This window comes from Streptomyces sp. NPDC090025 (assembly GCF_044748125.1).
Lineage (GTDB): Bacteria > Actinomycetota > Actinomycetes > Streptomycetales > Streptomycetaceae > Streptomyces.
On sequence record NZ_JBIVFL010000001.1, the window covers coordinates 715299 to 765598 of the forward strand.

Below are 50300 nucleotides of genomic sequence, written 5' to 3' on the forward strand. Positions count from 1 at the left end.
GTAGCCCCCCCGCGGGGGGGGCCCCCCGCCCCCCCGGGGCCCCCCCCCCCCCCCCCCGGGGCGGGCGGGGGGGGGCCCGCCCCCGCGGGGGGGGGGGCCCCCCCGGGGGGGGGGGGGGGGGCCCGCGCGGGTGAGCGGGTGAGCGTCTCTCTTCGCCGAAGCGTCGGTCACCGGGATGCCCCGGGTTTCGGCGAGGTGGGGTGCCCGCCCCCGCCGTACGATCACGCCATGGCCTCCTCCGAGCCCACATCCCCCGAGCCCACATCCCCCGAGCCCGGCCTCCCCGAGCCCGCCCGTGACTGGACCGACGAGCACGTCGCCCACTGGGCCCCGGTGCTGCCCGGGCTCGATCCGGCCGTCGAGGGCGCGGTCACCCGGATGAAGAAGCTCTCCGTGCACCTGCGCCGGGTGCGGGAGAGGTCCCTCGTCGACTTCGACCTCGAACGCCACGAGTTCGACACCCTCCACAAGCTCGCGGGCCGCGGCGGCACCGCCGCCCCCTCCGAGCTCGCCGAGGACCTCGACCTCGCCCCGGCCTCCGTCACCGGCCGCCTCGACGCCCTGGAGAAACGCGGCTTCCTCCGCCGCACCCCCTCAGCCGTCGACCGCCGCCGGGTGGTCGTCGAGTTCACCGAGGAGGGCCGCCGCCACTGGCTCGGCGCCATGGACGTCCTCGGCCACGAGGAGTCCCGGCTCCTCGCCGTCCTCACCGCCGGGGAACGCGCCACTCTCAACGACCTGCTCCGCCGGATCATGCTCGTCGCCGAGCGGGATCCGGCGGCCGGGCCCTGGCACGGCTGACGTCAGACGCCTCGGACGCCGCGGACGCCGCGGACGCCGCGGACGCCTCGGATGCCGCGGAACGCGGCCTCGGCCATCCGCTCGATCCGGCGCAGCTCCTGCCCGCCGTCGACACCGGTCGGCAGCGTCGAGTACACGGCGATCCGCTCCAGGCCCCGGGTCGCGAACACGCCGCTGGCGTGACCCCCGTAGGAGCCCGTCTTCCCCCACAGCACGGTCCCGTCGGCGAGCCGGTACTCCATCAGCCCCGCGTAGCTGAAGGTCGCCCCGGGCACCGGCGGCTTCTCGAACAGCAGGTGCCGCTCGGCCGGGCGCAGCAGCCCGCCGCGTATCAGGGTGCTGAGGAAGAGCCGCAGATCCGAGGCGTTCGACACCAGCCCGCCCTCCGCCCAGGCGGGCGCGTCGGCCGGGAGCCGGGTGTGCCGCAGCCCGAGCGGCCGCAGGATCCGGTCGCGCAGCTCCGTCCCGTACGACCGCCCGGTCACCTTCTCGATGACCAGGCCCGCCAGGTAGTAATTGACGCCGTTGTACTGGGAGACGGTCCCCGGCGGTGCGGGCGTCCCGCAGGAGACGGCCGAGGTGACCACCTCCACCGGGGTCCCCGGGTGCGCGCAGACGGGTTTCGGCAGCCCGCTGGTGTGGCTGAGGAGCTGACCCACGGTGATCGGGGCGAACGAGGGCGGCAGCAGGCCCGGCAGCAGCTCCTGGACCGTGTCGTCGAGCGACAGCCGTCCCTCGCCGACCAGTTGCAGCGTGACCGCCCCGGTGAACAGCTTGGTGACGCTGCCGATGGTGAACTCGGCGTCCACCGACCCGGGCCACTCGCCGGCCGTCCCGCTCCACCGGCCGTCCCGGCCGCTCACCCGCAGCATGGCGCCCCGCGTGAACTCGTCGGGCAGCCCGGCGAGGGCGCCGCGCAGCGCCGTCGCGTCCAGCCGTCCCGCGTCCGGTCGTGCCGCGTCCAGCCGTGCCGCGTCCGGTCTCGGCGTCGTCACCAGGGCCGTGCGGGGCGGGTCGGGCGTCACCGCGCCCGCCGGTCCCGCGGCCCCCACCACCAGCGCCGCCACGGCCACCGCCGCCGTCCAACGTGCCGTCTTGATCCACGAGTTCGTCATGGATCAAGGTTCGCGGCGCGCCGACCCTCGGCACCATCGGGGACGACCCGGGCGTTACCCCGAGCCCGTACCCCGAGAAGATCCCCGAGAGGAACCAGGGCAGAACCCTGAGGGGTCTCAGGAGAGGTGCGGGATCCTCAGACGCTCAGCGAGCGCGCGTAGTTGACCTGCCCCATCACCCAGTGGAAGGTGTCAGGACCCGTCGCCGGGATCATCGTCTGGTGGTGCCGGCCGTTGCTGGTCACCGTGATCTGGATGAAGCCGGTGGTCTGCTTCTCCTTCATCAGCAGGAACAGCAGGCCGAGCAGGCAGAACAGGAAGAAGATGACCGCGAGGACGATCGCGACTGTCGGCAGCTTCTCCTCGGTCCGCGACATGTCCATCGCGTTCCACACCGCGCCCTTGAGCGGCATCGCCCCGGCCGGGGTGATGATCTGGTCGCCCACCACGCTGATGTCGCCCAGGCTGAGCAGCGGCGCCCCGCCCATGCCCATCGGGGCCGCCGGCGGCGCGTACTGCGGCTGGAGCGGCACTCCGGCAGGCAGGGTCGGCTGGTAGGGCGGCGGGGTCTGCGGATAGCCGTACGCGGGCGGCGTACCGGGCCCCTGCTGCCCCGGGCCCCACTCGTAACCGCCCGAGTCGCCCGCCTTGTATGGGTTCGGCTCGCTCATCGGTGTCCCCGTCCTGTTCCGGCCTCGCGGCACTGCAACTCTGCCCCAGATCCTGGCACACGCACCCGTCGCCGGAACACGCGAAGGGCCCCGCCTCCCGGTGGGGGAGACGGGGCCCTTCGCGTGTTCCAGCGGCCCGAGGATCAGAAGCGACGCGTGATCAGCGCGCGCTTGACCTCCTGGATCGCCTTCGTGATCTCGATGCCACGCGGGCAGGCGTCCGTGCAGTTGAACGTCGTGCGGCAGCGCCACACGCCGTCCTTGTCGTTCAGGATCTCCAGGCGCTGCTCACCCGCCTCGTCACGCGAGTCGAAGATGAAGCGGTGGGCGTTCACGATCGCGGCCGGACCGAAGTACTGGCCGTCGTTCCAGAACACCGGGCAGGACGACGTGCACGCGGCGCACAGGATGCACTTGGTGGTGTCGTCGAAGCGCTCGCGGTCCTCCGCGGACTGCCGGCGCTCGCGCGTCGGCTCGTTGCCCTTGGTGACCAGGAACGGCATGACGTCCCGGTACGCCTGGAAGAACGGCTCCATGTCGACCACGAGGTCCTTCATCACCGTGAGGCCCTTGATGGCCTCGACGGTGATCGGCTTCTCGGGGTTGATGTCCTTGATCAGGGTCTTGCAGGCCAGCCGGTTCTTGCCGTTGATCCGCATCGCGTCCGAGCCGCAGATGCCGTGGGCGCAGGAACGCCGGAAGGTCAGCGTGCCGTCGAGGTCCCACTTGATCTTGTGGAGGGCGTCGAGCACGCGCTCCTTCGGATCGATCTCGATCTGGAAGTCCTCCCAGACCGACGCGTCCGACACCTCGGGGTTGAAGCGGCGGATCCGGAGGGTGACCGTGATGTACGGGGACGCGGCGGATTCCTGCTCCACCTTGTCCAGAACGGGGGTAGCCATCAGTACTTACGCTCCATCGGCTGGTAGCGGGTCGTCACGACCGGCTTGTAGTCGAGACGGACGGTCTCGGAGCCGTCCTCGCCGACCTCGCGGTACGCCATGGTGTGGCGCATGAAGTTGACGTCGTCGCGGTTCGGGTAGTCCTCGCGGTAATGACCGCCGCGGGACTCCTTGCGCGCCAGGGCCGAGACGGCCATGACCTCGGCCAGTTCGAGCAGGTTGCCCAGCTCCATGGCCTCAAGGAGGTCGGTGTTGAAGCGCTTGCCCTTGTCCTGGATGGACACGTTCTTGTAGCGCTCGCGCAGCTCGGCGATCTTCTCGACGGCCGTCTTGATGGTCTGCTCGGTGCGGAACACCATCACGTTGGCGTCCATCGTCTCCTGCAGCTCACGGCGGATGTCGGCGACCCGCTCGTGACCGGTGGAGTTGCGCAGCCGCTCGATCTGCTCGACGACGAGCGACTCCGGGTTCTCCGGCAGCTCGACGTAGTCGGCGCCGTGGGAGTACTCGGCGGCCGCGATGCCGGCGCGACGGCCGAACACGTTGATGTCGAGGAGCGAGTTGGTGCCGAGGCGGTTGGCGCCGTGCACGGAGACACAGGCGACCTCGCCGGCCGCGTACAGGCCCGGGACGACGGTGGAGTTGTCCGAGAGGACCTCACCCTCGACGTTCGTCGGGATGCCGCCCATGGCGTAGTGCGCGGTGGGCTGGATCGGGATCGGGTCCGTGTAGGGCTCGATGCCGAGGTACGTACGGGCGAACTCGGTGATGTCCGGGAGCTTGGCGTCCAGCTGCTCCGGCGGGAGGTGCGTCAGGTCCAGGTAGACGTGGTCGCCCTCGGGACCGCAGCCGCGGCCCTCGCGGATCTCCGTGTAGATGGAGCGGGACACGACGTCGCGGGACGCGAGGTCCTTCATGACGGGCGCGTACTTCTCCATGAAGCGCTCGCCGTCCTTGTTGCGCAGGATGCCGCCCTCACCGCGGGCGCCCTCCGTGAGCAGGATGCCCATGCGCCAGATGCCCGTCGGGTGGAACTGGAAGAACTCCATGTCCTCCAGGGGCAGCCCGCGGCGGTAGCACGCGGCCTGGCCGTCACCGGTCAGGGTGTGGGCGTTGGAGGTCACCTTGAAGAACTTGCCGGTGCCGCCGGACGCGTAGATGACGGCCTTGGCCTGGAACACGTGGATCTCGCCGGTGGCGAGCTCGTACGCGACCACACCGGCCGACTTCTTGACGCCGTCCTCCTCGACCAGGAGCTGGTCCAGGACGTAGAACTCGTTGAAGAACTCCACGCCCTCCTTGACGCAGTTCTGGTACAGCGTCTGGAGGATCATGTGGCCGGTGCGGTCCGCGGCGTAGCAGGACCGGCGGACCGGGGCCTCGCCGTGGTTGCGGGAGTGGCCGCCGAAGCGGCGCTGGTCGATGGTGCCGTCCGGGGTCCGGTTGAACGGCAGGCCCATCTTCTCCAGGTCGAGGACGGCGTCGATGGCCTCCTTCGCCAGGATCTCGGCGGCGTCCTGGTCGACCAGGTAGTCACCGCCCTTGACCGTGTCGAAGGTGTGCCACTCCCAGTTGTCCTCCTCCACGTTGGCCAGCGCGGCGGCCATGCCGCCCTGCGCGGCGCCCGTGTGGGAGCGGGTGGGGTAGAGCTTCGTCAGCACGGCGGTGCGGCTGCGCTTCGTCGACTCGATGGCGGCGCGCATGCCCGCGCCACCGGCGCCGACGATGACGGTGTCGTACTTGTGGAACTTCATGACGTGGTTACCTCAGCCCCGTGCCTAGCGGATGTTCGGGTCGAAGGTGAAGATCACCAGCGTGCCCAGAAGGATGGTGAACACCGTGGCGGTGTACAGCAGGCCCTTGAGCCACAGGCGCGTGTTCGCCCGCTCCGCGTAGTCGTTGATGACCGTGCGGAGGCCGTTGGCGCCGTGCAGCATGGCCAGCCACAGCATCAGCAGGTCCCAGACCTGCCAGAACGGGGACGCCCAGCGGCCGGCCACGAAGGCGAAGCCGATCTTGGAGACGCCGCCGTCCAGGAAGAGCTGGATCAGCAGGTGGCCGAGGACCAGGACGACCAGGACGACACCCGAGAGGCGCATGAAGAGCCACGCGGCCATCTCGAAGTTGCCGCGGGTCGCCCGCGGGGTCTTGCCGGTGCGCTTGCGCGGGGCCTCGATGTACGGGGCCGGGTTGTCCACGTCGTAGGCGGCGCCTTCGACGGGACCGATGGCGGAAGTGGTGTCAGCAGACATGTCTGAAGTCAGCTCCCGAACAGTTCACGTGCGGCGTGGCCGAGGACGGGGTACAGGGAGCCCGCCATGAGCACGACCCAGATGCCCACGACGGTCCAGAGCATCTGCTTCTGGTAGCGCGGGCCCTTGGACCAGAAGTCCACGGCGATGACACGGAGACCGTTCAGCGCGTGGAAGAGGATGGCGGCGACCAGGCCGTACTCGAGGAGTGCGACGATCGGCGTCTTGTACGTCGCCACGACATCGTCGTACGCCTCGGGGGAGACGCGGACGAGAGCGGTGTCAAGGACGTGTACGAACAGGAAGAAGAAGATGAGGACGCCGGTGACTCGATGAGCCACCCAGGACCACATTCCTTCCCGGCCGCGGTACAGCGTTCCAGCCGGCACGGAAAAACCCTCCGGGAGCGGGGATCAGGGCCGGCCGGCTTCTCTGTCGGTCTGGCCCGGCCGGGTACGGTCCACCGGCCCCGGTCATCGTAGCGACGACTTGTCGGTTCGCTCGCGCGGGGTCCATAGGTGTGATCAAACAGGCACGGACGGGCTATCGTTCGGTCACGAAGAGCTACATTCCGGGCGAATCGTGGGGGGTTGTCCGGATGTCCGTACGAGCGACGGTCCGGGCGGCGGTACGGGCGGTCTCGCCGCGCCGCGCCCGGTGGGCCGGGCTCAGCGCGCCGCGACCGCGCGGGTCAGCCGGGAACGGGCCAGCTGGCGCAGCTCGTCGGCGGCCACCACCCGCTCCTCCTCCCGCTCGTTGCCGAGCCGTGAGCGGATCCCCGCGAGCACCTGGTCGAGCCGCTCGCCCGCCGGGATGCCGTCCAGGCTGATCACGAAGGCGTGCCCGAAGCTCGCCTCGTACGCGGCGAGGGCGGCGCCGAGCGCGGTGCGGGCGGCCGGGGGCGCGTCCGGGTGCGGCAGGGCCGAGGTCTCGTGCGCCAGCGCCTCGTCGAGATCGGGCCCGCTCAGGTCGTAACCGGCCTCGTCGGCGGCGGCGAGCAGCGCGTCGAGGGTCGGGTACGGGCGGTGCGCCGCCACCCGTTCGGCCCAGCGGCGGCTGCCGCAGCAGCCGAGCAGCAGCAGCTCGGCGGCGTCGGCCGGGGCCGCGTTGAACCGCACCAGCCCACCGGGGTCGGCGTGCCGCCCGGTGCCCAGCTGGGCGGGTATGGCGGGGGAGCCCAGGGTCCGGCAGGGGGCGGCATGGGTGTCGCTGGTCAGCGGGGACTCCGGGGCGCATGGGGTGGGTGGTGACACCACGTTATCGGCGGGACGAGGGAAGTGTCCGACGGATGCGCGAATTTCACCTGGACGAGTGGGTTTGCCGGGCAACCATGGACAGAAGGGACGCCGGTTCCGTGCCGCGTTCACAGGATCCCCGCACCTCCGGGATGCCGGGACGCGCCAGGTGGGGGAGGATTCCGGGTGATGCGGTACTCCATACGGGGGCCCCGCCGGGGCCCCGCACTGATGGCGGCCGCGGTGGCACTGGCCACCGTGGCGGCCTGTTCCGCCGGACCTTCGGACGGCTCGCCGACCGCCTCCGGCAGCTCCGCCCCGACCCGGGCGCCCAGCACGGCGGCGAGCCGGCCGCCGCCCCCGAGTCCCACCCCCACCCCCACGCCCAGCAGGAGCTACGCCCTGTCCGCCGCGCCCCGGGTGATCCCGGAGGTCCGCGCGCACAAGGCGGAGCGCGGCCCGGGCTGGAAACCGGGACCCGACAGCGGTGTCGTGGTCGCCGCCGCCGACGAGGGCGCGCTCGGCGACGAGGCGAAACTGCTCGCGGGCGAGCTGCGGATCCCCTACCGGGGCACGGCGGCGGCCCGGCCCGGCGATGTGAGCCTGGCGCTCGGCGGCGACGGCGGCCCCGAGTCGTACACCCTCACCGTGCGCGGCGGCGGGGTCCGGATCACCGGCCCCGGCCAGGCCGGGGTGTTCTACGGCACACGCACCCTGAAACAGTCCGTCAGGTCCACCGGGGCGATACCCGAGGGCGAGATCACCGACGCGCCCGCGAAGCCGCAGCGCGGGCTCATGGTGGACATCGCCCGGAAGTACTTCTCGGCCGGGTGGATCGAGGCCCGGCTGCGCGAGATGGCCGACCTGAAGCTCAACCAGCTCGGTCTGCACTTCTCCGACGACCAGGGCTTCCGGATCGCCTCCGACAGCCACCCCGAGGTCGTCTCCGAGCGGCACCTCAGCAAGGCCGAGGTGCGCCGGATCGTGGCGCTTGCGCAGAGCCTGCACATCACGGTCGTCCCCGAGATCGACTCACCCGGACACCTGGGCGCGGTGATCGCCGCCCACCCCGGGCTCCAGCTGGTCAGCGCGACCGGCCGGGCCCCGCGCGGCGCCGTCGACATCTCCGACCCGGCCGCGGCGAAGATCGTGGACGAACTGCTCCGCGAGTACACCGGCCTGTTCCCCGGCGCCTTCTGGCACCTGGGCGGCGACGAGTACGTGGCGCTGATGTCGCGGAACCCCGAGGCGACCTATCCGGGCCTGGCCCGCGCGGCGGTCGCCAAGTACGGCGCGGCGGGCCGGGTGAAGGACCTGGCGACCGGCTGGCTGAACGACCGCGCGGCGGTGGTCCGGCCGACCGGCAAGGCGCTGCGGGCCTGGAACGACGGCTTCTACACCGGGGGTGTGACCAGCGCGGCGCAGGACCTCCAGGTCGCCTACTGGACCGGCAAGGAGATCGGGGCGCGCGACCCCGTCTCGTACCTGAGCGCGGGCCGGAAACTCGTCAACTACAACGACGAGTACCTCTACTACGTGCTCGGCCAGCCCAACGACTTCGCCTACCCGACCGGCCGCCGCATCTACGAGCAGTGGACCCCGCTGGTGGTGCGCGGCACGGGACCGGTGCCCGCGCGGTACGACCCGCAGATCCTCGGCGGCAGCTTCGCCGTCTGGTGCGACCTCGCGAACGCGCAGACGGAGGCGCAGGTGGCGGACGGCATCCGGATGCCGCTGACGGCCTTGTCGCAGAAGCTGTGGGACGCCGGGAAACCGGGCCTCGGCTGGCCGGAGTTCCGGGCGCTGGCGGCGAAGGTGCGGGACTGAGGGCGCGCCGCGAGGCCCCCCCGGGCGGGTCCGGGTCTGTCCGGTACGTGACACCCCTCAGGGGGTGTCGTGCCGGCCAGGCCGGGCTCGCGGCGTCCGGTGCCGCGCCTCGCCGCGTTGTCGTCGGTCGCCGACGCTCCGCGTCGCCTCCCTCCTCCGCCTTGCGATCCACGACACCGGACGCCGCTCACTGATCCGGCCTGACCGGCACGACACCCCCTATGCACGGCGTGACGACGCTGGCATGATTCCGGCCGCGCAGTGACGAAAACGCGCCGGACGGCGCAGTAGTGGAAGTACTGCGTCCGCATCCGTGGCGAGGAGCGTCGATGACGTCCGTGACGAGCACGAGCCTGCAGGAACTGATCGGCGACGCCGACCCGCGCGCCCTGGCGGCGGCCGGTCTCGCCTGCCTCGACCGCTGTCTGCCGCTGCTCGCGCCCGACGGCGCCGACGCGCTGCGGCCGGTGTGGGCCGCCGTGGCCCGGGGCGACGGCGTGGCCTGGGGCGACGCGATGGCCAAGGCCCAGGTGGAGCTGGAGAGCACGGCCGGTCCCGGCGCCGCCGCGGCACCGGCCGCGCTGGTGCGCGGGATGCTGACCGGGGCGCCCGCCGACTGGACCGAGGCACCGCTGCGGGCCTGGGCCCTGGACTGCTCGGCCGCCGCGCTCGGCGCGCACGCCCACCTGGACGCGACCGGGGACGGCCCGCTGCACGCGGGTGAACTCCGCCGTCAGCAGGCCGTCCTGGACTCCGCCGCGCACGGCCCGACCGGACTGCGCCGGGCCCGTGAGCTGTCGACCGAGGGCGGCCGCGTCCTGCGCGCGGTCGTCTCGCGCAGGGCGCGCACCGCCTGAGCCGTCAGGCCCCGGCCGACTGCCCCTCCGTACCGGTCTCCGTACCGGTGCCGGTGCCGGTCAGGGTGGCGAGGACCGCCGTGAGGTCGCGCTCGGCGGCGGTCTTGTCCAGACCGAGCCCGGCGAGCGGGCCCTTGCCGTCCTCGAACTCCATGAGCGCGAGCAGGATGTGCTCGGTGCCCACGTAGTTGTGGCCGAGCCGCAGCGCCTCCCGGAAGGTGAGCTCCAGGACCTTCTTGGCGTCCGCGTCGTACGGGATGAGCGCGGGCACCTCGGCGGCGGCCGGGGGCAGGACCGGCGTGACGGCGGCGCGGAACGCCTCCGCCGTCACGCCCGTGCCGGTGATCCAGCGGGCCGCGAGGCCGTCCGGCTCGGCCAGCAGACCGAGCGCGAGGTGGGTGGGCACGGTCTTGTCGTTGCGGGCGGCGATCGCCTCGTTCTGGGCGGCGACCACGACGTTCCTGGCCCGCGGGGTGAAGCGGCTGAAGCCCGCGTTCGGGTCCATCTTCGCCGCGTCCGCCTCCTTGTCGTCCTTGGGGACGAAGCGCTTCTGGGCGGCCTGCCGGGTGACCCCCATGCTCTTGCCGATGTCGGTCCAGGAGGCGCCGGCCCGCCTGGCCTGGTCCACGAAGTGACCGATGAGGTGGTCCGCCACCTCACCGAGGTGATCCGCGGCGATGACCGCGTCGGACAGCTGGTCCAGTGCGTCGTCCGGGCGGGACTTCTTGATCGCGTCGATCAGGTCGTCGAGCCGGACGGGGTGGCTCATGCCGAGTGGATTCGTCATGAGTGCAACCCTAGGTTGACAGTCCAAAGGTGTCAACGGTCGGTTGACAGTCCTGTCTCGGTGGTAGGGCGCAAAAGGGGCGCCCCCGTAGGAAGCGCCCTGAAAAGCCCCGGAAGGAGCCCTTGGAATGACCCGGAAAAGGAAGACGACCGAGGGCCGCCACCCCCCACAGGAGAGGCCCCCGGTCGTCGTCCGCGGAGCCGCAGCACGGCCCCGTACTCCTAACAGCGCCGAGGATGCGTTTTGTGTCACACCCGGACGCACCCCTGTGTGACCCGCGTCGTGACCCCCGTTCGGCATCGTTCGGCATCGTTCGGCATGAAGTTGCGAGTTGTACAAAGAATCGGACCCGCGTGGACGGCGCGCCCGAAAAGGACGTAGCGTTCTGGCTGCGCGCCTCGGGCGGCGTGGCGGTGCCGACCAGCCGCGATGAGCGTGACGACGGACAGACGAACAGGTGTGGGGAGTGCTGGGGGACGAGGCGGAGCTGACGGCCGCAGTGCTCGCCGCGCAGGACGGCGACGAGGACGCCTTCCGCACCGTGTACCGCGCGGTGCAGCCGCGGCTCCTCGGCTACATACGCACCCTCGTCGGCGAGGCCGACGCGGAGGACGTCGCTTCCGAGAGCTGGCTCCAGATAGCCCGGGACCTCGACCGGTTCAGCGGTGACGCCGACCGGTTCCGCGGCTGGGCCGCCCGGATCGCCCGCAACCGCGCCCTGGACCACATCAGGATGCGCGGCCGCCGCCCCGTCTTCGGCGGCGACGAGACCGAACTCACCGACCGACCCGCCGAGTCCGACACCGCGGACGAGGCCCTGGAAGCCCTGGCCACCGGCCGCACCATGCACCTCATCGCACAACTCCCGCAGGACCAGGCCGAGGCCGTCGTGCTGCGCGTGGTCGTCGGCCTGGACGCCAAGAGCGCGGCCGACACCCTCGGCAAGCGCCCCGGCGCCGTCCGTACCGCCGCCCACCGCGGCCTCAAGAAACTCGCCGAACTGCTCGGCGCGGCGCCCGCCGGAGACCCGGCCGACCCGGCCGACGACACCGCCGCCCCGCTGGACGGCGTCCCTCCGCAGCGCGGTCCCAGGCCGGGGGCCGACGGCCCCCGCGGTGTGACGCAATCGCGCGCGCGGACGCAGAAGGACATGTGATGGCCGACGAGCGGTACCAGTGGCTCGACCAGGAGGCCGCGGAGCGGCTGCTGCGCGGCGAGCCGGTCGACCCCGTCGACGCCGCCGACCGCGCCGAGGCCACCCGCCTCGCCCGCGCCCTCGACACCGCCCGCACCCCGGGCGCCCGCTCCGCCGCCGGCACCGGCTCCGGCCGCACCGGCAGCCGCCCCGGCGACGAACTCCCGGGCGAGGCCGCCGCGCTCGCCGCCTTCCGCAAGGCCGTCGCGGAGCGCGGCACCCCCGTGGTGCCGTCCGGCTGCGCGGGCCACGGCACCGCGGCCGACCTCGGCGCCGTCCGGCTCGGTCAGGCCGCGGACGGGAGCCGGTGGGGACGTCCGCTGCGGTACGGGCTGGCCGCCGCGTTCGCCGCCGTCGCGGTCGGCGGCGTCGCCGTGGCCGCGGGCACCGGCGTGCTGCCGCTGACCGCCGAACCGCGCCCCGAGCACTCGGCGGTGGCCGTCGACAGCGTGCCGCCCGGCTTCTCCGGCGGCCCCAGCGGCGGCACCGGCAGCGCCGTCCCGGTCGTCCCGACCGGCGGCACCGGTGGCACCGGCGGTACGGACAGCGCCACCGACGGCGGTACGGCCGCGCCCGGCACCCATGGCGGCACCGGCACCCCGGACCCGTACGGGACTCCCCGTACCCCCGGCACGACCGGTTCCCCGGCCGTCCCGACACCGGGCACCGGCGGCGCGGCGACGCCCGGCGGACGCACCGGCGGCACCGACCGCGGGCTGTCCGGCGACCCGGACCCGCAGCTCGACCGGGACAAGGACCGGGACAAGGACCGGGGCAGGCTCGTCCGGGCCTGCCGGGAGTTCCGCGCGGGCAAGCTCGCCGACACCGGCAGGCAGCGGCTCACCGGCGCCCTGCGCGGCGGCGAGACCGTCAAGCGTTACTGCGACCGGATCCTGTCCGGTACCGGTACCGGTGGCCAGGGCGGCGGCGGGTCCGCGCCCGCGCGCTCCGACGGCGGCAAGGGCGGTCAGGGCGGCGAAGCGGGCGACGACACAGGGGAAAGAGACCGCGACCGGGATCGTGACCGGGACAAGGACCGGGACAAGGACCGCGACCGGGACCGTGACAGGGGCCGGGACCGGGACCGTGGCCCGGGTCGTGACCAGGGCGGCGACCGGAAGCACCCCGGAAAGCCGGTCGGCAGCCGGGCCTGAGACCCGGCCCCGCCATGGCCCGCGGCCCCGTCAGGGGCACGGCGCGGACCGCTCGCGTTCATGGCGGCGACGGGGGTGTGACACTTTTCGACCCCCCGGCGCAGTACTGAGTGAGCCGACTGGTCATCGGCGAGCGCAATGAGCCGGGGTTCCCCCCGTACCTTCGGCTCGGCGCACCGGCGCGGGTGGGACACGTTCCCCCGGTCCCACCCGCGCCCCTTCTCCTCAGCCCCTCGGCCCCTCGGCCTCTCAGCCCCTCGGCTGTCAGCGGGTCACCAGTGCACGACGACCTTGTCGCCGACCTTCACCTGCTCGAACAGGTCCGCCAGCTTGGCCTTGTCCCGGACGTTGACGCAGCCGTGCGAGGCACCGGCGTAGCCGCGGGCCGCGAAGTCCGCCGAGTAGTGCACGGCCTGGCCGCGGCTGAAGAACATCGAGTACGGCATCGGAGTGTGGTAGATCGTCGACGTCCACTTCTTGGCCTTCCACTCCACCTTGAACACGCCCTCGCGGGTCGGGGTGTTCTCGGAGCCGAAGCGCACGTCGAACGACGTGACGACCTTGCCGTCGATCATCCAGGCGAGCGTGCGGCTCTCCTTGCTGATGCAGAGCACCCGGCCGGTCATGCAGCGCGGGTCCGGGGTGTCCAGCTGGTTGGTGGTGGCCGGGCGCAGCTCGGCGACGGTCGGCTTGTGGGTCATGGACAGCAGGCGCTGCCAGGTGGTCTCGTCGACCACGCCGGTCTGCGGCAGCTCGCGCTTCTTCTGGAACGCCTTCACCGCGCCGGCCGTCATGGTGCCGTAGAAACCGGTGGGCGCCCGGTCGAAGTAGCCGACCTGGCGCAGCCGGGCCTGGAGCTCGCGCACCTGCTCGTTCTCGTCGCCGTCGTCCATCAGGGCCTTGGCCTTCGGCGGCGTGCTGCTCGGCGACGCGGAGGCCGGGTCCGACGCGGAGTCCGAAGGGCTCGCCGAGGTGGCGGGCGAGGACGGCTTGCCGTCGTCCGTCGATCCGCTCGCCGAGGGCGCGGCGGTGGCGGTGCCGGGCGCCTGGCTGACGGTGCCCTTGCCGGAACCGGAACCGGAATCCCCGCCGGGCGTGCAGCCGGCGGCCAGTGCCACGGCCGCGGCGGCCAGAACTGCTCTGCGTATGACGGACGAACGCTTCATCGGAGCCCCCCGAAAAGTGAATGTGTGTACTGAGGGATGATTCCCGGCCGCGCCCGGTTGCGCACGTGACCGAATCGAGACGGGCATGCTGGGAACTCGGGTCTTCACCGTCCCCACAGTCGTCACCAGTCACCGTCGTCACGGGAGGCACAGCGCATGGCACGCGAGTCGGAGTCGGGACTGCCCATCGAACCGGTGTACGGGCCCGAGGTGTTGGCGGGGTGGGATCCGGCGGAGCGGCTCGGCGAGCCGGGCGGGTACCCGTACACCCGGGGGGTCTATCCGTCGATGTACACCGGACGGCCGTGGACGATGCGGCAGTACGCGGGGTTCGGGACGGCGGTGGAGTCGAACGCCCGCTACAAGCAGCTGATCGCGAACGGGACGACCGGTCTCTCGGTGGCGTTCGACCTGCCCACGCAGATGGGGCACGACTCGGACGCCCCGATCGCGCACGGCGAGGTGGGCAAGGTCGGGGTGGCGGTCGACTCGGTCGAGGACATGCGGGTGCTGTTCGACGGGATCCCGCTGGACAAGGTGTCGACGTCGATGACGATCAACGCCCCGGCCGCGCTGCTGCTGTTGATGTACCAGCTGGTGGGGGAGGAGCAGGGGGTCGCCGCCGACCGGCTGACGGGCACGATCCAGAACGACGTCCTGAAGGAGTACATCGCCCGCGGCACGTACATCTTCCCGCCGCAGCCGTCGCTCCGGCTGATCGCGGACATCTTCCGGTACTGCCGGACGGAGCTCCCGCGCTGGAACACGATCTCGATCTCCGGCTATCACATGGCGGAGGCGGGCGCCTCGCCCGTGCAGGAGATCGCGTTCACGCTCGCGGACGGCATCGCGTACGTGCGGACGGCGGTGGCGGCGGGCATGGACGTGGACGATTTCGCGCCACGCCTGTCGTTCTTCTTCGTGGCCCGTACGACGCTGCTGGAGGAGGTGGCGAAGTTCCGGGCGGCCCGGCGGATCTGGGCGCGGGTGATGCGCGAGGAGTTCGGGGCGAAGGACCCGAAGTCGTGGATGCTGCGGTTCCACACGCAGACGGCGGGGGTGCAGCTGACGGCGCAGCAGCCGGAGGTGAACCTGGTGCGGGTCGCCGTCCAGGGGCTCGCGGCGGTGTTCGGCGGGACGCAGTCGCTGCACACCAACTCCTTCGACGAGGCGATCGCGCTGCCCACGGACAAGTCGGCCCGGCTCGCGCTGCGCACCCAGCAGGTCCTCGCCTTCGAGACGGACGTGACGGCGACGGTCGACCCGTTCGCGGGCTCCTATGTCGTGGAGCGGATGACCGACGACATCGAGGAGGCGGCGGTGGCGCTGATGGCCCGGGTGGCGGATCTCGGCGGCGCCGTCCACGCCATCGAGCGGGGCTTCCAGAAGGGCGAGATCGAGCGCAACGCCTATCGGATCGCGCAGGAGACCGACGCGGGGGAGCGGGTCGTCGTCGGCGTCAACCGGTTCACCGTCGACGTGGAGGAGCCGTACGAGCCGCTGCGGGTCGACCCGGCGATCGAGGCCCAGCAGGCCGCCCGGCTGGCCGAGCTCCGGTCCGGGCGCGACCAGGCGGAGGTCGACGCGGCGCTCGCCGAACTCCAGGACGCCGCCCGGGGCACCGACAACGTCCTCCACCCGATGAAGCGGGCGCTGAAGGCCCGCGCCACGGTCGGCGAGGTCTGCGACGCGCTCCGCGAGGTCTGGGGCACCTACACCCCCACCGACGCCCTCTGACCGGCGCCGCCCGCAGGCCCGTACGGCGGTGATCTTCCGGGATACGGAACACCTGGACGGAGTGTCGTACCGCCGTGCGACACTCCGTTCATGCTGGGTGTCATCGATCTGCCGACCTATCTCGCCGGGCTCGTCCTCATCATCCTTCTGCCGGGGCCGAACTCGCTCTACGTGCTGTCCGTCGCCGCCCGCAAGGGCACCAGGACCGGATACAAGGCCGCCGCCGGGGTGTTCACCGGCGACACCGTCCTCATGACGCTGGCCGCGCTCGGCGCGGCCTCGCTGCTCCAGACCACGCCGCTGCTCTTCACCATCGTCAAGTACGCGGGCGCGGGCTATCTGACGTGGATGGCGTACGGGATGCTGCGCGCCGCCCACGCGATGTGGCGCGAGCGCGGCCGGGCCGACGGCGAAGGCGACACCGGCACGACGGCCGCCGAGGCGGCGGAGCCGGTGGAGCGGCCGTACCGCAGGGCGCTGGTCATCAGCCTGTTCAACCCGAAGGCGATCCTCTTCCTGATCTCCTTCTTCGTGCAGTTCGTCGACCCGGCCTACGCCTACCCGGCGCTGTCCTTCCTGGTCCTCGGCACCTTGCTGCAGATCGGCAGCTTCCTCTACCTGACCACCCTGATATTCGGCGGCACCCGCCTCGCCGCCGCCTTCCGCCGCCGCAAGCGGCTCTCGGCGGGCGCGACCTCGGCGGCCGGCGCCCTGTTCCTCGGCTTCGCGGTGAAGCTCTCCCTCAGCAGCGCCGCCTGACGTCGCGGCCGCTTGACCCTGACACCGTGTGAGGCCGTTGCGTAGGGGGCGTCATGTTCACCATCGGAGACTTCGCCCGGCACGGGCGGGTGTCGGTCCGGATGCTGCGTCACTACGACGCCGTCGGACTGCTGCGCCCGGCCCACGTCGACCCGTACAGCGGCTACCGCTTCTACTCGGCGGACCAGCTCGCCCGGCTCAACCGTGTCATCGCGCTCAAGGACCTCGGCTTCACCCTCGAACAGGTGGGGGCGATCCTCGACGAGCGGGTCGACGCGGCGGAGCTGCGCGGAATGCTGCGCCTGCGCAGGGCCGAGCTGGAGACGGCCCTGGACGAGGCGCGGACCCGGCTCGCCCAGGTCGGTGCGCGGCTCCGAGCCATCGAGGAAGAGGGACACATGTCCACTCACGACGTCGTCGCCAAGAAGATCCCCGCCGTCCGGATCGCGGAGCTGAGCGCCGTCGCCGCCGGTTTCGAGCCGGAGGCCATCACCCCCGTCATCGGGCCGCTGTACGACGAGCTGTGCGACCGTCTGGCGGCGGCCGGGGTCACCGGCTTCGGCCCGGGGATCGCCTACTACGAGGACGCGGGCAAGGGCGACGGTTCGATCGTCGTGCACGCCGGGATGACCGTCCCCGAGGGCACGGTCGCCGAGGGCGTCGAGGTGCGCGTGCTGCCCGCGATCGAGGAGGCCGCCACCATCGTCCATCGCGGTTCGATGGACGACATCCTGCCGACCGCGCAGGCCCTGGCCGCCTGGATCGACACCAACGGCTACCGGTCCGCCGGGTACGCCAGGGAGCTCTACCTGGAGTGCCCGCAGGACCCGGCGGGCTGGGTGACCGAGATCCAGGAGCCGGTCACCCGCGCCTGAGCCGCCGCCCGCGCTGCCGGACGGGACGGCTACTTGCCGCCCAGAGCCCGCCGCTTCAGCTTCAGGGCGCGGCGGGCCAGTCGGCGCAGGCCCGGGTGGCGGGGGACCGGGAGGCCGCCCGGCAGGCCGAGCGAGGTCAGCCGGCGGCGGGTGAAGTGGTGCCGGGTGCCGGCCGCCAGCGGGCCCGACAGATGGCGTACCGCCGCCTCCCGCAGGTCGGCGCGGATCCGCGGCTGCATCGCGAAGCCCACCGCGGACACCAGGCCCGCGAGCCCGGCGCCGTCGAGCGCGGGCTGCCCCGGCTCCTCCAGGTCGGGCACCAGGGTGTCCACCAGGGTCACCGGCACCCGGTTGCTGTTCTGGTACGGCGAGAGCCGGGCGAGCAGCGGCCGGGTGCCGACCTTCGCCGTCTCGATGCCGTAGAAGGCGCTCGCCGTGAACAGCGCGGTCGAGAAGCAGCCGACCACGAGCGCGGGCCGCAGCTCGCGGTAGAGGACCTCGGCGAGCACCGGGCGGTCCTCGACGGTCAGCTCGGCGCCCAGCCCGCGCGCCTCCTCGGCCAGCGCCTTCGACCAGGCGTCCGGCGCGGTCGGGTGCGGCTTGAACACCAGGGTGCGGTGGCCGCGGGCGACGGCGCCGCGCACCATGCGCAGATGCAGCTCGCCCTCCTCCTCCGCGGTGAGCAGGGACAGCGCCGCCAGGTACTGGCCGAGCAGCAGGGCGGGGCCCGGGGCGCCGTCGGTCCCGGCGGCGACCGGCCCCGACAGCTCCTCGACGACCTTGGTGAACGCCTCGGTCGGCACGATCTCGGCGACCGCCCCGAACTCGGCGAGCAGCAGCGGGTCGAGCCCCGGCACCAGGTCCAGGTGGAGCAGGCGGCGGACCCGCTCGCCGACCAGCGGGTCGATCTTGTTGCGGGTCGGCCCGTAGCTCATCAGCCCGTCCGCGTACACGTCGATCGACGCCTCGGGGAACAGCAGGGCGATCGTCAGCGCGGGCGCGACCTGGAGGGACTCGACGACCAGCTCGATCCGGTCGGTGCCGAGGCCCCAGAGCCGCCGCAGATGCCGCTGGAGCAGCGGCAGGTCGTCGGCGCGCGGGTTCCAGCCGCCGGGGTGCAGCGGCTCGATGGTGTCGTTCCAGTCCAGGACCTCGTCGAAGCGGCCGCGCAGCCGCTCGAAGCCGGGCATCCGGTCCAGCGGGGTGGTGGTCTCCGGCACGGCCGAGTTGGTGGAGACGAGCAGCACCCGCCGGTCGGCGGCGCGGAAGCAGCCGCTGTCCAGGGCGGCGGCCAGGGTGGCGGCGCCGTACAGGGTGGACGCGTAGAAGATCTGGGTGGTGCCGCGGACCGGGGCGGTCGGGGCGGCCGGGGTGGCGCTGTTCATGCGGCGTTCGTCTCCAGGGCGACCGGGGCGGGGGCGGGGCGGCGGCGCTTCAGCCGGCGCAGCGGGCCCGCGCGGTCCTCGCCCATCGCCGTCAGGGCCTCGGCGAGCACGTCCTGCGGCATCCGCCGCAGCGCGCCGGAACTCATCGCGCGCAATTTCCGCCCGACCTCGGGTTCGAATTTGGCCATGTTCCCGATGTGATGGGCAATCACGGCGCAATAGGTGCGGACGGCTTTCGGAAGCAGCCGGTCCGCGTCGGGATCGTTCTTCGTCTCTTCGATGACCTGATCGAATGCGCGAATGAAATCGAGCTGCCGTACGTCGCCGATCTGGGTGAGCGAAGTGCTCACTCCGCGCCGGTAGAAGACGCCGAGTTCACCGCTGACCGCGAAGGATTCCGCCTCACGGTGGAGCCGCCAGATCCACGGCCGGTCCTCGGCCGTGCGCAGCCCGTGGGTGAAGTGCAGCAGCCCCCGGTCGAGCAGCCGCCGGTGGTACATCCCGGCCCACGCGTACGGGTAGTCCACCGAGGTGCCCCGGTCGGACGGCAGGATCGCGTCGCGCGGCGCGAGCAGCTCCATCCGGCGCCCCACCGGCACCCGCCGCACCGAGCGGTTTCGGCCGGTGACCCGGACGTGGTCGGTGCGCAGGAAGTCGCAGCCCAGCTCGTCCATGGTGGCGACAAGCCGCTCGTAGTGCCCGGGGGCGAGCCAGTCGTCGCCGTCCAGGAAGGTCACGTACGTGCCGCGGGCCTCGTCGAGGCCGGTGTTGCGGGCCGTCGCGAGACCCTCGTTACGGGTGTGCCGGAGCAGCCGCGCGCCCGGGAGCTCGCGCTCGGCGCGTTCCAGGAGCTCCGGGGTCCCGTCGGTCGAGCAGTCGTCGACCAGCAGGAACTCGAAGTCCTCGCGGGCGTTCGCGCGCAGGCTTCGAAGGGCGTCGGGGGCATATGTCTGCACGTTGAAGAACGGCACGACGACGGAGAGCTTGACCACGCGATCGACGCTAGGCGCCCGCCCGGCCTTCGCCCTGACCGGTAGGAGGATGCTCGGTGAACACGAAGCGGCGAGCCCCTTAACCACCCCGCCTCCCGTCGCCTTTCTGTCCGTTTCCCGTCGTGCGTCATGGTGCTGTTAACCCTTTGTTGTGGCCCAGTTGGGCTACGAATCCCCGAGCACTTCTAACGTCCTGGACGTGCCATCACGTACCGATCGAGCGGTGCGCGTCGCCGTTCTCGCCGACTCCGACACCCGGTGGAAATGGGGCGCGCTCACCGCACGCAGAATTTCCCCCGCCGCAGCGCGGAACGCGGCGCAGAACACAGCGCCGAACAATCCCACCGGATTCGTTCTGCGGGGCCGCGCCACCCCCACCACCCGCCAGCTCGCCGAGACCGCGGTGTCCGACACCGCCCCGCGCGAAGTGACGGGAACGGAGTTCCTCCGCGAGGTACGCGACGCCGCCGCCCGCGGCGAGGGCTACGACGTCATCGTGCTCGCCCTGGTCGGCGGCACCGTCCGCGCCATGCTCCAGGGCCTCGCCGACCTCGGTCTCGACCGCCGCCCGGTGCTCGTCACCGGCTACGTCGGCGTCGTCTACGAGAAGCTCGCCGACGGCCTGCTGCTGCGCCACGGCGCCGACGTCGTGCTCGCCAACTCCCGGCACGACGCCGAGCGGTTCCGCGCCGTGTACGAGGGCGTGGGCGCCGACCCGGGCTCCGTCGTCGAGGCCGCGCTGCCGTTCCTCGGCGGCGCCCCGCACGCCCCCGAGGCCGGCCGGGACACCCTGGTCTTCGCCGCCCAGCCGTCCGTGCCGGTCAGCAAGGCCGAGCGGGCGTACGTGCTGCGCCGGCTGGTCGAGCACGCCCGGCTGCGCCCGGACCGCGAGGTGCTCCTCAAGCTGCGCTCGCGGCCCGGCGAGCACACCACGCACCTGGAGGAGTTCCCGTACCAGAAGCTGGTGCGGGACCTCCCGGTGCCGCCGAACTTCCGGCTCGTGTACGGGCACATGGGCGAGGTCCTGGACCGCACCGACCTGCTCGTCACCGTGTCGTCCACGGCCGCCCTGGAGTCGCTGCACCGCCGCGTCCCGACCGCGATCCTCACCGACATGGGGGTCCGGGAGGCGCTCGGCAACCACCACTTCATCGGCTCCGGGCTGCTGACCTCCTTCGACGCCCTCGACAAGGGCGTCGTGCCGACCCCCGACGAGGAGTGGCTGGCCCGCCAGGGCGTCGCCGCCGGAGGCGCCTACGAGCGGGCCTTCGACGCCGCCCGCGACCGGGTCGCCGAACTGCTCGAAGGACCGGAACTGCCGCCGGTCGCCCCGTTCTACACGGCCGAGACCGCCGGCGGATACCTGCCGACGGTCCTCGCCCGCCACCGTCTCGACGTCACCGCGCCGGAGCCCCGCGAGAGCGGGGTGCGCCGGATCGTCCGCGAGGCGGCGCGCGGCGCCTACCGCCACGGCGTCCAGCGCGTGGCCCCCGTCATCCGCCGTCTCGGAGAACTGTGATGTCCACCCCCACCGTGCTCGCCGTCATCCCCGCACGCGGCGGCTCCAAGGGCGTCCCGGCCAAGAACCTGGCCCCGGTCGCCGGGATCCCGCTGGTCGGCCGCGCCGTCCGGGCCTGCCTCGGCGCCACCGGCGTCACCGACGTCGTGGTGTCCACCGACGACCCGGCCATCGCCGACGCCGCCCGCGCCTTCGGCGCCGAGGCCGTCCAGCGCCCGGCCGCGATCTCCGGTGACACCGCCACCAGCGAGTCCGCCGTGCTGCACGCCGTGGACAGCTTCGAGGCCGCCCACGGCCGCACCGTCGACGTGGTCCTCCTCGTCCAGTGCACCAGCCCCTTCCTCACCCCCGAGGAGGTCGCCGAGACCGCCGCCAAGGTCACCTCGGGCGAGGCCGACACCGCGTTCACCGCGGCCCCCAGCCACGGCTTCCTGTGGAAGCGGACGGAGGACGGCGCCGTCGGCGTCAACCACGACAAGGCGCACCGGCCGCGCCGCCAGGACCGCGAGGCGGAGTACCTGGAGACCGGCTCCGTCTACGCGATGGCCGCCGACGGCTTCCGCACCCACCAGCACCGCTTCTTCGGCCGTACCGCGCTCGTCGTCACCGACCCGGCCCGGGTCCTGGAGATCGACGACCCGCACGACCTGGCCCGCTCCCGGGCCCTGGCGCCGCTGCTCGACACCCCGGCCACGCCGGGCCTCACCGACGTCGACGCCGTCGTCATCGACTTCGACGGCACCCAGACCGACGACCGCGTCCACATCGACTCCGAGGGCCGCGAGTTCGTCTCCGTGCACCGCGGCGACGGCCTCGGCATCGCCGCCATGCGCAAGGCCGGGGTCCCGCTGCTGATCCTGTCGACCGAGCAGAACCCGGTCGTCGCCGCCCGCGCCCGCAAGCTCCGGATCCCCGTGCTGCACGGCGTGGACCGCAAGGACCTCGCCCTCAAGCAGTGGTGCGACGAGCAGGGCATCGACCCGCAGCGGGTGCTCTACGCCGGCAACGACGTCAACGACCTGCCCTGCTTCCACCTCGTCGGCTGGCCCGTCGCGGTGGGCAGCGCCCACGACTCCGTACGGGCCGCCGCCCGCGCGGTCACCGTCACACCCGGCGGCTCCGGAGCGATCCGCGAGATCGCCGCCTGGCTCCTCGGACCCGAGCTCCACATCCCTGAGCCCCACACCCCCAACGCATAAGGAACCACCATCATGAGCAACCGCCTTCGCACCTTCGGCAGCAAGACCGCCGGTCCGGGCCGGCCCGTCTACATCACCGGTGAGATCGGCATCAACCACAACGGCGACCTGAACAACGCCTTCGCGCTCATCGACGTGGCCGCCGAGGCGGGCTGTGACGCCGTCAAGTTCCAGAAGCGCACCCCGGAGATCTGCACCCCGCGCGACCAGTGGGACATCGAGCGGGACACCCCGTGGGGCCGGATGACCTACATCGACTACCGCCACCGCGTGGAGTTCGACGAGGACGACTACCGCGCCATCGACGAGCACTGCAAGAAGCGCGGCATCGACTGGTTCGCCTCCCCGTGGGACACCGAGGCCGTCGCCTTCCTGGAGAAGTTCGACCTCCCGGCCCACAAGGTCGCCTCCGCCTCGCTCACCGACGACGAGCTGCTCGTCGCGCTGCGCGCCACCGGCCGTACGGTGATCCTCTCCACCGGCATGTCGACCCCGAAGCAGATCCGCCACGCGGTCGAGGTCCTGGGCAGCGACAACATCCTGCTCTGCCACGCCACCTCCACCTACCCGGCGAAGGCCGAGGAGCTGAACCTGCGCGTCATCCAGACGCTGCAGGAGGAGTACCCGAACGTCCCGATCGGCTACTCCGGCCACGAGACCGGCCTGCAGACCACGCTGGCCGCGGTCGCCCTCGGCGCCACCTTCGTCGAGCGTCACATCACCCTCGACCGCGCCATGTGGGGCTCCGACCAGGCCGCCTCGGTCGAGCCGCAGGGCCTGCAGCGTCTGGTCCGTGACATCCGCACCATCGAGACCGCGCTCGGCGACGGCGTCAAGAAGGTCTACGAGTCGGAGCTCGGCCCGATGAAGAAGCTCCGCCGCGTCCAGGGCCTCGTCTCCGCATGACCGGCCAGCTGGCGTTCGTCGAGAGCCCGGTCCAGCTGCTGAACGTCCTGGAATGGGCCCACGCCACGGCGGTCCTTCCGGGCGTGCCCGGCCAGCCGGACCGCAGAGGCGCCACCGGCGCCGCGCCCGCGTCGACGGCCCGTCACGCCGTCGAACCCGGCATGGACCGGGCGACGGCCGGTACGGCCATAGCGTCCGGCGCCGCCGACTCGACCGCCAGCCCCGCCGCCCCGGCCCCCCTCGGGGGAGCCGGGGCCGCCCCGGTCCCGGCCCTCGCCGAGGGCCCGGCCGCCGACAGCACTGAACCGGCCCCGGCCGAGGCCGACGACTGGGCCGACGACTGGGGCACCGACCCCCGGGCCGGCTCCGCCAGGCCCGCCCTCGCGCACGCCGACCTCACCGTCGTCGTGCTCTCGCCCACCGACCCGATGTCCCGGGGACAGCTGCGCCGGATGGCCCAGCTCGCCAGGGACGAGGGCGTCACCGTGAAGTGGCAGGAGGCCCGGCAGGGCAGGGGCGCCGTCGTCGCCACCCTGCGCGAGCTCGCCCGGCCGCTGCGGGCCGCCGACCGGGTCATCGTCGGCGACCCCTTCTCGCGGTACGTGCAGCTGCTCCTCGGCCTGTTCGGCCCGCGCCGCGTCACCGTCGTCGACGACGGCACCGCCACCATGGAGTTCGCCTCCCAACTCGCCCGCGGCGAACGGCTGGTGCGCTGGCACCGGCGCGGCAGCGGGCGCGGCCCGCGCGAGCTGGCGCTCGCCCCGGTCACCAAGGTCGCCCGGCGCAAGCTGGCCCCCGGCCGCAACCGCAGCGTGGAGATCTTCACCTCGCTGCCGGTCGAGCCGCCGCCCGGCGTCACCGTCACCGCCAACGACTTCGCCTGGACCCGGGCCCGCTTCGGCCCGCCCCGGATCACCCGCGGCGCCGACCTGGTCGGCACCTCCCTGGTGGAGACCGGGGTGGTGGACCCGGAGGAGTACCTGAAGGTCGTCGCCGCCCTGGCGGCCACCCACGGCGCCACCCGCTACTTCGCGCACCGCCGCGAGAGCGCCGAGAAGCTGCACCGGATCGCCGTCGAGACCGGCCTTGAGGTGGTACGGCCCGACCTCCCCCTTGAGCTGATCGCCCGGCGCGGCCCGGTCGGCCGGTCCATCGTCAGCTTCCCCTCCACCGTCGTGCACACCCTGCCGCTGGCCCTCGCGGGCACCGGGGTGAAGGTCGCCGTGGTGGAGATCGCCCCCGAGTGGCTGCGGGAGAACGCCTCGCCGCGCGCCCAGGGCTTCCTGGCCGGGGTCGCGGGCACCGCCACCCAGACCGAAAGGCTCGAATTCGGGTAGACATACCCACAGAGGGTGACCGCCATGCCCAGGGAACAAGATTTCTTTCCCCTATCGGGCTGAACTTTTCGTGATCAACGGGCAGTTGATCTCACTGGGGGCCTACCCTTCAAAAGGTGAACCAGTTGAAGTCCCGTGAGCCCGGCCCCGGGGCGGCGCCCGCAGCGCTGCCCGGAACGCTGTCCGAACCCCTGCGCGCCGAACTGATCGCGTTCCGCAGGGACTTGCACATGTACCCCGAGCTCGGCAACCAGGAGTTCCGAACCACCGCAGCGGTCAAGGCCCGCCTGGAGGCGGCCGGGCTGCGCCCGAAGGTACTGCCCGGAGGCACGGGGCTCATCTGCGACATCGGGACCTGGGACGGCCGGCGGCCCATGCTGGCGATCCGCGCCGATCTCGACGCGCTGCCCATCCCCGACACCAAGACCGTCGCCTACCGCTCCACCGAGCCGCACCGCGCCCACGCCTGCGGCCACGACGTGCACACCACCACCGTGCTCGGGGCCGGTCTGGTCATGGCCGAGCTGGCCCGGCAGGGGCGGCTGCCCGCCCCGGTCCGGCTGCTGTTCCAGCCCGCCGAGGAAGTGCTGCCCGGCGGCGCCGCCGACGCCGTCGCGGCGGGCGTCCTTGACGGGGTCGGCCGGATCATCGCGGTGCACTGCGACCCCCGGGTCGACGTCGGCAAGATCGGCCTGCGGGCCGGTCCCATCACCTCGGCCTGCGACCGCCTGGAGATCACCCTCGACGGGCCCGGCGGCCACACCGCCCGCCCGCACCTCACCACCGACCTGGTGACCGCCGCCGCCCGGATCGCCACCGACGTGCCCGCCGTCCTCGCCCGCCGGGTGGACGCCCGCTCCGGCCTCTCCGTCACCTGGGGCCGGATCGAGTCCGGGCACGCGCCCAACGTGATCCCGCAGCGCGCCGAGCTGTCCGGCACCGTCCGCTGCCTGGACCTGCCGACCTGGCACGAGGCCCCGGACCTGGTGCACGCCGCCATCGACGAGATCGCCACCCTGCACCGGGCCAAGTCCACCGTCGACTACGTCCGCGGGGTGCCGCCGGTCGTCAACGACCCGGTCGTCACCGAACTGCTGCGGGACGCGATGACCGCCCGGCGCGGTCCGTACGCGGTCGAGGGCACCGAGCAGTCCCTCGGCGGCGAGGACTTCTCCTGGTACCTGGAGCACGTGCCCGGCGCGATGGCCCGGCTCGGGGTCCGCACCCCCGGCGACACCCGCGTCCGCGACCTGCACGCCGGTGACTTCGACGTGGACGAGCGGGCGATCGCGGCCGGGGTGGAGCTGTTCACCGCCGCCGCGCTCATCGACGCCGACCCCGCGTCTGTCAAGAGCTGATTTCCGGACGTTCCCGGGCGGGTTCGACCCGCCCGGGAACCGGGGGCGGCGGGCAGGGCCCGGCGTCATCCGTCCGGCGCAGTCTCCGGCGCGTCGCGGCGAAGTCCGCGGCCGGGCCCCGCACCTGCGGGTATGACGGGCGGTATCGGTCCGGAAGCCACGGGTGGCCGCCCTGGCTGGTTCGCGTCGATCCGATAACGACTCATGAACGGGTCTTTAACTGACATCTACGCGCGTTACGATCGCCGCGAAACCAGCGCCGGAAGAGGCGCTTTCGGTCAGTCTTGAAGGGACCCTCCTCTTGCGCCGGATCACCAGGATCACCACCGTGGGCATCGCCTCCGCGGCGCTCGCGCTGTCGGCCACCGCCTGTGGCAAGTCCTCCTCCGACTCGGGCTCCTCGTCCGACTCCAAGGCCACCAAGGCCGCCATCGCGTACGACATCGGCGGCCGCGGCGACCAGTCCTTCAACGACGCCGCCTACGCGGGTCTGAAGAAGGCCGAAGAAGACCTCGACGTCAAGGGTGCCGAGGCCGAGCCCTCGGAGGGCGAGAGCGACGCGGACAAGGTGCAGCGCCTCACCGCGCTGGCCCGCTCCGGCAACAACCCGGTCATCGGTGTCGGCTTCGCCTACGCCCCGGCCATCGAGAAGGTCGCCAAGCAGTTCCCGAAGACCACCTTCGGTCTGATCGACGACACCTCGAAGACCGGCCCGAACATCGCCAACCTGGTGTTCAACGAGGAGCAGGGCTCCTACCTGGCCGGCGTCGCCGCCGCCAAGGCGTCCAAGACCGGCAAGGTCGGCTTCATCGGTGGCGTCGAGGTCCCGCTCATCAAGAAGTTCGAGGCGGGCTTCACCCAGGGTGTCAAGGACACCAACCCGAAGGCCGAGGTGCTGACCCAGTACCTGACCCAGCCGCCGAACTTCGACGGTTTCGCCAAGCCCGACCTCGGCAAGGCGGCCGCCCAGGGCCAGCTCGACAAGGGCGCCGACGTGATCTACGCGGCCGCCGGTCTCGCGGGCTCCGGTGCGATCGAGGCCACCGCCAAGGCCGGCAAGTGGGCCATCGGCGTGGACTCCGACCAGTACAACCAGAAGGGTCTGGCGGCCTACAAGGACCACATCCTGACCTCGGTCACCAAGGATGTCTCCGACTCGGTCTTCAACCTGATCAAGTCGGTCAAGGACGGCAAGCCGCAGACCGGTGAGATCCGCTACGGTCTCGCCACCGACGGCGTCGGCCTGGCCACGTCCAACCCGGCCTACTCCAGCATGACCGAGATGGTCGCCGCGGTGGACAAGGCGAAGAAGGACATCGTCGACGGCAAGATCACCGTCAAGACCACGCCGTAACGGCACCAGGTCACGACCTGCCCCCGCGGGCCCGGTCCCGGTGACACGTTCACCGGAACCGGGCCCCGGTTTTCCTTACCCCTCACGAGGGGACTTCCCCGCACGGGGTCCGGGCCTCCGCCCGTTTCCCGTACGGGTTTTCCATTCACGGCAGTGCTACGCGTGTAGATGTCCCAGCGGCACGATAGCTTCGCTCCCGCCCTGCCCCTCCGCTCCCACTCCTTTCGGCCAAGGAGAGTGCGCCATCAACGCGTCCAGCCCCCCTGCCGTAGAACTCCACGGCATCACCAAGCGCTTCCCCGGCGTCGTCGCCAACAAGGACATCGCGATCACCGTTCGCAAGGGCACCGTGCATGCCCTGATCGGTGAGAACGGTGCCGGCAAGTCGACCCTGATGAAGATCCTCTACGGCATGCAGAAGCCGGACGAGGGCACCATCGCCATCGACGGCGAGCAGGTCACCTTCGCCAGTCCCGGCGACGCCATCGCCCGCGGCATCGGCATGGTGCACCAGCACTTCATGCTCGCCGACAACCTCACCGTCCTGGAGAACGTCGTCCTCGGCGGCGAGAAGCTCTACGGCATCGGTGCCAAGGCACGGAAGAAGATCAAGGAGATCTCCGACGCCTACGGCCTCGGGGTCCGCCCCGACGCGCTGGTCGAGGACCTCGGTGTCGCCGACCGGCAGCGCGTGGAGATCCTCAAGGTCCTCTACCGCGGCGCCAAGATCCTCATCCTCGACGAGCCGACCGCCGTCCTCGTCCCGCAGGAGGTCGACGCGCTCTTCGACAACCTGCGCGAGCTCAAGTCCGAGGGCCTGACCGTCATCTTCATCTCGCACAAGCTGGGCGAGGTCCTGAAGGTCGCCGACGACATCACCGTCATCCGGCGCGGCACCACCGTCGGCACCGCCGACCCGAGGACCGCCACCACCAAGCAGCTCGCCGAGCTGATGGTCGGCACCGAGCTGCCGTCCCCCGAGACCCGTGAGTCGACCGTCACCGACGTGCCGATGCTCCAGGTCAAGGGCCTGACGCTGACCGAGGCGGGCGCCGCCGCGGCCGCCCCGCTCACCACCGCCGCCCCGGCCGACCCGGCCGCCGCGGTGACGGTGCACGAGGAGCCGGTCACCGGCCGCAGGCTGCTCGACGACGTCTCGCTCACCATCCACAAGGGCGAGATCCTGGGCATCGCGGGCGTCGAGGGCAACGGACAGACCGAGCTCATCGAGGCCCTGATGGGCATGAACAGCCCCGACGCGGGCGTCATCTCGCTCGACGGCCAGGACATCTCCGGCATCTCGGTGCGCAAGCGCCGCGAGGGCGGCATCGGCTACATCCCCGAGGACCGGCACCGCCACGGCCTGCTCCTGGAGGCCCCGCTCTGGGAGAACCGCATCCTCGGTCACGTCACCGAGGCGCCGAACTCCAAGCGCGGTGTGCTCGACCTCAAGGCGGCCCGCAAGGACACCGAGCGGATCGTGCGCGAGTACGACGTGCGCACCCCGGGCATCGAGGTCACCGCGGCCTCGCTCTCCGGCGGCAACCAGCAGAAGCTGATCGTCGGCCGCGAGATGAGCCACGCCCCCAAGTTCCTGATCGCCGCCCACCCCACCCGCGGTGTGGACGTCGGCGCGCAGGCGCAGATCTGGGACGCGATCAGGGACGCCCGCCGCGAGGGTCTCGCGGTGCTGCTGATCTCCGCCGACCTCGACGAGCTGATCGGCCTGTCCGACACGCTGAAGGTCATGTACCGCGGCAAGCTCGTCGCGGACGCCGACCCCGCCACCATCACGCCCGAGCAGCTCGGCTCCGCCATGACCGGCGCGGCCACCGGCCACCTCGAAGGCGCCGAAGAGTCCGCCACCGAGCAGCCCGAAGACGGTGACGCCCGATGAAGAAATTCGACAAGGACAAGCTGATCATCGGGGCGGCCGGTCCGGTCCTCGCGCTGGTCTCCGCGTTCGTCCTCACCGTTCTGGTGCTGCTCGCCACGGGTCTCGACCCGATCGAGCCGATCCAGATCATGATCGACAATGCCGGGTTCTCCGACATCCAGGTCCTGATCATCAACCAGACCGGGATCTACTACCTGGCGGCGCTGGCGGTGGCCGTCGGCTTCCGCATGAACCTCTTCAACATCGGCGTCGACGGCCAGTACCGCCTGGCCGCCATGGTGTCGGCCCTGGTCGGCGCCTCGGTCGAGCTGCCCGGCCCGCTGCACATCCTGCTGATCGTGCTGGTCGCCGCCGCCACCGGTGCCTTCTGGGCCGGTATCGCCGGCATCCTGAAGACCACCCGCGGGGTGTCCGAGGTCGTCTCGACGATCATGCTGAACGCCATCACCACGGCCCTGGTCGCCTGGCTGATCCTGCCGAAGAACTTCGGCTTCCAGCCGCCCGGCTCCAACAACCTCACCACCGGTGACATCGCCGAGTCCGGCTGGTTCCCGGGCATCGACATGGGCGAGGGCAACGGCGTCATCTACGGCTTCACCTTCGTCGCGCTCGCGCTCGGTGTCGTCTACTGGTTCGTCATCAACCGCACCCGCTTCGGCTTCGACCTGCGCGCCACCGGCGCCAGCGAGTCCGCCGCCCGGGCCAGCGGCGTCGACGCCAAGAAGATGATCCTCACCTCGATGCTGATCTCCGGTGGCCTGGCCGGTCTGTCCGGCATGCCGACGCTGCTCGGCGAGACCCACACGTACAGCCTCGACTTCCCGGTCGGCGTCGGCTTCACCGCCATCACCATCGCGCTGCTCGGCCGCAACCACCCGGTCGGCATCCTCTTCGCCGCGCTCCTCTTCGCGTTCCTCGAGAAGGCGTCCTCGACGCTCGACACCGAGGGCTACCCGAAGGAGATCACGAAGATCATGCAGGGCATCATCGTGATCGCCGTGGTGGTCTCCTACGAACTCGTCCGCCGTTACGGCCTCCGCCGCCAGCAGCAGAAGGTCGGCGAGGAACTCGCCGCGGGCGGCGCCATCAAGACCGACAAGGAGGTGGCGGCGTGACCACCGGTACCGTCTCCAAGCCGAGCGCCGCGCCCGCCAAGGGCACCGGCCGCCGCAAGCTCACCTGGCCCTGGATCCTGCTGATCGTCGCGGCGGGACTCGTGCTGTTCTCGCTGGTCCGGGCCATCTCCGGGGCCTCCGACCTGACCTCCGTCGGCCAGGTCTCCGGCGCCCTCCAGCTCGCCGTGCCGATCGGCATGGCCGGACTCGGCGGTCTGTGGGCCGAGCGCGCGGGCGTCGTCAACATCGGTCTCGAGGGCATGATGGTCCTCGGCACCTGGTTCGGCGCCTGGGCGGGCTACCAGTGGGGCCCCTGGACCGGCGTCCTCGTCGGCATCCTCGGCGGCGCGCTCGGCGGTCTGCTGCACGCGATCATCACCGTCACGTTCAACGTGAACCACATCGTCTCCGGTGTGGCGATCAACATCCTCGCGGTCGGCTTCACCCAGTACCTGTCGAACTTCACGTTCGCCGAGGCCGAGGGCGGCTCCTCCAAGCAGTCCCCGCGCATCGACGAGATCACCCAGATCACCATCCCAGGGCTCTCCGACTGGCTGCAGGACCTCCAGGCCAAGCACTGGTTCCTGATCTCCGACCTGGCCGGCGTCCTCGGCGGTCTGGTCACCAACCTGTCGCTGCTGACCGTGGTCGCGATCCTGCTGGTCCCGCTCACCTGGTGGGTGCTGTGGCGGACGTCCTTCGGCCTGCGACTGCGCTCCTGCGGTGAGAACCCGGTGGCCGCCGAGTCGCTCGGCGTCAACGTCTACAAGTACAAGTACATCGCCGTCACCGTCTCCGGCGGTCTGGCCGGTCTCGGCGGCGCGTTCCTCGCGATCGTCGCCACCGGCATCTACCAGGAGGGCCAGACCGGCGGCCGCGGCTACATCGGTCTCGCCGCGATGATCTTCGGCAACTGGATGCCCGGCGGCATGGCGATGGGCGCGGGACTGTTCGGCTTCACCGACAGCCTCAAGCTGCGCGGCGGCGCCGAGAACGTCCACGCGCTGCTGCTGCTCGTCGCGTTCCTGCTGGTCATCGCGGTGGCCTGGCAGCTGTACAAGAAGCGGTACGTGGCGGCGGCGGTCTCCGCGGTCTTCGCGACCGGGTTCTTCCTCTGGTACGCGTTCACCGACGAGGTCCCGAGCCAGTTCGTGGACGCCGCCCCGTACGTCACCACGCTGCTCGTGCTCGCGCTGTCCGCGCAGCGCCTGCGGATGCCGAAGGCGGACGGTCTGCCGTACCGGAAGGGCCAGGGCAAGTGACGTCCGGCCTGGCCGAGGCCGACTGGGAGCGGCTGCGGGAGACCGCCCGCGAGGCGATGGGCCGCGCCTACGCCCCGTACTCCGGCTTCCCGGTCGGCGCGGCGGCGCTCGTCGAGGACGGGCGGGTGGTCTCCGGCTGCAACGTGGAGAACGCCTCCTTCGGGCTCGCCCTGTGCGCCGAGTGCGGGCTCGTCTCGCAGCTCCAGGCGACCGGCGGCGGCCGGCTCACGCACTTCGTGTGCGTGGACGGCAGCGGCGGCCCGCTGGTGCCGTGCGGCCGGTGCCGGCAGCTCCTGTACGAGTTCGGCGGCCCCGAGCTCGTCCTGGAGACGCCCGCCGGGCGGGTCACCCTCGCGGAGATGCTCCCGCAGGCGTTCGGCCCCGAACATCTGACGAAGTAGGACTGCGGCGGCCCTTCCGGCACGATGGAAGGGCCGCCTTCCCCGTTCGCTCCTCTATGCGCGTAGAAAGAGGCACCACCACATGGACGTCATCTCCGTCATCCGCACCAAGCGGGACAAGGGCGAGCTCAGCCCGGAGCAGATCGACTGGGTCATCGACGCCTACACCCGCGGGGAGGTCGCCGACGAGCAGATGTCCTCGCTCGCCATGGCCATCCTGCTGAACGGCATGAACCGCGACGAGATCGCCCGCTGGACCGCGGCGATGATCGCGTCCGGCGAGCGCATGAACTTCGACGCGCTCTCCCGCCCGACCGCCGACAAGCACTCCACCGGCGGCGTCGGCGACAAGATCACCCTGCCGCTCGCCCCGCTGGTCGCCGCCTGCGGCGCGGCCGTCCCGCAGCTCTCCGGCCGCGGCCTCGGCCACACCGGCGGCACCCTGGACAAGCTGGAGTCGATCCCCGGCTGGCGCGCGCTGCTCTCCAACGAGGAGATGCTGCACGTCCTCGACACCACCGGCGCGGTGATCTGCGCGGCGGGCGACGGCCTGGCCCCCGCCGACAAGAAGCTGTACGCGCTGCGCGATGTCACCGGCACCGTCGAGGCGATCCCGCTGATCGCCTCCTCGATCATGTCGAAGAAGATCGCCGAGGGCACCGGCTCGCTGGTCCTGGACGTCAAGGTCGGCACCGGCGCCTTCATGAAGAACATCGAGGACGCCCGTGAGCTGGCCTCCACGATGGTCGCGCTCGGCACCGACAGCGGCGTGAAGACGGTGGCGCTGCTCACCGACATGTCCACCCCGCTCGGCCTGACCGCGGGCAACGCCCTGGAGGTCCGCGAGTCGGTGGAGGTCCTGGCGGGCGGCGGTCCGGCGGACGTCGTCGAGCTGACCGTGGCGCTGGCCCGCGAGATGCTGGCCGCGGCCGGCATCAAGGACGCCGACCCGGCGAAGGCGCTGGCCGACGGCTCCGCGATGGACGTCTGGCGCCGCATGATCGCCGCGCAGGGCGGCGACCCGGACGCGACTCTCCCGGTCGCCCGCGAGCAGCATGTGATCACCGCCCCGTCGTCCGGCGTGCTGACCCGCCTGGACGCGTACGACATCGGCATCGCCGCCTGGCGCCTCGGCGCGGGCCGGGCCCGCAAGGAGGACCCGGTGCAGGCGGGCGCGGGCGTCGAGCTGCACGCCAAGCCGGGCGACCCGGTGACCGCGGGCCAGCCCCTGGTGACCCTGCACACGGACACCCCGGAGAAGTTCGAGTACGCCCTGAAGTCGCTGGACGCGGCCTGGGACATCGCCCCCGAGGGCACGTCCTTCACGGCGAACCCGATCGTCCTGGACCGCATCGCGTAGTTCGGAGCGAGCCGCGAAGCGGGATACGAAGCGGGCCGAGCGGGCTGCTGGCATGTGCCAGTGACACGTTCGGGGGAACGGGACCGGTGGACCTCCGCCGGTCCCGTTCGTCATGATGGGATCGGTGTCACACCGAGAAGGAGACCGCCATGAGTGCACTCCCCGCCGATCCCGCGCCGGGCCGGCACTGGGACGAGCTTGTCCGCTTCTGGGAGGAGTCGGACTGGCCCGAGGGCAGCAAGGTGGAGATCATCGATGGGATCATTGTCGTGACACCACCACCCGCCGCACCCCATAACCGCATCGTGGAGAAACTGCATCGAAAGCTGTACTCCGTGGTGCCCGAGGACTGGAATGTCTTCGAGACCCAGGGCGTCGCTCACCCCACGCGGGGGCGGCTGTACGTTCCTGACCTCGTCGTGATCCCGGAACGGGTGATGGAGTCGCTGGAAGGCGGCGAGTCCGCTCCGATGACCGAGGTGGAACTCGTCGTGGAGGTCACGTCCTTCTCCAACGCGAGCTATGACCGGCTGAACAAGGCGGCCGCCTACGCCGAGGCCAAGGTGCCGCTCTACCTCCTTGTCGACCGCTTCGGTCCGACCGGCCCGTCGGTCACCCTCTACGGCCAGCCCAGTGACGTCTACCAAGAACTCCAGAAGGTGAGGTTCGGCGAGCGGATCCACCTCCCCGCCCCCTTCGACCTCACCATCGACACCAGCACCTTCCCGCTCGGCTGAGCCCCCGCGATGAGTTCCGCCGCCCACCACGGTCATCCCCGGTGTGGACACCACTCGCACCCTCGTCCTGCGCTTCCCCGCGCACCCCGGCCCCGCCGGCACCGCCCGGATGCTCACCCTGCTCGACACCGCCGAACCCGGCCTCGTCGTCTGTGACCTGGCCGGGCTCGTACGGGCGGACCTCACGGTCGTCGACGCCCTCGCCCGGGTCCGGCTGACCGCCGGACGGCGCGGGCACCGGGTGGCGGTGCGGGGGGTCGGCACGGAGCTCGCGGCCGTGTTCGAGCTGGTCGGGCTCGCCGGACTGCTCGAAGCCCAGGCCCCGGGGCCCTAGTCAGCGCTCTGAGGGATCCCTAGCTCCAGCTCCAGTCGATCCGTTCGGCGCGCGGCAGTTGTGTCGGGGTGTAGCCGCTCATCGTCCGGAAGGCCCGGGTGAAGTGGGCCTGGTCGTGGTAGCCCGCCCGCTCCGCCACCTGCGCGAGCGGCACACCCGCCTCCTGGAGCCGCAGGGCGTGCCCGAAGCGCAGGATGCGGGCGATGGTGGCGGGCGAGCGCCCCACCTGCTCACGGAACCTGCGCTCCAGGTGCCGCACGCTGTACAGGGTGTCGGCGGCGAGCTGCGCGGTCCTGACCCTGCCCTTCGTCCGGTGCAGTTCGCGCCAGGCCCAGGACACCTCGGGGGAGACCCGGGGGCCCGCGTCGAGGAGCGGCAGCAGCGTCCGGTCGAGCAGCGCCGCCCGCTCGCGCGGGGCGGTGGCGCGCAGCCGCTCCGGCAGCAGCCGCAGGAAGCGGGGCAGCAGCTCGGTGGGGTCCAGATCGGTGGCGTCCCAGTGCGCCATCGGCACCCCGAACAGCCGGTACGCGCCCATCGGCGTCATCCGCACCACCACCCCGCTGACCTGCCCGTCGTGGCTGGCGAGGTACGCGGAGGTGGCGGGCAGATGCGCCTGCGAGGCGATCCGCTGGACGGGCACGTCAGGCCCGGCGAGGCTGCGGGCGACCACCGGCTCGCCGAAGGCGAAGTTGATCGTGGCGACGGTGTTCGGGGTGAGGACGCGACGGCGCGGGGCCCGGTCGTAGGAGTAGCTGGAGTAGTTCCGTACGGCGGAGCGGAGCAGGGCGGCCGGCGGGAATTTCAGGCTGTGCGCGGGAGCGTCCGGATTCATCACGTCAAGAGATCTTGAGATCGCGTGCCGGGCCGGTCAATGCGTTCCCGCGCCAATCGCCGGTCGCCCGGGCTGGCTCGAACCGTCCGCACCGCCCTCGGAGCGGCCAACTCCGCTTTCCTGTCGCGTTTTTGCAATGCGGTGATCGCGGTCCGCTGGCCATGCTGGGCGCGGACGCCACGACGACGGCCCGTGGCACGCGACCGGGACGCGGCCCCGCCCCGCCCGACCCGGCCCCCCTTCTCCCCGTCGCTCTTCCCGTCGGCGGGGTGCCCGGCCTTTCCGTACCCGGGGGAACGGAAAGGCCGGGATTCACCTCGGGCCGCCGGAAGCTACGCGGGCAGCCGGTCCGGCAGGTCGAACAGCGGGAACCAGCGCTTGGTGTCGAGGAAGAAGTCCATGCCGCCGACCTTGCCGTCGTGCAGCTGGAGCACGATCAGCGCCCACGGCGCGAAGCCGCCCGACTCCGGGTCCGGGTGGTAGTGGGCGAAGGCCGGCTGGCCGTTCGCCACGGTCGGCACCAGCTTGGAGCCCCGGCACACCTCGCCGACGCCCAGCATCCAGGCCACGATGTCGTCGTGGCCGCGCAGCCACAGGTCGTACGGCGGCATGGACATCGTCGCGTCCTCGTGGAGGAGCGCGGTCAGCGCCGTCATGTCGTAGCCCTCGAAGGCCGCCACATAGCGGTCCAGGAGCGCGCGCTGCTCGTCGTCCAGCGGGTTCGCCGGGTCCGCCGCGGCCGGGGCCTGCTCGGCGAGGGTGGAACGGGCGCGCTGGAGGGCGCTGTTGACCGAGGCGACCGAGGTGCCGAGCAGCTCGGCGGCCTCGCTGGCCTTCCAGGCCAGCACCTCGCGCAGGATCAGCACCGCCCGCTGCTTCGGCGGCAGATGCTGGAGCGCGGCCACGAACGCGAGCCGCACGGTCTCCCGGGACACCGCGGTGTCCGCCGGGTCCGCCGTCGAAGGCAGCACCCGGCCGTCCGGCACCGGCTCCAGCCAGGTGATCTCGGGCCGCTCGTGCAGCCGGGCCTGCGCCACCGGGGTGGGGTCGGTCAGATCCATCGGACGGGCCCGCCGGTTGCCCGCGTTCAGCGCGTCCAGGCACACGTTGGTCGCGATCCGGTAGAGCCACGACCGCAGGGAGGAACGGCCCTCGAAGGAGTCGATCGACCGCCAGGCCCGCACCATCGTGTCCTGCACCGCGTCCTCCGCCTCGAAGGCGGAGCCCAGCATCCGGTAGCAGTAACCGGTCAGCTCCCTGCGGTACTTCTCCAGCCGTGCGTCGAGGTCATCGGTCGTCACGACGTCGCTCATCGGGTCCACCCCACTCGCCCCTCACCGGCGCCCGTCCGGCGCCGGTGAGTTCGAAGCTATCGCAGCCCACTGACAAGTCGCGGTGGAACCGCCGGGTAGGACCCCAGAGGGTGGTCCCGGCGGTCGGGGACCGTCAGGTGCCCGGCTTGCGGCCGTAGACGAAGACGTCGTCGCCGTTGCGCAGCAGGTTCCAGTACGCCTTCGCGTCGGCCGGGCGCATGTTGACGCAGCCGCCCGAACCCGGCGGGTTCCACATCGACTTGGTGGTCGAGTGGAACGCCTGACCGCCGTCGAAGAACTGCGAGTACGGCATGGAGACGTGGTAGATCGTCGACCAGTGGTTGATGTTCCGCCAGTAGATCTTCTTCGCGCCGGTCCTGGTCTCCGCGCCGTCCCGGCCGGTGCGCACCGGCACCGGGCCGTACTTCAGCCGCGAGCCGTCCTGGATCCAGGACAGCTGGCGGGTCAGGTCGACACAGGCGATCCGGCCCTTGTTGGTCGGACACTTGCGGTCCTTGTTCGGGTTGTTCCCCGCGGCCCGCTGCGCCAGCATCGTCGACATCGTGCGCCAGGTGACGGTGCCCGCGTACCCGGCGTTCGGGGTGATCCCGTGCTTCGTCTGGAACGACTGGATCGCCTTGCAGTCGGCGAGCGACTGGCGCCCGTCGACCGGGCGGCCGAGGAACTTCTCGACCTGCTTCTGGTACGGGCCGGTCGTCACGTTGCAGGACGCCGCCTGCGCCGGTGCGGCACCGACGGCCACCGTCAGCGGCAGCACCAGCGACGTCACCGCGAGGCCGATGCCCGCTCTTCTGCGTATCGCGCTCATTATCGTCAACTCCCCCTAGAGTCCTGACCTTCTAGACGAGCGGAGGAGGGTGACGGTTGCGGTCGGCGGGGCCGGGAATTCCGTCGGTTCCCGGCCCCGTGCGGGACCTCACGGACCGGGCTACGCGGCGACGCCGAGCCGGCGGTGCGCGCCGTTCCGGGCGGCGGCGGTCCGGCGCGCCTCGGCCCGGGCACTGTGCGTCCCGTACAGCGTCACCGACACCACGCCGAGCACCGCGACCAGGCCGATGACGACGGTGCCGCCCCAGCCGCCCGCGTGGAACGCGACCGCGCCGAGCGTGCCGCCGACGCTGCTGCCGAGGTAGTACGCCGACTGGTAGAGCGCCGACGCCTGCGCGCGGCCCGTCTTCGCCGTCCGGCTCACCGAGGACGACGCCACCGCGTGCCCCGCGAAGAAGCCCGCGGTGATCAGCACCAGACCGGCGAGGACGGCGGGCAGCGCGTCCGCGAGGGACAGCAGCAGACCGGCCGCCGTGGTGGAGACCGCCAGGTAGAGCGCGCCGCGGCGGCCGAGCCTGCCGACCAGCTTGCCCGCGGCGGCCGACGAGACCGTGCCCACCAGATAGACCAGGAAGATCGAGCCGACGACACCCTGCGGCAGCGAGAACGGCGCCTCGACGAGCCGGTAGCCGATCACCGTGTAGACCGCGCCGAACACCGTCATGAACAGCGCGCCGATCACGTACAGGCGCACGAGCAGCGGGTCCGCCAGATGCCTCTTCACGGTCCTGGCCAGCGCCTTCGGGTTGAGCGTCACCGGGGTGAAGTGCCGGGCCTTCGGCAGCAGCGCGCGGAACGCGAGCGCGCACCCCACCGACAGCAGACCGACCGCCGCCAGACCGGCGCGCCAGCCCCACAGCTGGGCGACCCAGCCGGTGACGATCCGGCCGCTCATGCCGCCGATGGAGTTGCCCGCGACGAACAGACCGATCGCGGCGACCAGCGCCCGCGGCCGTACCTCCTCCGCCAGGTACGCCATCGCGGACGCCGGGACACCGGCGAGCGCCGCGCCCTGCACGGCGCGCAGCGCGATCAGCGTCTCCAGGTTCGGGGCGAGCGGCACGAGCAGACCGACCGCGACGGCGACGGACAGCGAGACCGTCATCATCGGGCGGCGGCCGAAGCGCTCGGAGAGCGCGCTCAGCGGCAGGACGCACAGCGCGAGCGCGCCGGTGGCGGCGGAGACCGTCCAGGACGCGGCCGACGCGGAGGCGCCGAACTCGGCGGAGACGGCGGGCAGCAGCGCCTGCGTGGAGTAGAGGAGGGCGAAGGTGGCCAGGCCCGCGGCGAACAGCGCGAGGCTCATCCGGCGGTAGCCGGGCAGACCGGGGGTCAGGCGGGTGTCGGCGGCGGCCGGGGTGTCGGCGGCCGCCTTGGTACTGGCGTCAGGCATGCCTCGAACGTAGGACGGCCCGGTTCATGCGTCCAATGCATGGAACTGCTGTAATCGATCCCATGGTGCATGAGTACAGGTCACAGCCTCGCCTGTCACCGAACAGTAACGAAGAAGACATGGGACTGCTGCTCGCGCCGCGGCTCGCGTACTTCGCCGCCGTCGCCCGGCACGAGCATGTGACCAGGGCCGCGGCCGATCTCGGGGTGCCCCAGTCGACCCTGTCGCGGGCCATGGTCCGGCTGGAGGAGGACCTCGGCGTCGCCCTGTTCGCCCGCCGCGGCCGCACCGTCTCGCTCACCCCGGCGGGCCGCCGTTTCCTGGCCGCCGCCGAGAAGGCGCTCACCGAGGTCGAACGGGCCGCCGACACCGTACGGGCGGACGCCGACCCCGGCGCCGGACGGGTCGCGTTCGGCTTCCTGCACACCATGGGCTCCGAGACGGTGCCCGCGCTGCTGCGCGCCTTCCGCGTCGACCATCCGCGGGTCCGCTTCACCCTGGTGCAGAACTACGGCGAGGCGATGATCGACCGGCTGCGCGCCGGTGACCTCGACCTGTGCCTGACCTCGCCGGTGCCGGACGCGCCCGGTCTGGTGGCCCGGCGGCTCGACGAACAGCGGCTGCGGCTCGTGGTGCCGGACGACCACCGGCTCGCCGGGCGCAAGCGGATCCGGCTCGCGGAGGCCGCCGACGAGACCTTCGTGACCCTGGAACCGGGGTACGGGCTGCGCCGGATCACCGACGACCTGTGCGCCCAGGCCGGGTTCAAGCCGCGCATCGCGTTCGAGGGCGAGGAGGCCGAGACGCTGCGCGGGCTCGTCGCGGCCGGTCTCGGGGTCGCGCTGCTGCCGCCGCCCGCGGTGGCCAGGCCCGGCGTGGTGGAACTGGGCGTGACCTCGCCGCGCGCGGTCCGGGAGATCGGGGTGGCCTGGCTCGACGGACATCCGGACACCCCGCCGGTGGCCGCGTTCAAGAAGTTCCTGCTCGGCAAGCGGGGCAGCCTGCTGCCGGAGTGAGCCGTGGGCCCGGAATGAGCCGTGGGCCCGGAGTGGGCCCCGGCCGGGGTCAGCGCAGCGAGCGGCCGAAGCCCGCCGCGAGCGGCATCCGCAGCCCGAGTGGCGGCGGCGCGGCCATCGCGTCCGCGAGCGGCCGGCTCTGCGGGTGCGCGAACAGCGTCGAGAGCACGAAGTCGGCGGCGAGCGCGTGCACTTCGTCGTGGTACTGGCGCAGCGCGTGGCCGTCCGCGTGCACCTCGAAGCGGCAGGTGTCCCGGTTGGACTTCTTGGCCCGCTCGGCGAACCGGTAGCTCAGCTCCGGGTCGGTGCGGGCGTCGTTGGTGCCGTGCACGATCAGCACCCGGCGGCCCACCAGCTGGCGCACCGGCTCGGGGGTCGCCGCCCGGTCGTCCTCGGGCAGCCAGGGCGCGACCGCGAGCACCGCGGCGACCGCCGAGTGCCCGCCCGCGCGCAGCGCGGCCCGGCCGCCCATGCCCCGGCCGACCAGGCAGACCGGGACGTCGCCGTAGCGCCGTACCGCCTCCGACACCGCCCACTCGGCGTCCGTCGCCAGCTGGGTGTCCGTACCGTTCCAGCCCCGGCCCCGGTAGCGGACCACGTGCGCGACCAGGCCGTCGGCCCGCCCGGCCCGTACCAGCTGCCGTCCCAGCGGCAACGCGGCCGCGTGGGCCCGTACCGACGGTCCGCGCCCGGACGACGGCTCACCGTCCGGCAGCAACAGGACCACCCCACCGGCCTCGTTGACCGGATTCGTCGCTCCGACGGGCCGACCGAGCCGGGGTGTCCGGGAGCCGGTCGTTCCCACGAGTGCGTAGTGCGCCATGACGGAACAGTCTCAGAAGCCGAGGTGTACGTCAGCAGTACGAGCGGTCAACTGGCCGTGAATGTTGCTCAGTTTTCGGTCCGGTGTCAGTCCGGCGCAACGTGGCCGTGGCCGGCCGCCGGTCCTGCGTTCGACCGGTGGTTCGAGCGGCGGCCGGTCCCGCCGGGGCACGGGCCCGCCCGGCCCGCCCGGCCCGCCCGTGTCGCTCAGGCCCGCTCGAAGGCCGTCATCGTGCCCAGCGGCGCGAAGCCGCGGCGCGCGTACCAGTGCCGGGGCCAGTCGTCGCCGAAGGCGATCAGGAAGACGGTCGGGCAGCCCGCCGCGTCGGCCGCGCGCAGCGCGGTGTCCAGGACGGCCGTCGCATGGCCCTGTCCCAGCCGGGACCCGGCGGTGACCAGATCCTCCACCTGGGCCAGGCCGGTGGCCGGATCCAGATAGAGGTCCGCCCAGGAGGCCGCCTCGCCGGACTCGTCGTGCGAGGCGAGGAACCGTACGTCGGCGGCGCCCCTGCGGCGGGCCGCCCGGCGCTCCACCAGGGTGTCGATCACCTCGTCGGACTCGCCCGGCAGGAACCGGCGCCAGCTCTCGGCCACCGGGCCGCGCAGCGCGGGCAGGTCGACCTCACGGGCGCCGCCGGTCGCGGGCACCTCGCCGTCGGTACGGGCCATCACCACGAGCTCGCTCCGGGTGTACCCGGCGGCGACCAGCGGCCCCGCGCACGCGTCGGCGGTCGCCTCGTCGGCGATGTACACCGCCCGGTGCGGCAGATGCCCGAGCAGCCGCTCCACCCGCCCGGGCAGCGCCTCGGGATCGGTGGGCCCGGTCACCAGAACGTGGTTGTCGCCCCGGGACAGCGCGTAGGCGTCGTCGAGCGCGGCGAAGCCACCGGGGAAGTCGACCGTACGGGCGGCCTTGCGCCGGGTGAAGGCGGCGACGAACTCCTCGACCCGGCGGCGCAGCGCGGCGGTGTCGCCGGTGGCGCCCGTGGTGTCGGCGTCGGCGTCGGCGTCGGTGGCGTCGTCGGGGCCGGGGCCGGGCGTGCTGTGCGGTGCGACGGTCATACCGGCAGGTTAGGGGGCCACGGCCACCGTACGCACCGGAAATTCGGGCTTTCGATACGGCGCCGAGGGGCGCGCTCTACGCGCGTAGGCGCTACAGTGCGGCAATGACGAGCCAGATCCCCAGCATCCCCACCGCGGACCAGATCCGCCGCGCCCCGAAGGTCCTGCTGCACGACCATCTCGACGGCGGGCTGCGCCCCGGCACGATCATCGAACTCGCCCAGGCCCAGGGGTACGAGAACCTTCCGGAGACCGAGCCCGACAAGCTCGGCATCTGGTTCCGGGAGGCCGCCGACTCCGGTTCCCTGGAGCGCTATCTGGAGACCTTCGCCCACACCTGCGCCGTCATGCAGACCCGTGACGCGCTGGTCCGGGTCGCCGCCGAGTGCGCCGTCGACCTCGCCGAGGACGGCGTGGTCTACGCGGAGGTCCGCTACGCCCCCGAGCAGCACCTGGAGGGCGGTCTCAGCCTCGAAGAGGTCGTCGAGGCGGTCAACGAGGGCTTCCGGGAGGGCGAGCGGCAGGCCAGGGCCAACGGCCACCGGATCCGGGTGGGCGCGCTGCTCACCGCGATGCGGCACGCCGCCCGCTCCCTGGAGATCGCCGAACTGGCCAACCGCTACCGCGACTCCGGCGTCGTCGGCTTCGACATCGCGGGCGCCGAGGCCGGCTTCCCGCCCACCCGGCACCTGGACGCCTTCGAGTACCTGAAGCGCGAGAACAACCACTTCACCATCCACGCGGGCGAGGCGTTCGGTCTGCCGTCGATCTGGCAGGCGCTCCAGTGGTGCGGTGCCGACCGGCTCGGGCACGGGGTGCGGATCATCGACGACATCGAGGTCGCCGAGGACGGCACGGTCACCCTCGGGCGGCTCGCCGCGTACGTCAGGGACAAGCGCATCCCGCTGGAGATGTGCCCGACCTCCAATCTGCAGACCGGCGCGGCCACCTCGTACGAGGACCACCCCATCGGTCTGCTGCGCAAGCTGCACTTCCGCACCACGGTCAACACCGACAACCGGTTGATGAGCGGCACCAGCATGAGCCGGGAATTCGAATTCCTGGTCGAGGCGTTCGGCTACACGCTCGACGACATGCAGTGGTTCACGGTCAATGCGATGAAATCAGCGTTCATTCCTTTCGATGAACGCCTCGCGATGATCAACGACGTGATCAAGCCCGGATATGCCGAGCTGAAGTCCGAATGGCTGTTCCAGCAGACCGCCACCACCAGCGAGTCTGCGCAGGCGGCGGGCTGACCGCCGCTCTCAGGACCGGATCGACGGCGGTCGGGCGCACCACGCCCGGCCGCCGTCCGGTGTTTGCGGCGAGGGCGTTGGATGGTTAGCTTGCGTAGCCACTCGGCATTCGCATTCTCCGTTCCCCGTTTTCGGACGCCGAAATCCCGCCGCTCTTTGGGTCCTTGCCCCGTCGTCCCGAGGCGCATCTGAGATCCACCTGAGATTCCCTGAGGAAGATTTTCTGATGAAGCAGTCTGCCGCCAAGACGCTCGGTGTCGCCGCTCTCGGTGCCGCCTTCGCCGCTGCCGCCGCCGGTACGGCCACCGCCGCCCCGGCCCTGCCCGCCGCGGGCCCCGAACTGCTCAGCAACGTCACCAAGGTGGTGCCGCTCGGCGAGGACCTCACCGAGCTCCCGGCGAACGCGGGCCAGGCCCTGGCCGGTGGCGAGACCGCTGTCGGTGCCGGTGCCGACCAGGCCATGAAGCAGCTGCCGGGCGCGGTCGACCAGGCGCGGAACCTGCCGGGCGAGGTGCAGAAGCAGGCGGGCAGCATCCCCCTGGAGGGCGCCCAGGCCGGCCTGAAGAACACCCCGCTCGGCGCGGTCGGCGACCTCGCGGGCGGCACCCCGGTCGGCGGTCTGCTCGGCGGCCTGCCGGTCGGCGGCGGCGCGCTCCCGCTGTAGCGCCCACGCGCACCTCACGTACGACCTCATGGACGACCTCACGTACGACCTTCACGTACGAGGTCTCCTACGAGGTCTCGGCGAGGTCCCGTACGACGAAGGGGCGCCCGTCCGGAAGTCCGGACGGGCGCCCCTTCGTCGTACCGAGCTCGTCGGCGAGTCGGCGAGTCGGCGAATCAGTGAGTCAGTGAGTCAGTGAGTCAGTGAGCGGGCGGGCGGGCGGGGCTACCAGGCGGTGCTCGCCTGCTTCTCGCCCGGCAGCAGCACCCACAGCGCTATGTAGAGCAGGAACTGCGGGCCGGGCAGCAGACACGAGGCGAGGAAGATCAGGCGCATCGCCGTCGCGGAGATGCCGAAGCGCCGGGCCAGACCCGCGCACACTCCGCCGATCATGCGTCCTTCGCGGGGGCGGATGAGTGCGGCCATGGTGGGCTCCTTCGGTCCAGGTTTCTCGGTCTTTCCGATGTCTCCATCGTGCCGCCTGACCTGGGCGAAAGCCTCACTCTAGGGAGCGATCCCGACCCTGGGAATCGTCGGGGTCGACCCCTGAGAAGCAACCCTGGACATCCTCCCCGAGGAGGAGGGGCCACCCGTACCCGGCGCCGGACGCCGGGCGGGCGCGCGGTCCGAGGGCTCCCGCCGTCCGCCGGTACGGCCCCGGCGCAGCCGGGCCCGCGCGGCCGGGACGAGCAGCAGATGGGCGAGGGCGACCCCGGTGGTGTTCAGGAGGACCGAGTCGACGTCCACGACCTGCCCGGGCACCGCGGTCTGCAACAGCTCGATCGCGAGCGAGACCAGACCGCCCGCCGCCGTCGTCCGGGCCAGCGAGGCCAGCGGCGACACCGAGAGCCGGCCGTCCGCCATCGGCAGCAGCACCCCGAGCGGGGCGAGCAGCAGCAGACCGCCGCCGATCCGCCGTACCGCCTCGGCGGGACCGAGCGCCAGATCGATCCGGATCCCGGCCAGCGGGGTGAGGTTCGGGGCGGTCACCCAGGCCACGTCGCGCGGCCGGAGCGTCACCCAGGCGACGAGCAGTAGATGCGCGAGGAGGAGGGCGAACCCCGCCACGCGTACGACCTTGGCGACGCTGTCGCCACCACTGCCCGAACCGTCCGAACCTTGACGCTGCACGTCCCCCAAGACGCACACCCCGGCGCGAACGGTTCCGTGACCAGCGCCACGCCCCCCTGGGGGGTGCTCAGGCGGCCGGTGCGGACGAGGTGGCCGGGGGCCGCGGCGCCGAGCCGGCCGGGCCGGACGGGACCGCCGACTCGGGCCGCTCCTTCAGCTCGCCCGTACAGACGTAACGGCGCGGCTCGTACGGTCCAGGACCGCCGAGCACCACCGAGTCGCCGCCCGCAGTGCCGCCCGCGCGGGCGGACTCGCCCGCCGCGCTCTCGCCGAAGGTGCAGACGATCTGCGCGAGCGCCGTCGGCGGCAGGTCCTCCGGCTGGCGGCTGAGCCGCAGGGTGCCCGCCGGGTCGCCCTTGCGGGCCGGGGACACCACGAGGGGGCCCTTCACGGCGGTGCCGAACCCGGCCTGCCGCTCCTCGTCGGACGGCTCGCTCTCCAGCTGGGTGAGCAGCGCCTGCGCGGTCCGCACCGGATCGCCCGCCACCTTCTCCTCGGGCAGCGGCGACCTGCGGTCCACCGCCTCCAGCTGCGCCCCGCACACCAGGTACACCCGCAGCGGCAGCCCGCCGGTCCGCCCGCCGCCGTTGCCGGAGTCCTCCGGCACGCTGCACGGCACCCGGGTCGGGGCCGCGCCCGCGTCGACCGGCACCGAGGTGGTCCGGATCCCGCAGCCCGCGAGCAGAACGGCACCCAGCGCGGCGGCGAGGACGGTGCCGAGACCTGTGCCGAGACCTGTGCCGAGACCGGTGCCCAGGGGAGCCCGCCCCGCCGTCGTCGCCTTCCCGTGACGGATCAACGCCCCTCCACCTCGTCCGGCTCCCCGGTGACCGCCGACGCGTCCCTGGGCAGCCGCAGCACGAACACCGCGCCGTCCACGTGCCCGTCCGCGTCCGTGGAGTTGTCGGCGGTGATCGAACCGCCGTGGATCAGCGCGTTCTCCATGGCGATGGAGAGACCGAGACCGCTGCCGTCCGAACGCGGGCGCGAGGCGCTCGCCTTGTAGAAACGGTCGAAGACGTGCGGCAGCACCTCGGCCGGGATGCCGGGCCCGTGGTCGCGCACCGCGATCACCAGCTCCTCGCCCGTACCGCCCGCACCACCCTCGCCCTCGGCACCGGGACCGGCCTCCGTGCGCACCGACACCCGCACCGGCGAACCGCCGTGCTTGAGCGCGTTGCCGATCAGGTTGGCCAGGATGACGTCCAGGCGGCGCGGGTCGAGCCGGGCCATGATGCCGCGCTCGGCGTCCAGGTCCACGGCGTCCAGCCAGGCCCGGGCGTCGATGCAGGCGGTGATCTGGTCGGCCAGGTCCACGTCGTCCAGGACCAGCCGCGCGGTGCCCGCGTCGAAGCGGGTCACCTCCATCAGGTTCTCCACCAGGGTGTTGAGCCGGTGGGTCTCGCTGACCACCAGGGCCACCGCGGGCGCGATCATCGGGTCGAGGCCGTCCTGCTCGTCCTCCAGGACCTCGGTCACGGCGGTCAGCGCGGTCAGCGGGGTGCGCAGCTCGTGCGACATGTCGGCGACGAAGCGGCGGCTCGCCTCCTCGCGCGCGCTCATGTCCGCGACCTTCTTCTGCAGCGACTCGGCGGCGCCGTTGAACGTACGGGAGAGGTCGGCCAGTTCGTCGGCGCCGGTGACCCGGAGCCGGGTGTCGAGCTTGCCCTCGCCGAGCTGCCGGGCGGCCTCGCCGAGCCGGTGCACCGGCCGCAGCACGGTGGTGGCCGCGACCTGCGCGAGCAGCACCGAACCGATCACCGCGAGCCCGGTGGCGATACCCAGCGACCAGCCGAGCGAGTTCAGGTCGGCCTTCTCGGCGGCCAGCGACTTGAACATGTAGCCGGTCGGCCCGCCGCCGTCGATCTTCGTGCCGCCCACCAGGTACGGCGTCGAACCGCGCTGGGTGCGCTGCCAGAACAGGTGGTACGGGTACGGGTTGGCGTCCGACACCGGGCGCTTCGTCGTCACCGCCGAGCGCAGCGACACCGGCACGTCCGCGAGCGTGAACATGTCCGGGTCGGAGGCGCCGACGATCGGCTTGCCCGCGTCCCGCTCACCGATCAGCAGCACGCTGTAGCCCGCGCTGCCGCTCGCCATCTGCTCGGCGGTGCGCCGCAGTTCCTCCTCGGTGGGCCGCCCCGGCAGCGTCGCCGCCCGGTTCTGCATCTCCTGCCGGAAGTCGTTGAGCGAGCCGTCCTGGGTGCGCTTGAGCACCGCCTCGCGGTTCAGCCAGTACGCGATGCCGGACGCCGACACGGCCGCGGTGAGCGCGACCAGGGCGAAGACGACGACGAGCCGGAGCCGCAGGCTGGTCAGCCGGAGCACCGAGATGATCCCTTTGCTCACGCAGGGACGTCCAGCCGGTAGCCGACACCCCGGACGGTACGGATCAGCGTCGGCGACGACGGCACGTCCTCGACCTTCGCGCGCAGCCGCTGCACACAGGCGTCGACGAGCCGCGAGTCGCCCAGGTAGTCGTGCTCCCAGACCAGCCGCAGCAACTGCTGCCGGGACAGCGCCTGTCCGGGCCGCCGGCTCAGCTCCAGGAGCAGCCGCAGCTCGGTCGGCGTGAGCTGCAGGTCCTCCCCGTTCTTCGTCACGGTCATCGCGGAGCGGTCGATCACCAGCGAGCCGAAGGTGGCCGAGTCGGTGGACTCCCGTTCGCCGCGCCGCAGCACGGCGCGGATCCGGGCGTCGAGCACCCGGCCCTGCACCGGCTTGACCACGTAGTCGTCGGCGCCGGACTCCAGGCCGACGACCACGTCGATGTCGTCGCTGCGGGCCGTGAGCAGGATGATCGGCAGCTGGTCCGTGCGCCGGATGCGACGGCACACCTCGAAGCCGTCGATGCCGGGCAGCATCACGTCGAGCACGACCAGGTCGGGCCGCTGTTCCTTCAGCAGCTTCAGGCCGTCCTCGCCCGTCGCCGCGGTGGCCACACGGTGGCCCTGGCGGGACAGCGAGAGTTCGAGGGCCGTGCGGATGGCGTCGTCGTCCTCGATCAGCAACAGGAAAGGCACGGCCTCATTCTGTCCCATGCGGCCGCCGGAGTTCGACCGTCCCGTCAGGACCTTCCGTCAGGACCTTCCGGCAGGACCTTCCGGCAGGACCCTCCGTCATGACCCTGTGCCGTCCCGCCCGGGCACGGGGGCCTGTGACACGGCTGTGACAGTCGAAGGACACCGCCATGAAGTGGGCCGGGCAGGCTTCTCGACATCAAGGACCTGCATCGAGCGACTACGGCTCACGGACTCCAACCGACGGGGGGCGCGAAATGAACGCACTGCACAGCACCACCTCCAGCGCAGTTGTCACGCGTCTCCACGACGTCACGCGGAGCGAGAAGGCGGGTGAGAAGTCCGGCGTCGTGAACCAGCGGGGGTGCGTGCGCGGTGTCGGGCGTCAGCGCAAGGCGCCGCACATGGTCGCCGTCGCTGACGGGGCAGCGGCGTACGGGGAGGTCACGGGGGAGCGTTCCTGCTCGGAGGCCGAGTTCACGGCCTACGTCCAGGAGCGCCGGGCCTCCCTGTACGCCACCGCCTATCACCTGACCGGTGACCGGTTCGAGGCCGAGGACCTGCTCCAGAGCGCGCTGTTCTCCACGTACCGCGCCTGGGACCGGATCAGCGACAAGGCCGCGGTCGGCGGCTATCTGCGCCGCACCATGACGAATCTGCACATCAGCGCCTGGCGGCGGCGCAAGCTCAACGAGTACCCGACCGAGGAGCTCCCGGAGACGGTGGGCGAGACGGACGCGATGCGCGGCACCGAACTGCGCGCGGTCCTCTGGCAGGCGCTGGCCCGTCTGCCCGAGCTCCAGCGCACGATGCTGGTCCTGCGCTACTACGAGGGCCGCACCGACCCGGAGATCGCGGAGATCCTGGACATCAGTGTCGGCACGGTGAAGTCGAGCATCTGGCGGTCGCTGCGGCGGCTGCGCGAGGACGAGGTGCTGAGCTTCGGCCGTGACGAGGAGGAGTCCTTCGGCGAGCTCGTCGCCTGAGGACGTACGGGGGGACCACGGGGGAAAACGGGGGATCACGGGGGAAACGGGGGGACCGTACGGGGGTACGGGGTACGGGGGTACCAGGCGCGGGTCGGACAGGCGGGGGTCTTGTCCGGCCCGCGCCGCCATGTGCGGACGCGGACCGGCGGACCGGGCCACGGCGGCCCCGGGGTGTCAGCGCGCGGTGGGGACCCGGCAGCGCCCGGCGGCCGCGGCGGCGAGCCGGCCGAGGGCCTCGTCCCTGGCGCACGGGTGGGCGCCCAGGGCGGCCTGCCGGGCCACGATGGAACGCTCGGCGCGCATCAGGCGCCAGCCGCGGCGCAGCAGGAAGGTGACCGACTTGCGGCCCTCCTTGAGGTCCCTGAGCAGCCGGCGGCGGAACGTGGTCGACGGGCGGCCGCGCAGGCACAGCGCGTCGGCGAGCACCCCGAGCTCACGGCAGCGGTCCACGATGTCGGCGGCGAAGATGCCCTCGGCGACGAACAGCGGGGTGCGCTCGATGTCCAGCGTCTCGTGGTCGACCCGGGCGCTGATCGAGATGTCGTAGACCGGCACGTCGGTGCGGCCGGTGCGGCACAGCTCGCCGATCGCGGCGAGGGCCGCGTCCGCGTCCCAGGAACGCGGGGAGTCCCAGTCGATGTCCTCGCTGCCCTCGACAAGGGGCAGCGTCGGGTCGTCGGCCTCCTTGTAGAAGTCGTCGAGGCGCAGGACGGGCAGTCCGCTGCGGGCGGCGAGGGACGACTTGCCGGAGCCGGAGGGGCCCGCGAGCAGGACGACCCGGGTCGGGATCGGTAGGGAACTCACGGGACACCAGTGTGACGCATTACCCCGTGCGGGGGACCCCTGAGGAGGCCCGTTGGTATCGAGCATCACACCGCCACTACTGTCGGTGCCCGCTCCATCACTCCTCGGAAGGGTTTTTCGACCTCATGGCGCGTCACGCAGATTCCCGGACCTCCCGCCGTACCGCCGCGCTGCTCAGGGCGGGCCTCACCGTGACGGCGGCCGGCGCCGCCGTCCTCGGCGCGGGCGCCGTCGCCCAGGCCGCCGCCCCGCTGCCGCTGCCGCTGGACTCGCTGACCCAGGCGGACGCGGGCGCGGCCCTGACGGGCGTCGGCCACGGCGTGGCCCCGCTGACCGAGCTCCAGCTGGACCCGCTGGCGAACACGGGCGTCGACCCGCTGGACAACGGCCTCGCCACCCAGATCGCCGACTTCCAGCCGGTCGGCACGACCACGGCGACGGACCTCGTCACCAAGGGCGGCGCGCTGGCGGACCTCCCGCTGGCGGGCCCGGCGGTGCGGGGGCTGCTGCCGTAGCGGGGCACAGCGCGGCGAAGAGGGCCGGGGGGCCCCCCCCGCGGGGGGGGGGGGGGCGCGCCCGCCGCGGGGGGTGGAGGGGGGGGGGGGGCGGGGGGGGGGGTGGGCGCGGCGGGGGGACACAGCTCGGGGATGGTTGTGG

Annotated in this window: 49 protein-coding genes; 26 read left to right on the plus strand and 23 right to left on the minus strand. The window is 72.3% G+C overall.

The genetic code is table 11. The annotated features are described in order from the left end of the window. The first annotated feature begins 228 nt into the window (after positions 1 to 228). Entirely contained in the window at positions 229 to 801 is a 573-nt protein-coding gene (locus ACIPXM_RS03420; RefSeq protein ID WP_401651448.1) for a MarR family winged helix-turn-helix transcriptional regulator, read from the plus strand. Between the two features lie 2 nt (positions 802 to 803). On the opposite strand, the gene ACIPXM_RS03425 is transcribed toward ACIPXM_RS03420, so the two are convergent. From ACIPXM_RS03425 to ACIPXM_RS03455, 7 genes are all read right to left on the minus strand, one after another. After that, entirely contained in the window at positions 804 to 1916 is a 1113-nt protein-coding gene (locus tag ACIPXM_RS03425) for a serine hydrolase domain-containing protein (RefSeq protein ID WP_401651450.1), read from the minus strand. Positions 1917 to 2053: 137 nt separating this feature from the next. Beyond that, positions 2054 to 2587: a hypothetical protein gene (locus ACIPXM_RS03430; protein WP_401651452.1), complete on the minus strand. Its 534-nt coding sequence runs from the start codon at positions 2585 to 2587 to the stop codon at positions 2054 to 2056. A gap of 143 nt (positions 2588 to 2730) precedes the next feature. Then, positions 2731 to 3489, minus strand: coding sequence for a succinate dehydrogenase iron-sulfur subunit (locus ACIPXM_RS03435; protein ID WP_401651454.1), 759 nt, complete (start codon positions 3487 to 3489; stop codon positions 2731 to 2733). Further along, positions 3489 to 5243 carry a succinate dehydrogenase flavoprotein subunit gene (gene sdhA / locus ACIPXM_RS03440; protein ID WP_401651455.1) on the minus strand — a complete coding sequence of 585 codons (1755 nt, stop codon included), beginning with the start codon at positions 5241 to 5243 and terminating at the stop codon, positions 3489 to 3491. The genes ACIPXM_RS03435 and sdhA overlap by 1 nt, the downstream gene beginning before the upstream one ends. Positions 5244 to 5267: 24 nt before the next feature. Continuing rightward, positions 5268 to 5741, minus strand: a complete 474-nt coding sequence (locus ACIPXM_RS03445) for a succinate dehydrogenase hydrophobic membrane anchor subunit (RefSeq protein ID WP_351664634.1) — start codon at positions 5739 to 5741, stop codon at positions 5268 to 5270. Positions 5742 to 5749: 8 nt separating this feature from the next. Then, positions 5750 to 6130: a succinate dehydrogenase, cytochrome b556 subunit gene (gene sdhC / locus ACIPXM_RS03450; protein WP_123954581.1), complete on the minus strand. Its 381-nt coding sequence runs from the start codon at positions 6128 to 6130 to the stop codon at positions 5750 to 5752. A 279-nt stretch (positions 6131 to 6409) separates the two neighbouring features. Beyond that, the gene (locus tag ACIPXM_RS03455; protein ID WP_401652475.1) at positions 6410 to 6958 is read right to left on the minus strand and encodes a 2-oxo-4-hydroxy-4-carboxy-5-ureidoimidazoline decarboxylase; all 549 of its coding nucleotides are present in this window, start codon (positions 6956 to 6958) and stop codon (positions 6410 to 6412) included. A gap of 207 nt (positions 6959 to 7165) precedes the next feature. On the opposite strand from ACIPXM_RS03455, the gene ACIPXM_RS03460 reads away from it, so the two are divergent. Next, positions 7166 to 8803, plus strand: a complete 1638-nt coding sequence (locus ACIPXM_RS03460) for a family 20 glycosylhydrolase (RefSeq protein WP_401651458.1) — start codon at positions 7166 to 7168, stop codon at positions 8801 to 8803. 329 nt (positions 8804 to 9132) lie between these two features. Then, positions 9133 to 9660, plus strand: coding sequence for a hypothetical protein (locus ACIPXM_RS03465; protein WP_401651460.1), 528 nt, complete (start codon positions 9133 to 9135; stop codon positions 9658 to 9660). Positions 9661 to 9664: 4 nt separating this feature from the next. Here ACIPXM_RS03465 and ACIPXM_RS03470 read toward each other — a convergent pair whose 3' ends face one another. Then, positions 9665 to 10447 carry a Clp protease N-terminal domain-containing protein gene (locus ACIPXM_RS03470; protein WP_401651462.1) on the minus strand — a complete coding sequence of 261 codons (783 nt, stop codon included), beginning with the start codon at positions 10445 to 10447 and terminating at the stop codon, positions 9665 to 9667. Positions 10448 to 10913: 466 nt separating this feature from the next. Between ACIPXM_RS03470 and ACIPXM_RS03475 the strand changes: the two genes are divergently transcribed. Both ACIPXM_RS03475 and ACIPXM_RS03480 read left to right on the plus strand, forming a co-directional pair. Continuing rightward, positions 10914 to 11603, plus strand: a complete 690-nt coding sequence (locus ACIPXM_RS03475) for an RNA polymerase sigma factor (protein ID WP_401651463.1) — start codon at positions 10914 to 10916, stop codon at positions 11601 to 11603. Further along, on the plus strand, positions 11603 to 12796 hold the full coding sequence (locus ACIPXM_RS03480) for a hypothetical protein (protein ID WP_401651465.1): 1194 nt from the start codon (positions 11603 to 11605) through the stop codon (positions 12794 to 12796). The genes ACIPXM_RS03475 and ACIPXM_RS03480 overlap by 1 nt, the downstream gene beginning before the upstream one ends. Before the next feature lie 272 nt (positions 12797 to 13068). On the opposite strand, the gene ACIPXM_RS03485 is transcribed toward ACIPXM_RS03480, so the two are convergent. Continuing rightward, a complete protein-coding gene (locus ACIPXM_RS03485) occupies positions 13069 to 13962 on the minus strand; it encodes a peptidoglycan-binding protein (protein ID WP_401651467.1) in 894 nt (297 codons plus the stop codon). Positions 13963 to 14118: 156 nt separating this feature from the next. Between ACIPXM_RS03485 and ACIPXM_RS03490 the strand changes: the two genes are divergently transcribed. The 3 genes from ACIPXM_RS03490 (at position 14119) to ACIPXM_RS03500 (ending at position 17333) form a co-directional block, all read left to right on the plus strand. Next, the gene (locus ACIPXM_RS03490) at positions 14119 to 15699 is read left to right on the plus strand and encodes a methylmalonyl-CoA mutase (protein ID WP_401651469.1); all 1581 of its coding nucleotides are present in this window, start codon (positions 14119 to 14121) and stop codon (positions 15697 to 15699) included. A 90-nt stretch (positions 15700 to 15789) separates the two neighbouring features. After that, positions 15790 to 16458 carry a leucine efflux protein LeuE gene (gene leuE, locus ACIPXM_RS03495; RefSeq protein ID WP_401651471.1) on the plus strand — a complete coding sequence of 223 codons (669 nt, stop codon included), beginning with the start codon at positions 15790 to 15792 and terminating at the stop codon, positions 16456 to 16458. Positions 16459 to 16511: 53 nt separating this feature from the next. After that, positions 16512 to 17333 carry a MerR family transcriptional regulator gene (locus ACIPXM_RS03500; RefSeq protein ID WP_401651473.1) on the plus strand — a complete coding sequence of 274 codons (822 nt, stop codon included), beginning with the start codon at positions 16512 to 16514 and terminating at the stop codon, positions 17331 to 17333. A 29-nt stretch (positions 17334 to 17362) separates the two neighbouring features. On the opposite strand, the gene ACIPXM_RS03505 is transcribed toward ACIPXM_RS03500, so the two are convergent. Both ACIPXM_RS03505 and ACIPXM_RS03510 read right to left on the minus strand, forming a co-directional pair. Next, the gene (locus ACIPXM_RS03505; RefSeq protein ID WP_401651475.1) at positions 17363 to 18718 is read right to left on the minus strand and encodes a polysialyltransferase family glycosyltransferase; all 1356 of its coding nucleotides are present in this window, start codon (positions 18716 to 18718) and stop codon (positions 17363 to 17365) included. Beyond that, complete coding sequence (locus ACIPXM_RS03510; RefSeq protein ID WP_401651477.1) at positions 18715 to 19710, minus strand: glycosyltransferase family 2 protein; 996 nt, start codon at positions 19708 to 19710, stop codon at positions 18715 to 18717. The genes ACIPXM_RS03505 and ACIPXM_RS03510 overlap by 4 nt, the downstream gene beginning before the upstream one ends. Before the next feature lie 199 nt (positions 19711 to 19909). On the opposite strand from ACIPXM_RS03510, the gene ACIPXM_RS03515 reads away from it, so the two are divergent. From ACIPXM_RS03515 to ACIPXM_RS03575, 13 genes are all read left to right on the plus strand, one after another. Beyond that, positions 19910 to 21229, plus strand: coding sequence for a DUF6716 putative glycosyltransferase (locus tag ACIPXM_RS03515; RefSeq protein ID WP_401651478.1), 1320 nt, complete (start codon positions 19910 to 19912; stop codon positions 21227 to 21229). After that, positions 21229 to 22428, plus strand: a complete 1200-nt coding sequence (locus ACIPXM_RS03520; RefSeq protein WP_401651480.1) for a cytidylyltransferase domain-containing protein — start codon at positions 21229 to 21231, stop codon at positions 22426 to 22428. The genes ACIPXM_RS03515 and ACIPXM_RS03520 overlap by 1 nt, the downstream gene beginning before the upstream one ends. Positions 22429 to 22440: 12 nt before the next feature. After that, positions 22441 to 23334 carry an N-acetylneuraminate synthase family protein gene (locus tag ACIPXM_RS03525; RefSeq protein WP_401651482.1) on the plus strand — a complete coding sequence of 298 codons (894 nt, stop codon included), beginning with the start codon at positions 22441 to 22443 and terminating at the stop codon, positions 23332 to 23334. A 161-nt stretch (positions 23335 to 23495) separates the two neighbouring features. Then, the gene (locus tag ACIPXM_RS03530) at positions 23496 to 24671 is read left to right on the plus strand and encodes a hypothetical protein (protein ID WP_401652477.1); all 1176 of its coding nucleotides are present in this window, start codon (positions 23496 to 23498) and stop codon (positions 24669 to 24671) included. 116 nt (positions 24672 to 24787) lie between these two features. After that, the gene (locus tag ACIPXM_RS03535) at positions 24788 to 26029 is read left to right on the plus strand and encodes an amidohydrolase (protein ID WP_401651484.1); all 1242 of its coding nucleotides are present in this window, start codon (positions 24788 to 24790) and stop codon (positions 26027 to 26029) included. A 301-nt stretch (positions 26030 to 26330) separates the two neighbouring features. Next, a complete protein-coding gene (locus ACIPXM_RS03540) occupies positions 26331 to 27383 on the plus strand; it encodes a BMP family protein (protein ID WP_401651486.1) in 1053 nt (350 codons plus the stop codon). A 244-nt stretch (positions 27384 to 27627) separates the two neighbouring features. Beyond that, the gene (locus tag ACIPXM_RS03545) at positions 27628 to 29280 is read left to right on the plus strand and encodes an ABC transporter ATP-binding protein (protein ID WP_401652479.1); all 1653 of its coding nucleotides are present in this window, start codon (positions 27628 to 27630) and stop codon (positions 29278 to 29280) included. After that, positions 29277 to 30395, plus strand: a complete 1119-nt coding sequence (locus ACIPXM_RS03550) for an ABC transporter permease (RefSeq protein ID WP_401651487.1) — start codon at positions 29277 to 29279, stop codon at positions 30393 to 30395. Before ACIPXM_RS03545 ends, ACIPXM_RS03550 begins: the two co-directional genes overlap by 4 nt. Further along, positions 30392 to 31657: an ABC transporter permease gene (locus ACIPXM_RS03555; RefSeq protein ID WP_401651489.1), complete on the plus strand. Its 1266-nt coding sequence runs from the start codon at positions 30392 to 30394 to the stop codon at positions 31655 to 31657. Before ACIPXM_RS03550 ends, ACIPXM_RS03555 begins: the two co-directional genes overlap by 4 nt. Then, complete coding sequence (locus ACIPXM_RS03560) at positions 31654 to 32058, plus strand: cytidine deaminase (RefSeq protein ID WP_401651491.1); 405 nt, start codon at positions 31654 to 31656, stop codon at positions 32056 to 32058. Before ACIPXM_RS03555 ends, ACIPXM_RS03560 begins: the two co-directional genes overlap by 4 nt. An 82-nt stretch (positions 32059 to 32140) precedes the next feature. After that, positions 32141 to 33418: a thymidine phosphorylase gene (locus tag ACIPXM_RS03565; RefSeq protein ID WP_401651493.1), complete on the plus strand. Its 1278-nt coding sequence runs from the start codon at positions 32141 to 32143 to the stop codon at positions 33416 to 33418. A gap of 149 nt (positions 33419 to 33567) precedes the next feature. Continuing rightward, entirely contained in the window at positions 33568 to 34155 is a 588-nt protein-coding gene (locus ACIPXM_RS03570) for a Uma2 family endonuclease (protein ID WP_401651495.1), read from the plus strand. Positions 34156 to 34198: 43 nt separating this feature from the next. Next, positions 34199 to 34489, plus strand: a complete 291-nt coding sequence (locus ACIPXM_RS03575) for an STAS domain-containing protein (protein ID WP_401651496.1) — start codon at positions 34199 to 34201, stop codon at positions 34487 to 34489. Between the two features lie 19 nt (positions 34490 to 34508). Here the strand turns inward: ACIPXM_RS03575 and ACIPXM_RS03580 are convergent, their stop codons facing one another. From ACIPXM_RS03580 to ACIPXM_RS03595, 4 genes are all read right to left on the minus strand, one after another. Then, complete coding sequence (locus ACIPXM_RS03580; RefSeq protein ID WP_401651498.1) at positions 34509 to 35321, minus strand: helix-turn-helix domain-containing protein; 813 nt, start codon at positions 35319 to 35321, stop codon at positions 34509 to 34511. A 332-nt stretch (positions 35322 to 35653) separates the two neighbouring features. After that, positions 35654 to 36634: a sigma-70 family RNA polymerase sigma factor gene (locus ACIPXM_RS03585; protein ID WP_401651500.1), complete on the minus strand. Its 981-nt coding sequence runs from the start codon at positions 36632 to 36634 to the stop codon at positions 35654 to 35656. Between the two features lie 133 nt (positions 36635 to 36767). Further along, on the minus strand, positions 36768 to 37463 hold the full coding sequence (locus ACIPXM_RS03590) for a L,D-transpeptidase (RefSeq protein WP_401651502.1): 696 nt from the start codon (positions 37461 to 37463) through the stop codon (positions 36768 to 36770). Positions 37464 to 37583: 120 nt separating this feature from the next. Beyond that, complete coding sequence (locus tag ACIPXM_RS03595) at positions 37584 to 38876, minus strand: MFS transporter (RefSeq protein ID WP_401651504.1); 1293 nt, start codon at positions 38874 to 38876, stop codon at positions 37584 to 37586. Positions 38877 to 38938: 62 nt separating this feature from the next. Between ACIPXM_RS03595 and ACIPXM_RS03600 the strand changes: the two genes are divergently transcribed. Then, a complete protein-coding gene (locus ACIPXM_RS03600; protein WP_401651506.1) occupies positions 38939 to 39892 on the plus strand; it encodes a LysR family transcriptional regulator in 954 nt (317 codons plus the stop codon). Positions 39893 to 39941: 49 nt separating this feature from the next. On the opposite strand, the gene ACIPXM_RS03605 is transcribed toward ACIPXM_RS03600, so the two are convergent. Further along, positions 39942 to 40715, minus strand: a complete 774-nt coding sequence (locus tag ACIPXM_RS03605) for an alpha/beta hydrolase (RefSeq protein ID WP_401651508.1) — start codon at positions 40713 to 40715, stop codon at positions 39942 to 39944. A gap of 206 nt (positions 40716 to 40921) precedes the next feature. Further along, entirely contained in the window at positions 40922 to 41776 is an 855-nt protein-coding gene (locus ACIPXM_RS03610; RefSeq protein ID WP_401651510.1) for a GNAT family N-acetyltransferase, read from the minus strand. Positions 41777 to 41880: 104 nt separating this feature from the next. Here ACIPXM_RS03610 and ACIPXM_RS03615 point away from each other — a divergent pair, with 104 nt between their 5' ends. Both ACIPXM_RS03615 and ACIPXM_RS03620 read left to right on the plus strand, forming a co-directional pair. Next, the gene (locus ACIPXM_RS03615) at positions 41881 to 43035 is read left to right on the plus strand and encodes an adenosine deaminase (protein ID WP_401651512.1); all 1155 of its coding nucleotides are present in this window, start codon (positions 41881 to 41883) and stop codon (positions 43033 to 43035) included. Positions 43036 to 43261: 226 nt separating this feature from the next. After that, positions 43262 to 43699, plus strand: a complete 438-nt coding sequence (locus ACIPXM_RS03620; protein ID WP_401651514.1) for a hypothetical protein — start codon at positions 43262 to 43264, stop codon at positions 43697 to 43699. 225 nt (positions 43700 to 43924) lie between these two features. On the opposite strand, the gene ACIPXM_RS03625 is transcribed toward ACIPXM_RS03620, so the two are convergent. From ACIPXM_RS03625 to afsQ1, 5 genes are all read right to left on the minus strand, one after another. After that, the gene (locus ACIPXM_RS03625; protein WP_401651516.1) at positions 43925 to 44125 is read right to left on the minus strand and encodes a PspC domain-containing protein; all 201 of its coding nucleotides are present in this window, start codon (positions 44123 to 44125) and stop codon (positions 43925 to 43927) included. A 78-nt stretch (positions 44126 to 44203) separates the two neighbouring features. Further along, complete coding sequence (locus ACIPXM_RS03630) at positions 44204 to 44830, minus strand: VanZ family protein (protein WP_401651517.1); 627 nt, start codon at positions 44828 to 44830, stop codon at positions 44204 to 44206. A 67-nt stretch (positions 44831 to 44897) separates the two neighbouring features. Then, positions 44898 to 45626 carry a hypothetical protein gene (locus ACIPXM_RS03635; RefSeq protein WP_401652481.1) on the minus strand — a complete coding sequence of 243 codons (729 nt, stop codon included), beginning with the start codon at positions 45624 to 45626 and terminating at the stop codon, positions 44898 to 44900. After that, on the minus strand, positions 45626 to 47179 hold the full coding sequence (locus ACIPXM_RS03640) for an ATP-binding protein (RefSeq protein ID WP_401651519.1): 1554 nt from the start codon (positions 47177 to 47179) through the stop codon (positions 45626 to 45628). Before ACIPXM_RS03640 ends, ACIPXM_RS03635 begins: the two co-directional genes overlap by 1 nt. Next, on the minus strand, positions 47176 to 47853 hold the full coding sequence (afsQ1, locus tag ACIPXM_RS03645) for a two-component system response regulator AfsQ1 (RefSeq protein WP_181019089.1): 678 nt from the start codon (positions 47851 to 47853) through the stop codon (positions 47176 to 47178). Before afsQ1 ends, ACIPXM_RS03640 begins: the two co-directional genes overlap by 4 nt. Before the next feature lie 254 nt (positions 47854 to 48107). Here afsQ1 and ACIPXM_RS03650 point away from each other — a divergent pair, with 254 nt between their 5' ends. Further along, positions 48108 to 48836: a SigE family RNA polymerase sigma factor gene (locus ACIPXM_RS03650; RefSeq protein WP_401651521.1), complete on the plus strand. Its 729-nt coding sequence runs from the start codon at positions 48108 to 48110 to the stop codon at positions 48834 to 48836. A 177-nt stretch (positions 48837 to 49013) separates the two neighbouring features. Here the strand turns inward: ACIPXM_RS03650 and ACIPXM_RS03655 are convergent, their stop codons facing one another. Then, positions 49014 to 49709: a uridine kinase gene (locus ACIPXM_RS03655; protein ID WP_401651523.1), complete on the minus strand. Its 696-nt coding sequence runs from the start codon at positions 49707 to 49709 to the stop codon at positions 49014 to 49016. Positions 49710 to 49768: 59 nt separating this feature from the next. On the opposite strand from ACIPXM_RS03655, the gene ACIPXM_RS03660 reads away from it, so the two are divergent. Next, positions 49769 to 50158 carry a hypothetical protein gene (locus ACIPXM_RS03660; protein ID WP_401651525.1) on the plus strand — a complete coding sequence of 130 codons (390 nt, stop codon included), beginning with the start codon at positions 49769 to 49771 and terminating at the stop codon, positions 50156 to 50158. The last annotated feature ends 142 nt before the right edge of the window (positions 50159 to 50300 follow it).

Excerpts from the sequence above, each read along its gene's own strand:
- ACIPXM_RS03480 (WP_401651465.1), top strand. The coding sequence starts at position 11,603 with ATGGCCGACGAGCGGTACCAGTGGCTCGACCAGGAGGCCGCGGAGCGG.
- ACIPXM_RS03525 (WP_401651482.1), top strand. The coding sequence starts at position 22,441 with ATGAGCAACCGCCTTCGCACCTTCGGCAGCAAGACCGCCGGTCCGGGC.
- ACIPXM_RS03550 (WP_401651487.1), top strand. The coding sequence starts at position 29,277 with ATGAAGAAATTCGACAAGGACAAGCTGATCATCGGGGCGGCCGGTCCG.
- ACIPXM_RS03490 (WP_401651469.1), top strand. The coding sequence starts at position 14,119 with ATGGCACGCGAGTCGGAGTCGGGACTGCCCATCGAACCGGTGTACGGG.
- ACIPXM_RS03430 (WP_401651452.1), bottom strand. The coding sequence starts at position 2,587 with ATGAGCGAGCCGAACCCATACAAGGCGGGCGACTCGGGCGGTTACGAG.
- ACIPXM_RS03470 (WP_401651462.1), bottom strand. The coding sequence starts at position 10,447 with ATGACGAATCCACTCGGCATGAGCCACCCCGTCCGGCTCGACGACCTG.
- ACIPXM_RS03465 (WP_401651460.1), top strand. The coding sequence starts at position 9,133 with ATGACGTCCGTGACGAGCACGAGCCTGCAGGAACTGATCGGCGACGCC.
- ACIPXM_RS03420 (WP_401651448.1), top strand. The coding sequence starts at position 229 with ATGGCCTCCTCCGAGCCCACATCCCCCGAGCCCACATCCCCCGAGCCC.
- ACIPXM_RS03460 (WP_401651458.1), top strand. The coding sequence starts at position 7,166 with ATGCGGTACTCCATACGGGGGCCCCGCCGGGGCCCCGCACTGATGGCG.
- ACIPXM_RS03585 (WP_401651500.1), bottom strand. The coding sequence starts at position 36,634 with ATGAGCGACGTCGTGACGACCGATGACCTCGACGCACGGCTGGAGAAG.
- ACIPXM_RS03565 (WP_401651493.1), top strand. The coding sequence starts at position 32,141 with ATGGACGTCATCTCCGTCATCCGCACCAAGCGGGACAAGGGCGAGCTC.
- ACIPXM_RS03595 (WP_401651504.1), bottom strand. The coding sequence starts at position 38,876 with ATGCCTGACGCCAGTACCAAGGCGGCCGCCGACACCCCGGCCGCCGCC.
- ACIPXM_RS03530 (WP_401652477.1), top strand. The coding sequence starts at position 23,496 with ATGGACCGGGCGACGGCCGGTACGGCCATAGCGTCCGGCGCCGCCGAC.
- ACIPXM_RS03615 (WP_401651512.1), top strand. The coding sequence starts at position 41,881 with ATGACGAGCCAGATCCCCAGCATCCCCACCGCGGACCAGATCCGCCGC.
- ACIPXM_RS03605 (WP_401651508.1), bottom strand. The coding sequence starts at position 40,715 with ATGGCGCACTACGCACTCGTGGGAACGACCGGCTCCCGGACACCCCGG.
- ACIPXM_RS03425 (WP_401651450.1), bottom strand. The coding sequence starts at position 1,916 with ATGACGAACTCGTGGATCAAGACGGCACGTTGGACGGCGGCGGTGGCC.
- ACIPXM_RS03580 (WP_401651498.1), bottom strand. The coding sequence starts at position 35,321 with ATGAATCCGGACGCTCCCGCGCACAGCCTGAAATTCCCGCCGGCCGCC.
- ACIPXM_RS03520 (WP_401651480.1), top strand. The coding sequence starts at position 21,229 with ATGTCCACCCCCACCGTGCTCGCCGTCATCCCCGCACGCGGCGGCTCC.
- ACIPXM_RS03600 (WP_401651506.1), top strand. The coding sequence starts at position 38,939 with ATGGTGCATGAGTACAGGTCACAGCCTCGCCTGTCACCGAACAGTAAC.
- ACIPXM_RS03655 (WP_401651523.1), bottom strand. The coding sequence starts at position 49,709 with ATGCTCGATACCAACGGGCCTCCTCAGGGGTCCCCCGCACGGGGTAAT.
- ACIPXM_RS03625 (WP_401651516.1), bottom strand. The coding sequence starts at position 44,125 with ATGGCCGCACTCATCCGCCCCCGCGAAGGACGCATGATCGGCGGAGTG.
- ACIPXM_RS03660 (WP_401651525.1), top strand. The coding sequence starts at position 49,769 with ATGGCGCGTCACGCAGATTCCCGGACCTCCCGCCGTACCGCCGCGCTG.
- ACIPXM_RS03445 (WP_351664634.1), bottom strand. The coding sequence starts at position 5,741 with ATGTCTGCTGACACCACTTCCGCCATCGGTCCCGTCGAAGGCGCCGCC.
- ACIPXM_RS03435 (WP_401651454.1), bottom strand. The coding sequence starts at position 3,489 with ATGGCTACCCCCGTTCTGGACAAGGTGGAGCAGGAATCCGCCGCGTCC.
- ACIPXM_RS03620 (WP_401651514.1), top strand. The coding sequence starts at position 43,262 with ATGAAGCAGTCTGCCGCCAAGACGCTCGGTGTCGCCGCTCTCGGTGCC.
- ACIPXM_RS03650 (WP_401651521.1), top strand. The coding sequence starts at position 48,108 with ATGAACGCACTGCACAGCACCACCTCCAGCGCAGTTGTCACGCGTCTC.
- ACIPXM_RS03570 (WP_401651495.1), top strand. The coding sequence starts at position 33,568 with ATGAGTGCACTCCCCGCCGATCCCGCGCCGGGCCGGCACTGGGACGAG.
- ACIPXM_RS03590 (WP_401651502.1), bottom strand. The coding sequence starts at position 37,463 with ATGAGCGCGATACGCAGAAGAGCGGGCATCGGCCTCGCGGTGACGTCG.
- sdhA (WP_401651455.1), bottom strand. The coding sequence starts at position 5,243 with ATGAAGTTCCACAAGTACGACACCGTCATCGTCGGCGCCGGTGGCGCG.
- ACIPXM_RS03485 (WP_401651467.1), bottom strand. The coding sequence starts at position 13,962 with ATGAAGCGTTCGTCCGTCATACGCAGAGCAGTTCTGGCCGCCGCGGCC.
- ACIPXM_RS03500 (WP_401651473.1), top strand. The coding sequence starts at position 16,512 with ATGTTCACCATCGGAGACTTCGCCCGGCACGGGCGGGTGTCGGTCCGG.
- ACIPXM_RS03610 (WP_401651510.1), bottom strand. The coding sequence starts at position 41,776 with ATGACCGTCGCACCGCACAGCACGCCCGGCCCCGGCCCCGACGACGCC.
- ACIPXM_RS03505 (WP_401651475.1), bottom strand. The coding sequence starts at position 18,718 with ATGAACAGCGCCACCCCGGCCGCCCCGACCGCCCCGGTCCGCGGCACC.
- leuE (WP_401651471.1), top strand. The coding sequence starts at position 15,790 with ATGCTGGGTGTCATCGATCTGCCGACCTATCTCGCCGGGCTCGTCCTC.